Genomic DNA, 57,671 nt, shown 5'->3' on the forward strand with positions numbered 1-57,671 from the left:
ATTTTTGTTGCTATAGGTATATTTGCCCAGTGGCAAAGTCTGACACTGGATAAGATCTTACGTTCACTAAGGAAACCTTCATCAAATGATTTTTAAAATTTTAGAAATAAAAACTTGTTTTTTAAAGCTCAAACAAAATTACTATTGTATGAGGTAAATAATGAAAGATTCTATTCTTTTTACCGACTTATACCAACTCAGTATGGCTTATGGATATTTCAAATCCGGAAAGCATGAAGAAGAAGCCAACTTTTCTATGTTCTTCAGGAAAAATCCATTCCATGGTGGTTATGCACTGAGTTGCGGGCTGGAAAGGTTTCTTACTTACCTGGAAAGTTTTTCTTTTGAAGAAGAAGAAATTCACTATTTATCCACCCTTCAAGGAAGTGATGGAAAAAGACTTTTTTCTTCTGATTTCCTCGACTATTTAAGGACATTACGATTTACTTCAGCTGTGGATGCTATACCGGAAGGGAATGTGGCATTCCCTTTTGAGCCTTTGGTTCGAGTGCGAGGTCCCTTAATTGAGTGTCAATTAATCGAAACCTTTCTTCTAAATGTCATAAACTTTGAAACCCTAATTGCCACAAAAGCCAGCCGTGTTGTTTTTGCTGCCAAGGGCGATCCAGTTTTAGAATTTGGCTTAAGACGTGCACAGGGAACCGACGGAGGTCTTTCTGCAAGCCGTGCCGCTTTTGTGGGAGGATGCTCGGCTACTTCAAATGTTCTGGCAGGTTATAAATTTGGCATTCCGATAAAAGGAACCCATGCTCATAGCTGGGTGATGTCTTTTGATTCGGAAAAGGAAGCTTTTGAGAAATATGCCGAACATATGCCGAACAACTGCGTTTTCCTTGTGGATACTTATGATACGGTGCAGGGCGTAAAGAATGCTGTTGAAGTAGCCAAAACCTTAAAGGAAAGCGGGCATCGATTTCTCGGAATACGTTTGGATTCCGGAGACCTTGCTTACTTAAGTAAGAAGGCAAGAGAAATCATGGACAAGGCTGGCTTTTCAGACGCAAGTATTTATGCCAGTAATGATTTAGATGAATATCTCATACAGGATATTAAGTTACAGGATGCAGCTATCAACGTATGGGGTGTTGGAACTAAATTAGCTACAGCTTATGAACAACCCGCCCTCGGAGGAGTGTATAAAATTACAGCTCGTAAGACTGCTGGAAACTGGGTACAGACTTTAAAGGTTTCCGAACAAAAAGAAAAAACGAATATACCCGGAGTCTTACAGGTCAGGCGATATAAAGACTCAGATGATTTATACTGCGGGGATATGATCTATGATGAGTTACTGGGAAATGTTAATAACGATGTTATTATTGATCCGAATAATACAACAAGAAGAAAAAAGTTAGAATATACAACTTATAAAGATCTCTTAGTGCCGGTGTATAAGAATGGTTCCAGGCTTATACAAAAAGAACCTCTAAGTCTGATTCAAGAAAGAGCCAAAACAGAACTCGACTCGTTTCATAAGGGAATCCGTCGTTTTACAAATCCGCATGAATACCCGGTTGGTCTTGAATCTTCACTCTTCCGGAATCGGGAAAAGTTGATATTACAAGCACGAGGATTTTAATATTTACTAATTTAGGAGATAGGAATATGACAAATTGTCTTATACTGGTAGATTTACAATATGACTTTATGCCGGGTGGAGCTCTGGCTGTTCAGGAAGGAGATAGAGTAGTTCCCATTGCTAACCATATCATGGAAAACTTTTCTATGATTGTATCCACACAGGACTGGCATCCTGCCGATCACGGAAGTTTTGCTTCTCAACATAGCGGTAAAAAACCGGGAGACTTAATTGATTTGCACGGGCTTCAGCAGGTCCTCTGGCCCGATCATTGTGTTATGAATACAGAAGGAGCCAAATTTCATAAGGACTTACGTATAGAAAAGATTCAAAAAGTCTTTCCCAAGGGACAGGAAAAAACCGTAGATAGTTATTCCGGCTTTTTTGACAATGGAAAACGAAAGGCAACCGGGATGCATGAATACCTGAAAGAAAATGGAGTAAAAAAAATCTTTGTCTGCGGTCTGGCACTGGACTTCTGCGTAAAGTTTACAGCTGTGGACGCTAAAGAATTGGGTTATGATACTTACCTCATAGAAGATGCCTGTAGAGCGGTAAACCTTTCTCCCGGAGATGATAAAAAAGCTATAGAAGATATGAAAGCATTAGGTATTCATTGTATTTCTTCTTCTGACATAGAGAAATATAATGTCTAAACTGTATTTAATACGACACGGAAGTGCAAATTCAAAAGGTGAAAATTATGATATGCTTTCTGAACGGGGTATTCAACAGTCTAAATTTCTTTCCTCTTATTTTGAAAGTATTCATTTGAATCCTTCCGTAGTATATTCAGGAAGTCTAAAGCGTCAGAAAGATACAGCAGAGATTTCAACATCCTTTTTACAACAGGATGTTGAAAGAAAAGAGTTTATCGGACTCAATGAGATTACGGTAGAACTCTGGAGAACTGTAGCTGAAAGTTTATCTCTTACCGATGCTTCTTTTGCGGACACTTTACAAACCTGGCTACAGGTTCGCTCCGAAGGAGGTAAGAGGGTCTTACTTCTTTTTTATAATTTAACTGTAAAAATTGTAAAAGCCTGGAAAGAAAAGCAGGTGGAATTAGGAGGACTGTATTCTTATGAAGAATTTAAATCTTCCTGCCTGTCGTTTCTTGAAGAGTTAAATCATTATTCAGGTAAAGAAGATGTTGTAATCGCTTTTAGTTCCGGTACTCCTATTTCTATTTTACTTTCAAAGTTTTTGCAACTCGGAGAAGAAAGGGATTTAGATTGGCTTCCCCGGATCTACAATACCTCTCTTTCAGTGATTGATTATCGAGATGGAAAATTTACACCTTATTGTATTAATTCGATTTCTCATATTCGAACGGATAATTTGATAAATCTAATATAATAATATTTCTTAAAATAACCAGAAAGGTTTATTTACTTTTTGGATAGCCTTGTAGATTTTTAATGTTTCTTCTTCATCCGTTTCGACTTCCTTCCCGCGATAGGCCTTTACCAGAATTGCCTTTTGTTTGTTTTTCTGATTAAAGGCAATTTCGGCCGGATCGTCATCTATTAAAATATCTGCTTGAATCAAGGATATATCTTTCATAAGTTTTTTATTTTCAGGATCATAGTCTTCACGATAAATTCGTGTATCAAAAAACTCATATAATTCATTTCGTTTTAGTATTTCGATAGCCCTCGCCCTTCCGGAGTTTGTCCAAAGGATAAGGGAGTGGCCTTCTTTTTTTAAGCGCTCCAGTAAAGGTTTAATACCGGGTCTCAGTTTGTTACCAAAATCATCACTTAATGTATTGTCCATATCAAATACGAGTTTCATAGCGATGTTTATGGATTTTATTTACTTTATTTATTTTGGCGAGAATTTTTTTCTTTATTTATAATGGATTTCTATTTTTAGAAAAATACAAATTCTTGACCTTTTCTAAAAATAAAAAAAACTTAACAATGATATGAGGTATAACTTGAATCCTATTAAAAAATTATTTATTATTTTTAGTACAGTATTTGTTGTTCTTTTGATTCTTACAACTGTCTTATTATTGAATATGTATCGTTATCCATTTGGAAAACCGGGTAAGTCAAATAATTCAGCTACAGCGAAGATTCCCGAATTAAAACCAGAATCTATACAAAGATTTGTTAACGGCATACAGGTTCCTACTATAAGTAAAGCTGATTATGGAAAAACAGATTTCCCTGCGTTTGAAAAATATATTCAGGTTTTAAAAGAAAACTATCCTATAGTCTTTTCGACAATGTCAGAAAAACGTATTAACCGTTATGCTCTTGTACTGCATTGGAAAGGAACAAATTCGAGAAGTCAGCCTATATTATTTTTAGCTCATTTAGATGTAGTAAATCCCGGAGATGAAAAACGTTGGAAACAGTCTCCTTTCTTAGGAACTATTCACGATAAAAGATTATATGGCAGGGGAACTTTGGATATGAAGAACATGCTGCATGGAATATTAGAAACCTGTGATGAATATATAAAAAAAGGTTTTGTTCCAACGCGTGATATATACCTTGCTTTTGGACAGGATGAAGAGGTAGGAGGTAAAGAAGGTGCTGTTAAAATTGCTCAATATTTTAAAGCTGAAGGATTAAGATTTGAAGCAATATTTGATGAAGGAGGACTTGTAGCCAAAAAAGGAAGTTTGAAAGGTATTCAAAGTGATATTGCAATGATCGGAGTAGGCGAAAAAGGATTTCTATCAGCTGTCATTAGGGTCAAAGGAAATGGGGGACATTCATCCATGCCACCACTCGAATCGACTATGGGACAGGCAGCTCAGATCATGATAAACTTGGAAAAGAATCAAATGCCACTCAGATTAGTTCCCAGTATTGAGATTTTTCTAAGTAATATTGGTGGAGCAATGTCATTTCCTAGTAGATTGGCAATAGCCAATCAATGGTTGATGAAACCTATATTACTAGAACAACTCGCAAAAAATCCGGCAACTAATGCGATTGTTCGCACAACAACTGCACTCACAATGATGAAAGGAAGTGAGGGAACTAATGTAATAGCACCAGAAGTCGAATTTGTTGTAAACTTTCGAATTCTTCCGGGTGATACGGTAGAAGATGTACGTTTACATATAAAAGAAGCCTCTAAAGATTATGTGGTAGAAATTAAAGAAGTAAGTAATACACGAGGTGCTTCTAATATTTCAAAAACAGATGTCTCTGCTTATAAAACCCTTGAAAAAGTTATACAAGAAATTTATCCTGAAGCTATTGTAAGTCCCTATATTACAATTGGAGGAACCGATGCTTTTAAATATGGGGACTTGAGTGATAACATTTACCGATTCAACCCGGTTATATTAGACGCAGTTGAACGAACCAGTATACATAATTACAATGAATCAATTCATCTTGAAAATTATCAAAGAACGATTCATTATTATAGATTACTTATAGACCAATTCAATAAATAATAACTTACTAACTATGACTTGCAAATTGTAAGTCATAGAGTTTTTTATATTTCCCTCCTTTTTCCATTAGCTCGGCATGAGTACCTGCTTCCAGTATTTCTCCATCCTCCATATAGCAGATTCGATCCGCAACCTGTATAGTGGAAAGCCTGTGTGCAATAATAATAGTAGTTCGATTCTTATAAAGTCTTTCAAGAGCCATTTGGACAAGGCGCTCAGATTCCGTATCGAGTGCGGAAGTAGCTTCGTCTAAAATCAAGATTTGGGGATTTAAAATTAAAGCGCGAGCAATAGATATTCTCTGTCTTTGTCCCCCGGATAACATAACTCCCCTTTCTCCGACAAGTGTATCCAGACCTTCATCAAATTTACTAATAAACTCCATAGCATAGGCTTCTTCGGCTGCACGAACAATTTGCTCTTCTGTAGCAGAAGAACTTCCATATGCTATATTGCTCCTGATACTGGCATTAAACAAAAAGACCTGCTGTGATACTACCGCAATACTTCTCCTTAGAGAGGAGAGCTTCATATTTCGAATATCCGTTCCATCAAATAAAATATATCCTTCTGTAGGATCTATAAAACGGGGAATTAACTCGGCCAGTGTAGACTTCCCTGCCCCGCTCTCTCCGACCAGGGCAACAGTCTCCCCTGTCTTTATCTGTAAATTTACGCTTTTTAAGGTAAGTTTATTTGATCCGGGATAAGCATAAGATAAATCTTTTATTAGAATACCCTGATTTAATTTTTTAAATATCTGCGGATTTTCCACATCAACTATATCCGGCTCGGAATCCAAGATTTCAAATACACGTTCCCCGGCTGAACGTGAACTCTGTATAAGATTATACATTACACTGAGTTGCTTTATTGGGCGCATAATGAAAATCAGGGTCAAGAAAAATGCCATAAAGGAACCACGGGATATACTTTCCTGAGAAATAAGGAAAGCTCCATAGGCAAGAAAAATAGCAGATAAAATAGAGCCCGAGAATTCTACAATAGAAGGGCCTAATTGATGATAAAAATGCCCCTTGAAAGTTTTGGCTGCTAACTCTTCGCTAATTTTCCTGAAACGAAGGGACTCTTTCTTTTCCATAGAAAAAGCTCGAATTACCCGTATACCGGCCAGTACTTCCTGTAGATGTCCATTGAGTTCAGACAAGCGCTCCTGCTGACTTTTTGTAGCCTTCCGAATTTTCTCTGCAAATGCAGAAATCGGTCCCATAATAAGAGGCATAATAACAAAAACCAGTATAAACATTTTCCAACTTAAAAATAACAGAAGAAGAAGATGGGTAAGCACATAAAAAAAGTCATTAATGGCATCCTTCAAATCAGAACTTATTGTCCTGGCCAGTATATCAACATCATTAATGATGCGACTCATCAGTATTCCCGTCTTTTCCCGAACAAAGAGGTTTAGAGGAAGAATTTGTAATCGTTTATAAAGCTCGAATCTCAGGTCACGAATCGCGTAAAATCCAGCCGAGTTAATACAAAAAATAGCCCCGGTCAGACATATAAGTTTTAAAAGATAAATAGGAAATACAAGCTTTATGAAAAACCATACAGTTTCTCCCGGATTCATTTCTGAAAATTTTTGGTTGACCTTCGTTTTATAGTGTGCGAGGAGATATTCAATGGCTTCAATTTTACTAAAAGTTTTACCTGATTCTTTCTGGCTCAAAAGTTCTTTATCTCTTTTGGTAACAGCAATTTGAAACTTATAGTTTGAATTTTTACTCAAAGAATCAAAAATGGGTATCATGCTTGTTAATGATGCTCCATTGAAAATTGAAACCAGAAATGATAAGAAGATACCTATGATTAATCTGTATTTATATTTGAAAGAATACTTTAGAAGTCTTTTGTATATCGACATGCCCGGGTTTTCTTTTCCTTCTAAGTTTAAGAGAACATATAAAATATTTCTACTCTTATTGTCCTTACTTTTTTGCAAACCACAGAGCGATTTTCAAGATAAAAATGTTCTCAGACTCGGTATAAGTTCGGAGCCGAGCAAACTCGATCCAATATTTGCAACGGATCTTAGTTTTCAAAAAATTAGTATTCTTCTTTTTCCGAGACTTTTTACCGAAACCGGCCTGGAGGATTTTTCTATGGTTCAATCTTATACAGAAAAGCCAGGTGGAATTTTAAGAATAAAGCTGAAAAAGCTCTTAGATAAAAATGAAAATTCTCTGAATGCGGAAGATGTGCAATATTGCTTAAATCGCCTGCGTACTCAAACCGGTCCCAAGAAAAGCTTATATGCAAGAATCAAATCAATAAAAATATTGGGAACGAATGAAGTAGAAATACAATTTTTATACTCAAAAGAAAGGCTATTAGAATTACTCTCCCAGGCTTCAGCAGGAATCTATAGCCGTTCTATCCATGAAAAAGAAGGAACCTTTCATTCAGCAGGACCTTATCATATTACCCACTGGATAAAAAATAATCAAATCGAGTTATCAAGAAACCCAAATTTTATTAGCAATTCTCCCCTACCCTCTACATTGATATTGCAGACAATAACGGAGTCTACTATCGCAATTTATCTTTTCTCTAAAAATCGGTTGGATAGTTTTAAGCTACCTTATTTTCTAAGTTCTCACCCTGCAACAGAGAAAGGAAAAATGTATACTTTAGAAAGTCGCTCGGTACAATATATTGCGATAAATGCGAGAGAAAAATGTTTCGATATTTCCTTTCGAAAAGCTCTTAATTATGCCGTAAATAAAAAACTCATTATTGATAAGCTATTTTCTTCCCGAGCGAAAGAAACCTATGCTTCTATACCATTAGATTTTTATAATAATTTAAATATCCAAACAGTTCCGACTTATCCTTTTGATGTAAAAAAAGCGAAATATTTATTAAAACAGTCTGCCTGTTATCCGGCAATTCTGAACCGAACTTTGGAGTTTCGAATGAAATCGGATGATGAAAATAAAGCCAAAGGTGCTGTTTTAGTCCAGTATCTTAAAAACATAGGCCTTAGAATTAAAATCATTCCACTAGAAAAAACTAAATTATATAAAGAAAATGGAGAAGGAAAAGGAGATCTGACCCTTTTAACCTGGTACATTGACTATAATTCTATTTATAATTTTATAGACCCTCTTTTTTACTCTAAAGCCATGGGAAATGGAGGTAATCGCGCATTATATGCAAATATACTAATTGATAAATTTATTGAAAATTACAGAAACAAGGATCATATTCCTATAGAAAAACAGAGAAAAAATCTGGAAACCATCACACATCATCTGTATGAAGAGGCCCCCTGGATTTTTCTCTGGTCTTTAGATGAAACCTACTTAACCTCTAACAAATTTAATTTGTTCCGGGATTCGGCGAAGTTGTTTCTGTTTTAGGACTTTCATTTTTATCTATATTAAAATTCGGAGGATTTTTTTCTTCCGATGGAGGATTAACCGGTTCCTGGTTTACTTTCTCTTTTAGCTCAGTACTTATTTCCTTATTTTCTTCTACAAATCCACCTTCATCTCCTGAACTCGGAGGGGGTGAATTTGTATCCGGTAGCTCTTTTATTTCTTCTATCGGCTCATCAATTGTTTCTAAGGTTTCATCAAAAGGATTAATTAAACTTTCCTCTTCTTCCACAATATTCTCATCCCGGTGAAGCTCTTCTTCTTCAAAGGCAATTCCTTCCTGATTTTCATTACCTTCTCCACGGGTATTGATATAGACACTGCCTGGATCAATACTGGCAACCGGAATTTCTTCTTTCTTCGGTTCATCACCTCTATAATAATACTGAGCATAAACGGGATGAGCACATTCAGGATAATCAACTAATAGTTTACCATTATCCCCACATACATCTACCTGTATATGATCACCCTGTATTGAACTTACAAGATTTTGCCCCATCCCTTTTTTTACTTTAATATAACGAGCATATTTCAACCAGATCTGACCTGTAATCCCGGAACCCGAACCCGGAAAAGGAGCACCCAAATCATTTCCGACCCAAACAGCACTTACATTGGAAGGAAAAACTCCCACAAACCAGGCATCCCGAATACCGGAACGATTACTCCATTTCTTCCGAATTTTCCCCGGAATTTGCACGGTTCCTGTTTTACCGGCCATAGGAAACCATTCACCCTGACTCAATTTTACAGGCATAGTTCCCTCCTCACTCAAAACCGCTTCCATGAGGTTTAAAGCTATAGCACAGGCAACTGAATCAATAATTTGGGTACCTTCTTCCTTATCCTGCTCAAGTGTGTATAGCTTATTTCCGGCACTATCCTCTATTCTTAAAATCTTCTTCGGACTTACTTTTTTTCCACCATTGGCTATCACTGAATAGATGGTTGCCATTTCAACAGGAGTAAGTTCTCCGGAGCCAAGAGCGAGAGACAGGTTTTTACCGAATCTTTTTTCTATGACTTCATAAGGAATACTGAGTATTTCAGAAAGTTTATATAAAAAGTAGTTAACACCAATTTCCTGTAAAAGTTTTACAGGAATCGTGTTTACTGATAAAGCAATAGCCTGTCTTGCGGTTATAGGTCCTTTAAAACCCTTGTACCAGTTTTTGGGAGAATAACCACTTATATTTAGTTTTTCATCGATTACCAGACTTGAAGGATTAATAATTCTCTTTTGTAGGGCAAGAGCATAAACAAGACCTTTTATGGAAGAACCCGGTTGTCTGCGAGCTGCCTCTGCTCTATTTAAACGATAAACAGAAGAAATTCGATAAGCTCCTACCATAGCTTCAATGTATCCATTTACAGGATTCATGGACACAAAACTCCCATTCATGCTATTAATAATTTTGTCTTCGATCTTACTTTCCGCAACACTATTTTTCTTGATATAATAATTTTTTCTATCGTTTAAAGAACCCCTTACTCTTTCGATTCCTTCCCTGAGTGCAGCTTCGGCAATAATTTGTTTTTCGTAATCCAGACTCGTGTATACACGTATATCTTTAGAATCAAGCTCTTCCTGCGGTATCTTATCGAAAACAAATTTTCTAACACTTTCATTAAAGTCAGGAGCATGGTTAATCCTGAATTGTTTATCGTATCCATACTTCCCAATTATGCTGGAATAGTGCTTCCTTTTTTTTTGTTGTGAGTCTTTAACCTCTCTTACCACATACTGATTCATAAACTTCCGAATTTGCTCAGAAATAGTATGCCTGTAACTCTGATCTAATTTTTTCTTGTTAAAATGTAAGTCTGTATTATTGGCCATATCGAACATAACTCGCTTCTGTCTGGCAAGAGCAATATGAAGGTTTTTTACCGGATTGTATACAGAAGGAGCAGGGATAAGACCGACTAAAAGTGCAGCTTCTGCAGGGCTAAGTTCTTTAGCGGATTTACTATAATAAAACCTTGAAGCTTCTTCCAGACCCGTATTTCCTTCTCCCATGTAAATCTGGTTCATATACATAGCCAATATGGATTCTTTATTATAATTACTTTCAATATAGTAAGTACAAAAAACTTCGGAGAGCTTATTCATCAAATTTCTTTCTCCGAGATTTAAAGTTAATTTGGCGAGCTGTTGTGTAATAGTACTTCCCCCCTGAGAAAGACGCATCTTTGCCAGGTTTACTATAAAAGCCCGAAATACAGCAGAAAAATTAATTCCTCCATGTTGAAAAAAATCCCTATCCTCGGAAGATAGTAATGCCCAGATAATGGTTGCATGATCCTTTATATTATCCGTGCGTATGGGTTTAAAACTTTTTCGATTAAACTCACCTATCAATTTTTCATTGATGTCGAATATTTTAATAGGACGACTCTTAATGATGGCAGTCTTGCTACTTACTTCTTTATAATAACTATCAAGATTTTTTATAATCAGATCTCTTTTTTGAAACCACATAATATAAGAAGTAACCAGCATACCGGTCGGAATAAAAAATATAAGAAATATAAAAATTTTCAGAACAAGGAATATATTTTGTTTGTTCCTCTTAAAAAAGCCCGGGTTTGAATTATCTATTGGATTCTCGTTTTCCATATGTTTCTCCTATTTTTAAGAATTCGTACCTGTAAAAATCAAAGACAGACATTCATCTTCTTTTTCCTTCATTTCTAATTCCTCTCTTTCTCCAAGTTCATGATCATATCCTAATAAATGTAGAATACCATGAACCAATAAGCGATAAAATTCATCTATTTCTCCATGCCCTATAGATAAGGCCTGACGCTTTAAAGTATCATAAGAAATTACAATTTCTCCCAATATTGGATAAGGAGTACTAACATTTAGCTTATCATGTATCGGAAGAGAAAGGACATCTGTGCTGGAGTCCTTTTTTCTATAAACTCGATTTATTTCACGAATGCTTTCATCATCAGTTACAAGCAAAGACAATTCATATTCCGTATATCCACCTACGAAGGACAGAACTTTATCTACATTTATTCTGATTTTCTCTTCATCTAAATCGCAAAAATAAGAAAGATCAAGCTCAAAATTAAATACCGGCATCCTTTTTCTCCCTTGCTACACTCAGGCTCTTTTTCTTGGATGCAGTCTTTTTCTTTCTTACTTTTTTCTTTGAAACTATTGTCTTAATTTCTAAATTTTCTATCTCAGTATTCTTTTGAAGATGAGGAAGCACTTTCTCGCCTGTGTCTATACTTTTTTCAGACACGCTTTTATCCTCAGGAGATTTATTTTCTTGTTCTGATTTGTCCTGTTCGGATACTTCTTTTCCCTCTAATTTTTTTGTTTCTTCCGGCTTTGGATATTTCGGCCTGGAATGCAGACTTGATAGTAGAACTTCTTTGAAGGATGATTTAATGATTAAGAGGTCTCCAATGGTAAGACCGGACTCGTCTAATTGACTTTCTGCCAGTTTTATATTAATTATTTTTTGTATAAGTTCATCTACACTTTCCGAACTTACCACATCAAGCGAACGACTGGCAGCTTCCACCGAATCAGCGATCATAACGATAGCAGTTTCCTTAGACTGAGGCTTGGGGCCGGGATACTGAAAATCAGATTTTTTAATATTACCTCTCTGTTCATTAGTTAAGTCGGCCAGGGCTTTATGATAAAAAAATGCCATGGTACTCGTGCCGTGGTGTTCCGGGATAAAGTCAATTACCTCTCTCGGAAGACGAGCTTTTTTCGCCATTTCAATCCCATCGGTAACGTGGCGAATCACAACTGAAGCCGCTATGGATGGATTATTCTTATCCACATTTTCCGGTCTGGGAATAAGGTGCTGATTTTCAATAAAGAAACCTGCATTGGGAATCTTTCCTATATCATGGTAATAAACACCTACCCTTGTAAGAAGCCAGTTCAAATTTAAATTTTGAGCTGCTCTTTCAGACATAGCTGCTACCATAAAAGTATGAGTATAGGTAGAAGGAGCCCTGGTAAGAAGGGATTGCAACAGGGGATGACCCGTATCAGCTAATTCCATCAATTTAAAACGAGTAGGAATATTAAACAGATATTCATAAATTGGCAACAAAAATTGAGCGGCAGTAGTGCATATAAAACCGTTGATGAGACAAATTAAATAAAGCTTAAAAATATTAGAATGTAATAGATCGGAAGTAAAACTTCCACTACCCGTACTCACCCAATAGGGTCTGGAATCAAACAAATAACCGCTGGTGGAAACCAACATTTGCATCCCGGCAATTACAAACCCGGATTTAATAAAATCGATTCTTTTGGTAAGTTTCCTACCGTAAATCGAAGCGATGATAGATGTGCAAAAAGAAATAAAGAAAGAGGTTGGATTATAGCGAGAAGAAATAAATACAAATAAAGAGAGATAAAAGCCTATAGCAATAGAAAGTTGTATATCATAAATAAAACTTAAAAGTAAGCCTACCATACCTATTGGTACAAATATAGCAAAATAGTAAACCGATTCGAAATCGCTTTCCGGCTTATAAAAAGCAGCACTGATAAAATATGTGGCAATGGAAACAATCCAGATCATGCTAAATACTACCACATTACTGGATACATCGTTTAAGCGTCGTCTGTCATAGCCTTTCAAGAAAAAGCCAATAATCGAAACAAAAATAACCTGGATAATTAAAAGGGAAAGAATAGAAGTAGTGTTAGCATTCGATGCGTTATCGTTGATAATTTCCAGTTTTTTCTTAATCTCAGGAGTGATGAGTTCTCCCTTTTTGACAACCGTTTCATTAGCTACAATTCTACTTTTTACAACCGGAACTTTATTCATCCTTGCCAGTTTTTCTTTTTCGGTTTCTTCCGGATTATAAATACAGGCAGGAAAGGAGTAAATATAAGATACTACAAATCTTTTAACTATGGGAAGAACATTCGGATCTAATTTAATCTTATCATCTAAGATCCGACCCAGTCTATAAAAGTATTTATTCTTATCATAAATAAACTTACGCGGGAAAATTTTCGTTCCTTCTATGATAGAATTTTTCTCCTGCGAACCTTTATTAACTATATTACCACCTGATTCACTCATCTTACTGTATTCTTCAGGGGTATCCTTCATAATACAATGCGTAGAAAAAAGTAAATTAGTACCTTTTAATACAGCTTTTCGAACCAAATCTTTTCTTTTATAGTTAAGCAATAACTTTAAATCGGCTCGTTCCCTCTTTTTCCAACGAGGATTTTTACTCTTTAATAGAGGAACAATCCGGCTTGCATTTTCATTGGTTCCCAGAGATTCGAGATTATCAAAATCTTCATTGATATAAGAGTTTAAACTGTTTAAAACAGTAAAATCTCTCTCAAAGATATAGGCTGCACTCTGATATGCTTTTTGTCTTTCCAGATTAGTTTTTTGCATATCCTCATAAATAATCTCTTTATTAGAAATTACAGTATCGGGAGCAAAGTTCCCTATGGCAAAGGGAGAATTTTTACCCAGTTCAATTCTTTCCTGGCCCAGATAAGGAGAGGCCACAAAAAAGGTGATCATGATAAGTGTAATGAGGACAAGTATGAGTTGTAATTTTCTTACGAAGGATATGGGTCTGACCCTGGTTAATATATCAGTTATCAAAGCCATGATAGCTTCTAACATTTTCCACATACCTATCCCCTTACATTTATTAGACCAGGCTCTCGAATTTCTTAACTATTACTTCAACAAGAGAGTGTCTGGATATGTCTTCCTTACCAAATTCAACTACCCCTATTTTGTTTGTATCCCGGAAGGCATCTACTACCCTTTGTAAGCCGGATTTCCCGGTCGCAAGGTCAACCTGGGTGACATCACCGGAAACACTCATAACCGAATTTCTTCCGAGTCTTGTCATAAACATCTTAAGTTGGGACATGGTACAGTTTTGAGCTTCATCTAATATAATAAAAGAGTTAGATAAGGTTCTTCCCCTCATAAAAGCAATAGGAGCAATTTCAATTTTATTAACTGAAATAAGTTCCTGTGTTTTTTCAAAACCTATACATTCATACAGAGCATCATAAACCGGTCTTAAGTAGGGATCTACCTTTTGAACCAGATCACCGGGTAAAAATCCCAGAGACTCTCCTGCTTCCACAGCAGGCCGGGTCAGGACAATCCTTTGCACTTCGCCTTCATTCAGAAGGCGACAGGCAGTGGCAATACTTAAAAAAGTTTTTCCTGTTCCCGCCGGTCCGATTCCGAAACTGAGCATATTCTTTAAAAGGCTGGTAATATACTTTTCCTGGTTTCGGGTCCTAGGGTAAATATGTCTTCCACGGAAGGTTGTAAGAATTTTTTCGCTGGGTCTCCAATCGCTTCCGGGTTGACCGTTTTTATGAATCAGGTAGTTTATATCAAAGGAATCGAACTCCTGCTTGTCCGGCCTCCTCTCAAAATTTTCCGTAAGGTTGTTAAAAAATTCAATAGCTTCCTGAACTTTCTTTTTTTCACCACCTAACATCAAGGAGGTTCCGCGGGGGATTATATCGATTTCCAGCTTTTCTTCCAGTTCCGGGACAAGAATATCGTTAATACCGCATACCTTTTCATACAAAGCCTCGTTCAGAAAAGAGAACTTTAGCATTTCAGCGTGTTGTTTTCTGTTATTAGAAGAACTCATTTATATCTTAATATTCCGAATTTTTAATTCGGCAAGCTGTTTTTCATCTACCGGTGTTGGGCATTCGCTCATCATACAGGTTCCTTTTTGCGTTTTAGGGAAAGCAATTACATCCCGAATAGATTGAGACCCGGTCATTAACATGAGAACCCTATCCAGACCGAGAGCAATTCCACCGTGAGGAGGAGCACCGTATTTCAGGGCTTCCAAAAGAAATCCAAATTTCGCTTCAGCTTCTTCTTTTCCTATTCCAATTAGCTCAAAAACCTTTTCCTGTATGGATTCGCTGTGTATCCTGATGCTTCCTCCACCTATTTCGTTCCCATTCAGAACCAGGTCATAGGCTTTGGATAAAAGATCTAACTTTTTAGCCTGCAAATCTTCAAGACTAGCTCCCTCCAGATCCTCATCCCTTGGTGAAGTAAAAGGGTGGTGAACGGCTGCAATTTTGCCTGTAGCCTCATCTTTTTCGAAGAGCGGGAAGTTAACCACCCAGGAAAAATGATAAGAATTTTCAGCAGGAGTATCAAATCTCTCGGAAAGTTTCAAGCGCAGGGCTCCCAGGCTGGAATTTACAATTTTCGGAGTATCGGCCCCAAAAAATAGCATATCACCCGCTTTAGAACCGAGTCTTTCTGCAATTTTCTGCAAACATTCGGAAGAAAAACGCTTGGTTATGGTAGATTCTAAACCCTCATTCCCGTGTTTCATATAAGCAAGACCCTTGGAACGATAGTCCCGTCCGAGCCAGTTCGTCAGGTCTTCTATTTCTTTTCGGGAAATCAAAGAACCTCCCGGAACGCAGATGGCTTTTACCACTCCACCTTTTTGCAGAGCACCGGTAAAAACCTGGAAATCAGAATCAGCGACCAGGTCGGAAACATCATGTAATTGCATTCCAAAACGTAGATCAGGTTTATCGGAACCATATTTTTCCATGGCTTCTTTATAATCGATACGTAAGAAAGGAGCTTTTACCTTGAGACCGAAGGCTTTATCAAAGGTATGAACCACCATTTCTTCGATTTGACTTTGTATATCTTCCTGGTCGATGAAAGAAAACTCCATATCGAGCTGGGTAAATTCCGGTTGTCTGTCTGCTCTCAGATCCTCATCCCTAAAACATTTCACAATTTGGAAATATTTCTCAAAACCTCCCACCATGAGGATCTGTTTAAAAATCTGGGGAGACTGAGGAAGAGCGTAGTATGCTCCCGGATGAAGACGGGAAGGAACTAAGAAGTCTCTGGCTCCTTCCGGTGTAGATTTATTTAAAATGGGTGTTTCGATTTCTAAAAAGCCTTTAGAGTTTAAATATTCCCTCAAAGCAAAAATAAATTGATGACGTTTTATGATTTTATCTTTTAAGGAATCCTTTCTAAATTCAAGATAGCGGTATTTCAGGCGGATTTCTTCCCCGGAATCATCAAACTCGTCTAGGGCAAAAGGAGGAGTTTTGGAAGGATTCAAGTCTTCTATTCTTTCGATAACAAGCTCAAACTCCCCGGTTGGAAGCTTGGGATTAATCGATTCATCGCTTCGTCTTTGCAGAATGCCTTCTACAGCAAGAACATGCTCGGAACGAACGTTTTCAGCGATGCTAAAACCATCTCCGAGATTTTCTTTCCTGGCCACAATCTGGATAATTCCGGTTCTATCACGCAGGTCTATAAAAATGACTCCTCCCTGGTCTCGAAAACGAAAGGCCCAACCACAGAGAAAAACCTTTTTACCAACCTCTGTTTGTTTCATATCCAGAGCCCATTTACGATTTTTAAAATTCTCCTTAACCCAGCTTTTCAATCAATCTTCATCCTTCATTTTTTCTGTAAGGGTTTAAAAAACATTGGATTTAGGCAAGTTAAATATTATTTATAGCCTCGGAGGGTTTTTGGTATGCCAGAACGGGTGCTTCGATTTTTTTTATATCTTTTTTATCCCTTAACTTTACTTTACAGGTTCTTATTTTTTTTAGATAGACTTTTAAAAAAAGAAAATTATGAGCTTAAAGATGCTGTTGTTATCAGTGTAGGAAACTTAAGCACCGGGGGAACCGGAAAAACACCCTTTATTCTTTACTTAATTGATTTTTTCGACAGACATTACCCGGCTTACCGTTCCATTGTATTAAGCAGAGGATATGGTGGAAAAATGAGCGAGCAAGGGATGCAGGTAGAAACCTTCAACTCAACTGAAGACTGTGGAGATGAGCCCTTTCTCATTAAATTTAATCGACCCGAAGCAGAAGTAATTATTGGTAAAAAACGTTATCATGCTTACAGGAAATTTCAAAAAGAGTCTTCCGCTGCAAAAGTAATCTTTTTAGACGATGGTTTTCAGCACCATGAATTGGCCAGAAATTTCGATATTGTTTTAATTGATTCAGACAAAGGTCTCGGAAATGGGTTTACGATTCCACTCGGACACCTGCGGGAACCCCTATCCGGTTTAAAGAGAGCTGATATGGTGATATTTACCCGCTGTAAACCGGAAAACGAAGGTAAAAGGAAAGAACTTAAAAAAGAAATTTATCGGATTAAAAAGGAACTTCCCATTCTGGAAAGCCATCTTAAGGCCGAATGTTTGTTGAACTCCAAACAGGAAAAACATGATTTAGAAGAATTGGCCAATAAAGAGATATATGCCTTTTCCGGGATAGGAAACCCTTATTCATTTGAAAGAATGTTGGTACAGTACATGCCCGCAAAGGTTCACTTCAAACATTTTCTGGATCACCATAGCTTTAGTGAAAAAGATATAGAAAATATTATAAAAGAATCCAATGGTTACCATTGGATTATATGCACCGAAAAGGATTTTGTGAAAATCAAGGATTTCCGGATAGAAGGTCTGGAGAAAATTTTTTACCTAAAAATCCATTTTGAACTGGAAAAAGAAGAACAATTATTAGAGCAATTTAAGTGCCTCGCTTTATGATTTCTGTATTCGAGTTTTACAGTTTCCGGCATAGGGAATATCTTTTCTTCCTAATAGACCGAATACAGAAAGAAGCATCATGAAAAGGTAAAGCAAAAAAGAGAAAGCTCCGACTGTATGCAAAATACTGAATTTATACAGGCATAAAACTAAGAAACTGAAAGCTATGAGAAAGTTTAAAATATACAGATAAAAATTATCGCGAATAAAAATAAATAAAAGGCCAAATATAACTTCCGGAATATTTACCAGACTTAAAGCGGCTGTATTTGCATCCGGGTACAAACGAAAATAGATTTTATGCACCAGGTAACCCTGGAAATAATAACCAAGATAGAGCGACTGGAATACCCAGAAAAAACATAAAGAAAGTCGAATCAGGTATAAATTCATGCTTCGTTTCAAAGAAAGTGAAGGAGGAATTTCCTTTTCCAGATATATCTTAAGTCTATCCAGACTATAAGCCGTTACAAATTTCAAAATATGTCGAAATAGTAATATATCGAATAAAAACCCCAGTTTCCCGTATCTCGGCCTATATTGAAACTCGGTTCGAAACAGGGTAGAGTTTTCCGTTTCGGGGATTAGAAGATGATAACCCTTTCCTCTTCGAATCGGACAATGAGAATCTTCTGAACCAAAATTGAGTGTAGAATAAATCTCTCCATTCTCCCCTTCCTTTTCCTCAATTTCTCCGTAACCGCTGAGTTGAAAGAATCTTCCGAAGATAGAACGAACAAAAGAAAAAGTGAATATACCTTTTTCCCTTTGTTCTTCTGTCTGCTCTCGGATAAAAATTCGACTAAACCGTAAATCCCAGTTACTCTGATGCGTGGGATGGATAGCTTCCCTGACCTTTTCTATGGGTGCTCGGATTCGTATTTCTAAAAAAATATCTTTTAAGTTCATGCGAATACCTTTTCAATTTCTCGAATATGCCGGATTCCTGAAATTTCCTTTCCCGCTGAAGAAGCTTCTGTAATATTTCCTTCCGGGATGAGAATTTTTTCAATACCGATAGATTGTAGTTCTTTAATGCGTGTATTGATATGGCTAACAGGTCGAATTTCTCCGGACAAACCCACCTCCCCGATGACAGCCAGTTCTCCGCGGGGTTCTTTGTCAAGATAGCTGGATATAATACTTACACAGATGGCCAGATCCAGAGCCGGTTCGTCAACATTTAAACCCCCTGTCAGGTTACTAAAAATATCACACTCAATCATCCTCATATCAAGATACTTTTCGATGACAGCGGCCATTAATACAAGTCTTCGATTATCCAGTCCTTCAGCCATACGCCTGGCCTGCGAAAAAGAAGTACGGCTTACCAGTGCCTGCACTTCTACAGTTAAAGCCCGACTTCCTTCCATAATAGCTGAAAGCACAGAACCTGTTTTTTCCTCCCGATTCCTGGAAATAAAAAGCAGGTTTCTATCAATTACTTCACGTAAACCTTCCGAATACATTTCAAATACGGCAATATCTCCTACCGCACCGAAACGATTTTTAGCAGCCCGTAATATTCGATAATAGTTAAGTTTGTCTCCTTCAAAATACAAAACCGTATCGACCAGATGTTCTAATACCTTGGGGCCGGCGATATTCCCTTCTTTTGTTATATGACCTATGATAAAAATGGGTATATTTATTTTTTTGGCAGTCTCCAAAAGTTCCTGGGTACACTCCCGAAGCTGTGTAATGGTTCCTGCCTGATTCATAAGAGATTCCTTATGTATTGTTTGGATGGAATCTACAAAAACCAGAGAAGGTTTTTCTTGTAAAATCATAGCTGATATATTCTCTACATAACTTTCTCCAGAAATAAGAATATGCTCTGATTTGATTTTCATCCGCCTGGCACGAAGACTAATTTGGGAAGGAGACTCTTCTCCGGATACATAGATAACCCTGTGATTCTTCTCAGCCAATTTACGAGAAATTTCCAGTATTAAAGTGGACTTACCCACACCCGGCTCTCCTCCTATAAGAACGAGAGAACCGGGAACAATTCCTCCTCCGAGCACCAGGTCAAGCTCGGAAAGTCCGGTCTTTATCCGCTTATATTCCTCCTGTTCAACTTCCTGAATCGATACCGGTTTTGCATAAGACAGAGACTGGGAACTTAAGGGTTTACTAAACCGATCTGAAGAAGAGACTTCTTCAATAATACTACTCCAGGTTCCACAGGAACTACATTTTCCTGCCCATCTGGAAAATACAGTTCCGCATTCCTGACAAATAAAATTTTTTGTCTTTTTTTTCAAACCTCTAGTGTTCCAGAATTCCTGTCATTTCAAGGAGATCCAACTCCACCATGGTAGGAATAAAACGAAAACACTCTTCGGCTAATTCCAGCCTCCCTTCTCTTTCGAGCATTTCGCTGAGTATGGATTGAAGAGTTGCCAGGTAACGTACATCTTCGCAGGCGTATTCGATTTGATCGAAATTTAGATTTTTCTTGCCCCAGTCAGAGGATTGATTCTTTTTATCCATATTTTCACCGAAAAACTCACGGATGAGTTCTCGAAGACCGTGTCTGTCCGAATAGGTTCGACTAAGTTTACTCGCTATCTTGGTACAAAAAATAGGATTCACCCGGATACCCAACCAGGATTTTAAGGAACAGAGGTCCATACGGGCATAATGAAATATCTTGGTGATAGCCGGATTTTCGAGGAGTGCCTTCAGTCTCGGGGCTTCCGTTTGACCCGGAACGATTTGAACGAGGCTAAAATTATTTCGAGTATCACACATTTGGACTACGCAGAGCCTGTCACGACGGGGATTCAATCCCATCATTTCACAGTCTACTGAGAGCGTATCATCTTCGAGATAGGTTTGAAATATGCTTTCATCCAGATCGCACTGGAATAGAATGGGTTTTATTTTAGAAGGTTTTGGGCTCATAAGTTATACTTTCATTTAGAGTTCAATAAAACAAATATTTTATAGCTTAGATTTAGAAAGAAATATTTTTTTTAGAAGGGGGAGGAATTGGAAAACATTGAATTAAGTTATATCCTTAATGGAAAATTAGAAAAAACGGGATTTCAAGTCGGCGAAGAAGGGGAGTTTCGGAGTAAGGACGGCTTTTTCATACTCAAATCCCGGAGTTTAGTTAATCGTTTTCAGGGTCAGCATATATCTCTCAGCCTTCATTTCAGCGGACAAAACCCGGGAGCCAGCAGTCTTGAACTGGAAACTCTAAAAGTGGATATAAAGGCTCCCAGGCTTCAATCAGCCCTCGTATTTCAGCAGGGTTATCAGTCCTGGTCTTTCTCCGTAGCTTACCAGCATACCGAAAGAGACCTATCACCCGCCCTGGAATTTTTACGCTATAACGAGGAAAATGTTTATACTCACCATTCAGGAAAGTTCGGGGACTTCCAAACAGAAGGTTTTATGGCCCTGTATTCCGAAAAGGATAAAAAAGGTTTGCTGGTGGGGGCCAGTTCAGCAGACGGACCCAATCAAACCTACCGTGTTCTATATAAGCCGAACGGAGAGATCCATTCTCTTTCGGTTTCTTTTGGCTTATATTGCAACCGGGAAGTAAATGTAAATGCAAAACTGGATCTGGGAAGCCTGGATACCTATGAATTTAAAATTAGCCCAGAAGAAGCACTGGAAAATTTTGCTCGCTTTAGCTCTGAAAAATATGCCAGACCCACAAGAGAAATGCCAACTCCGAGAGGCTGGTGTTCCTGGTATTATTATTATACCGAGATCAATGAAGATGTAATTTTAAACAATCTGCGTCTATTACAGGAAAAGCAACCCGGCCTGGAATTTTTCCAGATAGATGATGGTTATCAAAAAGAAATTGGAGATTGGCTACTTTTTAATGAAAGGTTTCCGAATGGCCTAAAACCTATTGTTGAAGAAATCAAAAAGACGGGAATGAAACCGGGACTCTGGCTTGCACCTTTCTTAATCCGAAAAAAATCCGAATTTTTCCAGACCTATCCCGAAGCTGTTTTACGTGATACAAAAGGAAACCCGGTTCCGGCCCTCTGGAACCCACTCTGGGGCTGGGACTATACCTATACAATGGATGCAAGTCATCCCCGAGCCTTAGAGTTTTTAGAACATGTATTTGATGTACTGGTAAACGAACTGGGCTTTGTTTATTTAAAGCTTGATTTCTTATATTCGGCTTCTCTTATAGGTGAAGCTTTCGATAAAAGTTTACACCCGGCGAGCCGTTACAGGAATGCTTTAAAACGAATTCGTAAAGTAGTTGGAGAAGAGGTTTTCCTACTCGGTTGCGGTGCCCCCCTGGTCCCTTCCTATGGAATTTTTGATGGAATGCGCATAGGTTGTGATGTGGCTCCATTCTGGTATCCCGAATGGTTTAGAAAATTAGCGAATGATAAACATGCTCTTTGTACGGAAAAAGCCCTGGTCAATACCTTAACCCGAAGCTTTCACCATCGAAATCACTGGTTAAATGACCCGGATTGTTTATTAGTTCGTAAAGATAAAAATTTTATGACCGAAAAGCAAACCATCCTTATGGCAACTATAATGGCAATGAGTGGAGGAATGCTCCTTATCAGTGATAATATGGAAACTATAGCAAATTCAAGATTGGTAATATTACAAAAAGCGATAGAATTGAGTAAAGCCTGCGAAAAGAAAAAGTCTATTCCTCTCGGAATTTTTGAAAGCAAGTTTCCAAAAGGATTTTATAATCCGGCAGGTTTTTTAGGGATCTGGAACCCGGAAAGAACAGAGAAAGTTATAGAACTTAATCTTCCGGAAGAAATTCCTCTTTCCGTTTTTCGTGACTATTGGACCGAGAAAAAGATAAGTGAAATCTCTATAAAAGGAAAGAAGCTGCACGCCAATCTTTCGGCCTTTCAAACGTATGTGTTTCAGTTTTAAATAAAAACCGGATAAAGTTCTTCTATCTTTTTTAGAAAAATACGATATAGCTATTTAAGGAAAGTAGAATTTTATGAAAGGTTTATTGAGTATTTTTTTACTCATTTTATCCAATACGTTTATGACTCTTGCTTGGTACGGGCATTTAAAATTTGCTGAATTAAGCTTCATGAAAAAGGCAGGTCTTTTTGGTATCATTCTTATAAGCTGGGGAATTGCCTTTTTTGAATATATCTTCCAGGTGCCGGCAAACCGAATAGGCTTTATAGGAAATGGAGGACCTTTCAGTATCTGGCAACTCAAAGTAATTCAAGAAGTAATTACTTTGAGTCTCTTTACATTTTTTGTGCTTCTGGTATTCAAAACCGAAACTTTTCGCTGGAATTATCTTATAGGATTTTTCTTCCTTATTCTGGCAGTATTTTTTATTTTTAAAAAGTGAGTTTTATATACCAGACACCTTTCAACATAAAATCATAGTTGAAGTAAGCAAAAATCTTTCTTTTCATCATACCCAATTAAATAAGAAACTATTTCAACACTTCCCTATATTTTTCTAAAGGTATAATGAGAGACAATCCATTCATTTCCTCTATCATATCCAAATAGTTCAGCAACAGCCATAAAAAAAATACGCCAGTACTGCAACCAGGCAGAAGCCCGCTTTTCACCATAAACACCTGTAAAAATTTTTAACACTTCCTCTCGATTTTTATCCAAATTTTCTAACCAGGCATTGGAAGTTTTTTCATAATGCTTACCATTATATATAATATGCGATTCATTGAAGAAGCCTCTGGCAAAGTAAAAGAACAAGTGCCGGGATGGCATAATACCTCCCGTAAAAAAATACCGAGACATCCAATCTGTATCATCCGTATCTTCAAACAAATAGGCCAGGTCTTTGTGACAAAATATATGGATAAATAGTAAACCCTCCTCTTCAAGAAAACTATGAATCTTCTTAAAAAGCCCATCATAATTACGAACATGTTCAAACATCTCTACAGAAACAACTCTGTCAAACTTTCTATTAAGCTCTAAAGTATTAATATCACAGGTAATCACTTCAAGGTTATGAAGATTTCTATCTTTTGCCTGTTGTAAAATATAATCTTTCTGGCTTTTAGAATTAGAAACAGCCACAATCTTAGAGTTCGGAAATTGCTCAGCCATATATAAACTTAAAGAACCCCAACCACAACCCAGTTCTAATATTCTTTGTCCATCGCTCAATTTTGCAGTTTCAACAGTTTTTGCCAGCATCTTAGCTTCTGCCTGTGATAGATCTTTTGTAGTATCATCCCAATAACAGGAGCTATATTTTTTATACTTCCCCAATACCAGATTATAGAATTCAGCCGGAACTTCATAATGCTGCTCATTAGCTTTATCTGTATCAACAGCAATTTTACTGGATTTCAATGTCTCCAAAAGATCTATAAATTTCTTCTGCTGTTTTTCTATCGAGCTTTCCCTTTCCTGCTTAAGCCTCTGAGTGCATAAAGAACGAATTCCTACACGTAAGATAGCATCAGGTAAGATTCCTTTTTCCAAAATTGCATCGAAGTTCATTCAAGCCTCCTTCCTAATTTTTAAATAGATGGATCTATCCTGATGAAACAGCCTGCATAATTATCTCCTATTGTCAAATGTTTTAATTTAACATTTGACAATTTTTTATAATTATTCTAAATAGATTTTTATGTATAAGAGCGAATATAAGCTAAACAACCTGAGAATTACCGGTATTTCCGTTGCAGAAACCGGCATCTTTGCCCTCGAAGTAATGATTCGACTGTATCTGCTCAATTTTTATACCGATGTTGTCGGTCTAAAAGCAGAATTAGCAGGACTGGCTATCTCAGCAGGTATTTTCTGGGATGCTATTTCCGATCCCTTAATGGGCATTCTCTCTGATAAAACCCAAAGTTCTTTGGGAAAAAGAAGGCCTTATATACTGGCCGGAAGTATTGGTCTGGCATTAGCCACTTTTATTATCTTCAATCCACCATTTTTAGAAAGCAACTCAGCCAAATTTTCCTATTTATTGCTTAGTTTCATTTTTTTGAGTACCTGTCTTACTGTTTTAAGTATCCCCCACACCGCTCTCGTGGCAGACATTGCAGTGGATCCTGATAAGCGAAATAAGATCTTCGCTATCAAAATGATCCTCGGAAATATGGGCTTACTCTTAGCGATTAGTCTCCCGCTTCTTTTATCACAGGAAAAACAGGGCTTATCTGATTTTTACAGTCTATCCTTTATTCTGGCCATCACGATCATCACAAGCGGTTTATTCAGTTTCTTTAGTAGTAAAGGCTTCGATACCAATACCCACAAAAACCCTTCAAATCAATTAATTAGCTTATTATTAAAACAGGTAATAGCAAACAGGGCATTTCTTTTATTTATTTTAGCTTATTTTATTGCCTACATTGGGGTTGCTATCAATTCCAGTCTGGCTTTGTACTACTACCAGTACAAACTGGGACTCAGAAACCAAGAGATAGGTCTCATTCTGATTATCTTTATCCTGAGCTGGCTTCTCGCCAGTCTCTTATGGCTATCACTGAGTAATCGATTCCATAAACAAAAATTAGCTTTTTTAGGTATCTTTCTTCTCGGTGTCCTTACCAGCATATCTTACCCCTTTTTCCCGGAAAAACAATTATTTTATCCCTTATTTATGGCTGTAATAGGTGGTTTTTTAGTTGGTTCCATCTTCCTATTTGATTCAATATTAGCCGATTTAGAAGAAGCTGATAGACTAAAAACAGGCACTGAAAAGGACGGTATCTATTTCAGTCTGGCTAAATTTTCAATGAAAGCCTCTCGCTCTTTCGCCGTGGCTCTGAGTGGTTTTTTATTAAGTCTTATACATTTCCTACCCAAACAAGCACAGAATCCCGAAACCAATTTTCAATTGGGTCTACTTTTTGGTCCCTTTGTAGGTTTCTTTTTTATTTTAAGTTCGATTTTATTTTTGAAAATCCCCCTAAAGAAAAATGGAGTTATATGAATATGAATATCTTTTTTAAACTTCTTTCAGTCTGTATCCTTCTTTCCAATCCAGTTCTTGGAGAAAAAATTTTCTACCGTGGCAATGCCTATGAATCGAATACAAATAAATTTCTATATTCAGAAAATCATATAGAACTATACGAAAATGGTCGGCATATTTCTTCTACAGTACTGTATAAAGACAGAAATAATACAGTTATAGCAGAAAAGAAAATTGTATTTAAAAAATCTACTATAGCACCGGAATACAGTTTCAAAGACAAACGCAACGGTCAACTGGAAAAGGTAAGAACATCCGGTGATATGATAGACATACAATACAGAGAGAATACAAACTCAGCCTTAGAAAAGGTCAGTATACCCCGAACGAATAATATGGTGATAGATGGAGGCTTTGATTACTTTGTTAGGATGAATTGGGATATTATTTTAAAAACTTCAAGTATTTTTTCCTTTGTTTCAACATCCAGAAAAACTACTTTTTCTTTTAGTATTCAATTTACAGGAAAAGAGCAGTTTAATGACTTACTCTGCGCAAAATTTATCATGCGCCCCGGGAATCCTATTTTAAAATTTTTAGTCAAACCTATAATATTACATTATAGCTGGGAAAACAAGAGACTTATTTCTTATCAGGGATTATCAAATATAGCCGATAGCAAACAAGATAAAAATTATTCCGTAAGGATTCTTTTCAATTATCCGAAATAAGAAATATAGGGACGATAAGCTCACTTTTCTTTCGAACCGGATAAAAAAAGCTGGATACAATTCCTATCCCCCTGTATTATAAAAAAAGGCATTATTTACACATAAAGGGAAATCGGATGAATGATAATAAGCAACATTTCCACATGGAAGTTTCACCTCTCTGGAGTTTAATCGCTGAAGTTAAAAATAAAGTCTCAAGTTTAATGGCTGATTATGAGAAAGGGCAGGTAGAGTTCGCCAGTATGGTTATCTCGGAGTTAATGGAAAATGCAATTAAGTATGGTGTTTCCAAAACCGATCTTCCTTATGTCGGAGTTGAGTTTACCATTGAAAATTCCTTTGTCAATATTCAAATCAGCAATGGAATTCATGATGAAAGTCTCGTGAAAGACTTCCTGAAGATCATGCAAAAAATCATGGAAAGTGACAATAAAGAAGAGCTTTATATCATGAGAATGCAAGAAATCATGGAGAACCCGGAAGCAACCGGAAGTCAGTTAGGTCTTTATAGAATCGCAAGTGAAGCTCAGTATGATTTAAGCTATTCTATTAAAAATAATATTTTAACAATCATTGCAACCAAACAGTTATAAGAGGAGAATATCATGCAAAACTTAAACGTCGATAACTTTTCTATCCACATAAGTGAAGAAGAAAATAAAGTGATATTAAAATGGAAGGGGAAAAGTGAATTTCGGAACCCCAGTGAAATTTTAAATCCTTATTTTGATGAAATCCTTTCTGAATTAAAATCTGCCGAACTCCATGTAGATTTCACAGGATTGGAGTTTATGAATTCTTCTACATTTCCGGCCATACTGAACTTCATGAAGAAATGCGATCAACTGAGTTTAAAGACCCTGTTTATCTATAATGCTTCTTCGGAATGGCAAAACGCTTCATTTAAACCCTTAAAAATGATAGGTTCCAAATTAAACCACATAAATTTTGAGGCTAAATAATCCTTTGTGCCTACCAACAAACTTCTTCAAGATGTAAGCCACATTCTTCAAAAGCTTGTTCATGCGAAAAGAGTATGCATAGCAAGCCTTTCTGTTACAGGTATTTCTATTGAATCCTTTTCCGGAGATCCGTTAAAGCTTCCCTTACAAGAATTATACGAACAAAATCAAATAGCTCCTTCGCGAAATAGCTCATTTCATATTCTTCATTCTCATGATAGAACTCTTGGTTTTTTATATATTGAAAAATCTGAAAATTCTCCCAATGAAACTCCCATTTTGCATGATTTTATTGACCATATAATAAATATATTAGAATACTCGAATCATCTTATATTCCAAACAGAAGAACTTCAAAAAACTAAATATTCCAGAGATGGTGATTATTTTTTAATCTCCCTGCTTTTAGATTCTCTTCAAATCAATTATAACTATATTCCCAATATAAAAACAGATTATCTTATTTTCCAAAAAAAACAATTTTATTTCAATAAACGAAATGGTGAAATCGGAGGAGATCTTTGTCAGACAGATACTATCTATTTAAATGATGGGCACCAATATACCGTTTTCATTAATGGGGATGCCATGGGTAAATCAGTGCAGGGTGCCGGAGGAGCCATTGTGCTGGGAGTTGTCTTTGATGCAGCTCTTTCGAGGGCCAAACAAAGAAAAAATAAAAATTATAATACATATCCGGAACACTGGTTAAAAGAAGTTTTCTTAGACCTTCATTATGTCTTTGAGTCCTTTCAGGGAAATATGTTTTCTTCTTTTATCTTAGGCTTAGTCCATCCGGAAACCAAAACATTGTATTATATCAATGCAGAACATCCATCAAGTATTCTATACCGAGACAAAGTAGCCACATTTTTAGAAACTGAACCTCACCTGAATAAACTTGGTTTTCCCGAACAGGATAAAAATCTCTCGATACGACTTTTTAAATTACTCGATAAAGATATTATCATCATGGGCTCCGACGGGAAAGATGATTTAATTATTGGTTACGATGAAAAAGGAAATTTTGATATTATAAACAATGATGAGAATATGATTTTAAAATGTGTACAGGAGGCTGATGCAGACTTAAAGAAAATCTATGAATTGTTGTCAAAGAATGGTAAATTTAAAGATGATTTATCTTTACTGAAAATCGAATTCAAGGACAAATATAAAAAAGTAAAAATATCTGAAGACATTGAAACCAGTCTATTAAATATTTATAATATACTGAGAGAGCGAATGCAAAAAACAGATTACAATACTATATTAAGTCATTTTTATTCACTCAAATTGTATATAGATAAGGTACCCAGTCTATCCAAACTCTTAGCTAAAATCTATTATAATGAATTTGACCTGGAGAAATCGGTAGAATTTTTTGAGAAATATTCTGAATCTTACCCTTCTGATAATCTGTACATCGTTCCGGAAATATATATACAGTTTCTTGAAATTTTATGTGACTATTATATTGCCATTTTAGAAACGGATAAAGCCATTGAATGCCTCGAAGAATATATCTACATTGAGCCCTCCAACAACAAAATGCTTTTTAAACTTTCTAAATCTTATCTCAGTTTAAACAAATTATTAAAAGCTCACGATACAGCCGTTCGCCTGATACTCAGAGAACCTGAAAATTTTGATTACCTGATCCATATTTCAGACATATTTCTAAAACTAAAATATACAGAAGAAGCTCAGGAAAGCATTCAAAAAGCAAAGAAAATCAATCCGAAAGACCCTATCGTACTAAAAATTTTGAAAGAGCTAAAAAACCTCTAAAAATGAGGTATTTTTTTCTGTTGTCCGGAAAAAAAAGTTGCCCTAAGTTGTTATATATATAAGGAGTAAAGGATGCAAAGAAAATTTATTGTCATAATTATACTTTTTCTCTCTCTCAACTTTTCCTTCTGCGAAAACTCTCAAAATCAAAATCTTTCCAAAAAAGATAATTCGAAAACAGAAACCCCGGGCGGCCCTAAAGCCAGGGTCGCCTGGTTAAACGGAAAAGTAATCTTACAAAGAGAGGGTAAGGAAATAAAGGCCAGCACCGGTATGGAGCTTTTTCACAAAGATACTATCCGTACCGGCCCAAAGTCCAGTCTCGAAGTAATGCTGGAAAAGACCGGAATTATAAAAATAGCTGAAAATTCCCTGGTAAGCCTCCAGACCTTTTATGATCAGGAAGGTTCCCGACATAACCTGCAAATCAAAATGGGAAAAGTCATTTCGGTTCTAAAAAAACAGAACAAGAATTCCGAGTTTTCTGTTACTACTCCAACTTCTGTTGCGGGGGTAAGGGGAACTTCCTTTTTAACTATCGTAGAAAATCCGGAAACAATTCGCGCCACAAAGAAAAAGGTTCCCTGTGATACAAACTGTGTTGTACATTTTGCTGTAATCGAAGGATCTATTGCAGTAAAAAGGCACAACGAAAAAGATGAAGTTATTCTGGAAAGAAACACACAGCTTGAACTAATTCCTGGAAAGAAGCTTCATAGAAAACTTATTCGTCCTTTAGGAAAACGTTCACTTCGTGAACTAAAACACATGGTCATTTTCCACAAAAATGATTTGATAGGATACACAGGTCTTATCGAAGAACTGAAAAAGAATAACGAAGAATTGCGTCGTATTGAAATGCATATCGAACTGGAAGAAACCAGGGAGAAAATGATGCGCAATGCTTCCAGAAGAAACCTTGCAGATGAAGTCATTAAAACAGCAGAAAAAATAGACGATACACATTATATTAAAAAAGAAATTCATAAAGATAAACTTAAACTCGAAACCAATAAGAATTTCGAGGATTAAGCCTTAAATCCCCAGGCGAGTCCTCAGTGGCTCGCTTAGTTCCTCTCTTAAAAAAATCTTTTTAGCATTTTAAATTATTATTGAAAACTTTATAATTATAGCTACATAATACAAAATAAGCCTATCTGTGTAATGGTAAGTCCTTCCGCTTCGGGAAATTCCACTATATACAGTATAAAAGCCAAGCGTGATATTGCCTGGACAGGTACAGATGCTTATATGGAATCCGTAATCCGTGAACCGGAAAAAGTGAAGCCCGATGCAGCCGATCTCACAAGTGCAGAGAATATTAATACATCCCTTCCCAATGCAAATGTAAGCCCCCTTACTCACATTGCAGCAAGGCGAATCCAGACGATAGCCAAAACAGATACGGATCTTAACTCAGCGACCAAACAGGCAAATGGAGAAGTGAGCCTTCGTTTTAACTTATTTAGTAGTTCCGGTACAATAAACACCGGGCTTCCTTCCGGCACACCTGCACCGAATTTTGCTATCAGGCAAAGTTCTTCATCCAATGGAAGTATTGCCGTAAGTTCTGAAGTTCCGGATATTTCTCGCTATAATATCGATACTACAGACTTAAAAAACGAGCAAACACAAAAGCTTCTTCTTATATTAGGAGGGCTTGAACAATTAGCTACCGATTCAGGTAGCACCACTGATTTAAATCCTGAAGCTATTGAGAAAATCATGGACTCACTTGCTGAATCTATGGCTACAGGTGAGTTTAAAAGTACTAAGGAAAATGGAGAGGCCATTTCCATAGGTAGCGGAGAAAATGAAAAGAATATGGGAGACAATCCCCTCAATAACCTTCTGGCCAAAGCTATCAAACAGTATGCTTATGAAGGAGGTGCAGAATCCCTGGGGTTAAATCTCGAAAAGGTAAAGAAATCTATCACATTTTATGATAAGAGTGAACCCTCCTTTACACCCAGTCCCGGAAGTTATTCGGGTTTTCAGGGCATAGAACTTAAAGCCATAGAGAGTTCACAGGAAATTCGATATACACTTAATGGAGGTGCTCCAACTTGTTCTTCAGGTACGGTATACACATCTCCGATTCCTCTGACACAGGTTGGAAATTATAATATAAAAGCTGTAGCTTGCAAAAATGGTATTTCTTCAAGACTAATTGTAGGAGAGTTCAAGGTTTTAAAAAAACTTCTCTCCGAACCAAGTTTTAATTCGGATGCAGGGGAATACAACAATAGCCATACCGTTTCTCTTTCTCATGCGGAGGGTGGAAAACTGTATTATACACTTGATGGTAGCATTCCTGATTGTGAAGGAAAAAATGGAACTCTGTACAACTCGGCCATTACAATGAACGTTTCCTTCCGTCTGGCTACCATCGCTTGCAATGGTAGCCTCGAAGAATCTAATCCTCTTATTAAGAAATACGTAATACTTAATTCTCCTTACGGTTTGAGTTACAAATACATGGATTCGGTCTATACTATAAACGGAAGTATATTACCGAATTATGCCTCTGTTACAGGAGAACGCATCACTTATAGTATAAGTCCGGCTCTACCGGAAGGGCTTATCTTTAGCACTCTAACCGGTAGCATAAAGGGAACACCTATAGTTGAATCCCCGGTCTCTAAATATACTGTAACGGCCAGAAATGCAGCAGGTTCTGTGAGTGCAGAGATTCAGATCACAGTCAACGAAAATGCACCAAGCATTATGAGCTATTCGGAAACATCCGTGACTTATACGCAAGGAGTCCTCATTAAGCCCAATACAGTAATTATTAACGGTTCAGGTATGACGTATTCAGTAAGTCCGAATTTACCTTCCGGTCTGATCCTAGGTTCCTAAAATGGAACTATAAGTGGAATCCCGAATACGGTTAGCCCGGCTACAAACTACACTGTTAAAGCCAAAAACAGTGGGGGTTCTTTAACTTATTCCCTATCGATTACAGTAAATGATGCTCCACCGACTTCTTTAAGTTACGGTGGTTCTCCTTTTGTATTCACGAAAGATACCGAAATCCATTCGGTTTTTCCGACTGTCAATGGAACAGTATCCTCTTATTCGGTAAGCCCAAATCTTCCTTCTATTTTACAACTCGACCCTGATACAGGCAGGATCTACGGAACCGCTTCAGAGTTACAGCTAAATCCTAGAAAATACACCGTGACTGCCTCTAATATCAGTGGTTCCAGTACTTTTGATTTATATATTACTATTGAAGATACACCTCCAAAAGGACTTAATTATCAAGCTTCTCCATTTCGTTTTACCAGGGGCGTAACAATTAATCTACAAAAGCCCAATGTCAGCGGAACGGTTACAGGTTTTTCTATCAGTCCTGCTTTGCCTTCCGGTCTGATTCTGAATCCGAGTACAGGAGAAATTTCGGGAACCCCCTCAAGCATTCAAACAGCCACAGATTATACAATAACTGCGACCAACACCAAGGGTTCTGTGAGTTTTACTTCATCCATTACCATAGAAGATACTCCTCCCTCAGCCCTGTCCTACCCTCTTGCCTCCTATATTTTTATTAAAGGAGTAAAGATCCAGGAACAAATTCCTTCTGTAAAGGGAACAGCTATATTGTATTCGATTAGCCCTTCGCTTCCCGAGGGACTCGCTCTCAACCAGTCCAATGGGCTTATCTCCGGTACTCCTGAATCTGTCAGCAGCAATACTTCTTACCTTGTAACAGCCGGTAACGCAAAAGGAAGCACCACTTTCAGCTTTCAATTAAGCGTAGTCGATGCCGCACCGAAAGGACTTTTCTATGCAGGAGCACCTTTTGTCTATACCCTTAATGAACCTATCAATACCGTAAAACCTTCTGTCACAGGAACAGCCACATCGTATACGGTGACCGCTGCCAACAGTTCCGGCTCTACGACTACAGCCATCTTGCTTTCAGTCAGCGGAACCTCTCCCTCTTCTCTGTCCTATCCTCTTGCGACTGCTATCTACACAAAAGGAGAAACCATTACAACACTCGCGCCAGCAATTACAGGCTCTGTGAGTTCTTATTCTATAAATCCAGCTCTACCCTCAGGTTTAAGCCTGAATACAGTAACAGGAGAGATTGGAGGAACACCTCTTTTTACTTCTCCTGCAACAAACTATATCATTACAGCAAGGAATCCTTACGGAAACATAAGTGCCGCTATCAATATCACGGTAACAGATACCGCTCCATCAGCTCTGGCCTATGGTGGACCTTATATTTTCGCAAAGAATGTGGCTATAACCAATTTAGTTCCGACTCTTGTGGGGACGGCCAGTTCCTATTCTATCAGTCCGACTTTACCTGCGGGACTCAGCCTCAATTCAACTACCGGTGTGCTCAGCGGGGTGCCGACTATTTTGTCTGCAAACACTGTTTACACCGTAATGGCTTCCAATATCGCTGGTTCCACAACAGTCGCTTTCAACCTTATGATAATAGCCACACCTACTTTGAGTATAGATAGTCCTACAATAGCTGAAAGTGCAGGAACTTCTACATTTACAGTGACTCTTTCTACTGCACTCAGTAATACTGTCCGTGTGAGTTATGCCAGTGCAAACGGAACCGCGGTAAGTGGTCTGGATTATACAGGTATTTCGGGCATCCTCACAATCGCCCCCAACACAGCCTCAGGCACAATTAATTTGCCGGTGCTGGATGATTCCCTGGATGAGTATGATGAAACAGTTACACTAAATTTATCTTCTCCTGTGAATGCAAATCTCTCCACCGCATCCGGTACAACAACGATTACCGATGATGATAATCCTCCGATTATAAGTATTGTCAGTACGGCAAGCGGGGTGGAAGGAGATGTGTTTAATCTTACAGTTTCTCTTTCTTCTGCCAGCGAAAAAACTATCACGATTGACTATAGCAGTTCCCCAGGAACAGCGACATCCGGCTCGGATTATCTGCCTCCTCTTCAGGAACAGCGACTATTCTTGCAGGAAATTTAAGTACAAGCGTTTCTATCAATACGGGAAACGACCTGGTGTATGAAGCAGATGAAAATTTTATATTGAACTTATCCAATCCAAGTTCAGCCAGTATTTCTGATTCTCAGGGAATAGGAACCATTCTCGACAATGATTCGATGCCTTACCTTTCTATAGATAGTCCTTCTGTGTCTGAAGCCACGGGTTCTCTTACCTTTACGGTGAGTCTATCTGCTGCAAGCGGCCAAACCATTACTGTAAACTATGCTACGGCAGATGGAACGGCTGTCTCTACCGGTGACTATACCACAACATCCGGTACCCTTACCTTTAATCCAGGAACTACATCACAAACGATTATCGTTTCAATACAAAATGATACAACACTGGAAAGCAATGAAATTTTCAGCCTAAACTTAAGCGGGCCTATAAATGCAAACTTTTCCACATCCAGCGGAACCGGTACCATCCTCAATGATGATTTAGGAGTCAGTTCTGTAAGCACCCTGGATGCCGATGGAAATGGTAAAATCGATCACCTCAAAATCGTATTCACAGAAGCAGTAAACGATAGCAGCTTTCCCGGTTATTCACTGAACGGCCCTGGTTCTGTCCAAACCCAGTGGAGTATAGCCGGATATAACAATCTTATTTTAGTACACGGTACTGCGATAAGCTTTGAAACAGATACTGTCAATGATGCTATCCTCTATCTGAAATTTGATGAAGGAAGTCTGCCCGACACAGGAGCCAAACCTGACCTGACAACCACAGCTTCGCCCGTCCTGACGGCCCTGAGCTCCAATGCTCTTGGCCAAATCAATACCGCTACGATTATCGAAGCTGATGGAGCAAAACCAATTATCATAAACGCAGAGAGCCATGTTACTTCCACAGAGCTTATTGTTACTTTTTCAGAAGCCGTATTTCCCATGACCGGAGCACCTACTTGCGGAAGTGGTGGAGATATAAGCCAAGTCGATCTGACTTATACTGATAGTAGTGCCTCTGGTGCTTCTTCTTTAACAGGCATGGGATCGGATGTCTGTGCTTCAGATGCCGGGAATAATGCAATCTTTATTGTAGATGCTGGTTTTATCGGAACCGATTCTGTAAACACTATTGCAGCTCAGTCTATTTATGATGCCTCAGACAACGCAATGAATGCAGATGCAAAATACCTCACGATTATAAAGACCTCTTTGCACTATGCTATCAATGGTGCCGGTGGAGATACGATAGTAACAGTGCAGGATCAATCCGGCTTTGGTGCTAACGGAACTGTAAACGGAGCCATATTCGCGACCGACCCTGCTGGTAAAACTGGACAGGCCTACCAATTTGATGGTGTGGACGATTACATTTCAACTACCTCAAATGCAAATATAACATTTAATACAAATGATAATTTTACAATTGCCTTCTGGGCAGATATTGCCTGTAAGCAACCTAATACCAGTTCAAATGCAAATGTAATTATAGAAAAGTGGTCAGGTTCAGGTCCGAGTCCTTACTTAATTGTTTTTAATAATCAGACCCATGGTGACCGAGGGAAAGTTATGGTTGCAAGATATGACGGAACTAATAATCCAAATATAACTTCTTCTCAGTCGATCTGCGACACCGGATTTAAACACATCATTTTTATAAGAAATGGTGCAAGTTTATATCTTTATATCAACGGAAAACAGGATGCTACAGTAACAGATACAACATCTGCAAGTACTTCTGAAGCAGGTTCTTTATATATTGGCAAATCTCCGAGTTCACGTGGGCCTTTAAAAGGAAAACTTGACGATATTCGCATCTACAACTATGCTCTTTCCGAGGCTGAAATTAAATTAGTATCAGCCAAAGTGCCAGATGGTCTTGTGGCCTATTTTCCCTTACAACCCGGACTGGATACAACGAACAGTGCCACAATAGATGCAGGCGACAACAATCCAGGTAATATGACTATTGGATCAACGACCGGGACTGACGGGAATGATCCCTCAATGAATACAGATCGCTTTGGAAATACAAACTTCGCTTATTTATTTGATGGTACAGATGACTATATGCATAATTCCTCAAGTAATGTAAATCTGAGTAACAATTCGATGACATTTGCAACCTGGATAAAACGCTCAGGCCCCTCAAGTGGAATTGCAAGGATCATTACATTTCTGGGTACATCCGGCATTCCTAACCAGGGATTGCATTGGGGTTTTTTAGGAGATGATAGAATATTTTGTACGTTTTGGAATAATGATTTGGTAAGTACGAATACTCTTATCGATACCGATTGGCATCATATAGCTTTTAGCTATGACTACAGCAAATGCCGCTTATCTGAATGGTTCCTTATCGGATGTGCGCATCTACAGCCGGGTCTTATCAATAGATGAAATTCGAAGCCTATCCGGATTTTTCCCCTCTCATCAACCGGCCAATCTCAAGCTCTGGCTCAAGGCTGATGGGGGAACTTTTAGCGATGCAGGTACAAGTCCGGCTACAAACAACGGAAGCATACAACAATGGAACGATTCCAGCGGTAACGGTTTGCATGTATCCCAGACAAATGGTTCTTCTCAACCCTTATGGATAGCGAATGCGATTAATGGAAAACCGGCCGTACAGTTTAATGGATCGACATATTTGCAAAGAGATTCTCTGGTCGGCACTTCCCTTTTTGCTACAAATGAAGTGGATATATTTATAGTTCAGGTAGATACCGGGCAAGTTATCAATCCCTGACTATGGCCTGGCAACCGGGTGACAATGCAAACCGAATTACTCTCCATCTGGCTTTTATGGGATCTCTAATTTATGATTTCGGTAGTACTACCGGCAGACAATATATAACAGCACCGGGAAACTGGGTGAATAACTATCATATACTGGAAGCCTATCATGACACAGGCAGTGTGAGTAAAACCTTCATTGATGGTTCAGAATTAGCTTCCGACACTTTTGGAGGAGTTACTCTGGATAATACTGCGACATTAACTCTTTACATAGGAGGAGAAGGAAGTTGCTGTTATTTAGAAGGCAGTATCGCTGAACTCCTGGTCTATAACCGTTCACTAACAGTAGAGGAAAAACAAAAGGTACAATGCTATCTGTCGAAGAAGTATAACCTCGCAGTAACACCAACCTGCAATTAGGAGAGTGTCTATCAAAGATAGAAAATTGCCTCTCGAAGATCTAACGAGAGGCAATAGTTCTTCCAAAAGACTCAACTTTCCAACCCAAGAACAATATCCCTAATCAGTTTGTTCGTGACATAGACTCTGAAGCCTTTCTTATAAAAGTATTGCTTACTCTTTTGTATTCCATTAAATTTTGTCCTTAGTACATAAAAAAACCCGGTGGAAAACCGGGTTTTTGTTTTTACTCTTGAGTTTAAAAAAAATTTACCATCTGTAATGGCTGAAAGCTTTGTTGGATTCTGCCATTTTACGAATATCTTCTTTCTTCTTAATCGCAGCTCCGGTTCCTTTCTGTGCTTCCATAAACTCAGCAGCTAATTTTGCACTCATGGATTTTTCATTTCTTGCTCTGGAATAACGAATTATCCATTTAATTCCGAGTGCTTGCTTGCGCTCCGGTCTTACTTCAACCGGAACCTGATAGGTTACCCCACCCACTCTTCTGGATTTTACTTCGACTTCCGGTTTTACATTTTCCAGTGCATCTTTAAACACCTGGTAGGGATCTCCACCGGTCTTTTTTTCGATAATCGCCAGAGCATCATAAAAAATTCTTTGAGCGACACTCTTTTTTCCATCATACATCAGGCAGTTAATAAATTTTGAAATAACCCTGTCTCCGTAAACCGGATCCTTTGCCATTTCTCTGGGCTCTACTCTTCCTCTTCTTCTAGACATGACAATACTCTCCGTTCAAATTAAGCTTTAGGCCTTTTCGCTCCATACTTGGAACGGCCTTTTCTTCTTTTATCCACACCCAGAGTATCCAGTGTACCCCTGATAATGTGATACCTTACTCCCGGTAAGTCTTTTACCCTTCCACCACGAATCAGAACCACGTTGTGTTCCTGAAGGTTGTGACCTTCTCCCGGAATATACGCAGTAACTTCGATTCCTGTTGTCAAACGAACCCTGGCAACCTTTCTCAGGGCTGAGTTCGGTTTTTTAGGCGTAAATGTCATTACCCTTGTACAGACCCCTCTTCTCTGGGGGCAAGCTTTTAAAGCCGGAGATTTTGTTTTCTTTCTCTGTGCTTTTCTACCATGTCTAATTAACTGATTAACTGTTGGCATTCATTTTTTTCCTTCTATCAGATTAAAAAATACTATCCCGAGATTTTGGATTATTCCTCATTTTCGTCTTCTTCATCCTCTTCGTCAGGAACGTCTAGATCCTCGTCTTCATCCAGAACCGTAGTGCTGAATAATTGATGAGGATACGTTTGTTCGGGCTTGTCAGCTTCCAGGGAACGTAACTGCGGAAGATGAGAATCGTCCTCTTCTACTACCCTGTCAAGATCACCATAGGTCTCTTTGAAAATCTCGATATCGAGATACTTCCTCATACCGGTCCCGGCGGGAATCATATGGCCTATGATCACATTCTCTTTTAAACCGATTAACATATCCGTCTTTCCTTTTATAGCTGCATCTGTCAATACTTTTGTTGTTTCCTGAAAGGAAGCAGCTGAGAAAAAGGATTCTGTATTCAAAGAAGCTTTGGTTAAACCCAGTAAAATAGGAACTCCCTGAGCCGGGCTTCCCCCTTCACTTTCTACTCGCTTATTCTCTTCTCTGAATGAGTGTCTGTCTACCTGTTGTTGAGAAACAAAAGAAGTATCACCACTATCGGTAATTAAAATTTTTCTTAACATCTGTCTCACAACTACTTCAATGTGCTTATCGTTGATATGCACACCCTGCAGGCGGTAAACTTCCTGCACTTCTTTTACAAGGTAAGCATGTAGGGCGGAAATCCCTTTAATCCGTAAAATATCATGCGGATCAAAGTTTCCATCGTCCAACTGCTCTCCTTTTTTCACATAGTCTCCATTTTGCACACGAATCTGTTTACCCAGAGGAATCGTAACTTTTACTTTTTCCATGTCAGGGTTATCAGGCACAATATGAAAAACTCTTTTCTCTTTTACGATTTCCATTCTGTCTTCAATTTTTCCGCTGATTTCAGCCAGAGTAGCTGCATCTTTCGGTCTTCTGGCTTCAAAAAGCTCATCGACCCTCGGAAGTCCCCCGGTAATATCACGGGTCTTTTCCGCAATCGACGGGATTTTAAACAGAACATCTCCGGTTTTAATAGTATCCCCGGAATTAATAGTAATAATAGCATCCACAGGAAGAGGATATTCTTCTACTGCTCCATTATCAGATGTAACAGAAAGCCTCGGATTCAACTTCTCCCGCTTTTGCTCAATTACTTTAAAAATAACGTTGGCGGTTTTCGGGTCTTCGTCCCTTCTCAGGTTCTTTCCTATTTCGAGATCCAGCCATTCGATAGTTCCGTCTATATCGGAAATACTCATATCGTTAAAGGGGTCAAATTCGGCGAGTGGAGAATTCGGAGAAACTACATCTCCTTCTTTTGTCAGAAGAATCGTTCCAATTTTAACCGGTATTACGTTATCTTCACCCAGAATTCTGAGCCTATTATTCAGGATCTCTACTTTACCTGCGTTCTCTGCGTTGATTTTATCGCCCTTAGAATTGGAGGCGAACATTTCCCCTTTGTCTACGCGGCTACCATCTTCCACCAGAAGGTTCTGTAATTCATCCATAGGATATTCCTGGATCAGGTGGCTCACAACTATAGAACCCCGTTTACTGAAGACTCGTTTTCCCTGTGAATTGCTTACAACTTTACCATTTATGGATTTAACGATAGACTGGAAACCGACTTTATATTCTTTTTCCTTAATCTTCGCTGAAGCCGCACCCCCGATGTGAAAGGTTCTCATTGTTAGCTGGGTTCCCGGCTGACCGATAGACTGGGCTGCAATGGTTCCGACTGCTTCCCCGATTTCTACAGGGACTAACCTCGCCATATCCATTCCATAGCAACAGCCACAGATTCCATATCTGGATTCACAGGTCAAAGAAGAACGCACTTTTAAGGTGGTATAACCCAGATTTTCCAGTTTCTGGGATACTTCCCGATTAATCAGGGTATCTCTTGGATAAACTACCTGCTCGGTTACCGGATCAACGATGTCCTCAGCCGTATAACGACCGAAAACTCTATCACCCAGAGAAACAATGGTATTCTCTCCCTCTTTTACAACACCCAGTTCAATGTAGGTCTCGGTTCCGCAATCTACTTCGGAAATAATCACGTCCTGAGAAATATCCACAAGTCTACGGGTTAAGTAACCGGCGTCTGCTGTTTTTAGAGCTGTATCGGAAAGACCTTTCCTTGCACCGTGTGTAGAAATAAAGAATTCGAGAATCCCCAGACCTTCCCGGAAGTTAGAACGAATCGCAAGGTCAATAATTTCTCCGGAAGGTTTCGCCATAAGACCGCGCATCCCGGCGAGCTGACGAATCTGTTGCTTGGAACCGCGGGCTCCGGATGCTGCCATAACGAAAACCGGGTTAAATCCACCCTTATTCTTCTCCAGCTCCTTGAACATACTATCCGTAATCTTATCATTGGTTTTCTGCCAGATCTCGATTACCTTCTTCTTACGTTCATCAAGAGTAATAATCCCTTTACGGTATTCATTATCCGCTTTTTCGACTTCTTTTAAGGCTTCCCCTACCATCGTCTGTTTATCAGGAGCCACTACGATATCTTCGATTGAAATAGTCGGCGAAAAGCGAGTTGCAAAACGATAACCCAACTTCTTCACATCGTCCAGCATCAAAACTGTTGGGCCGGGGCCGTAGGTGTCATAAACTTCTGCAATAATCTTATTAGTTTCTTTATCTCCAAGAGTACGGTTAATATATTTATAACCTTTAGGAAGGGCCGTATTAAAAATCATTCTTCCCGGAGTAGTTTCAATCACTTTATCCTGGTGAAGAACATTGATTTTAGCCCGGTAATCTAACCAGCCACCATCAATAGCATAAAGGATTTCTTCCAGACCGGTAAATAGCTTGCCTTCTCCCTTTGCACCCTTTTGCTCACTGGTCAAATAATAAATTCCGAGAACGATGTCCTGAGTCGGGCCGCAAATCGGGTGACCGTTGGCCGGGTTCAGAATATTGTGAGGAGAAAGCATTAACATCCAGGTTTCTAACTGGGCTTTGGGAGAAAGAGGCAAATGAATGGCCATCTGGTCTCCATCAAAATCCGCGTTAAAGGCATGACAGACCAGTGGATGTAATTTAATGGCTTTTCCATCGACCAGAACCGGCAGGAAGGCCTGAATTCCGAGTCTGTGAAGAGTAGGAGCCCGGTTTAAAAGTACCGGGTGTTCTTTTACTACCGATTCCAGTACATCAAAAACATCTTTGTCTTCTGATTCTACTTTTTTCTTAGCCGATTTGATATTTGGAGCTAATTCCAAATCCACCAGACGTTTCATAATGAAAGGTTTGAATAACTCAAGAGCCATTTTCTTGGGAAGACCCATCTGATGAAACCTGAGTTCAGGACCCACAACAATTACAGAACGACCGGAATAGTCCACCCGTTTACCGAGTAAGTTCTGACGAAATCGTCCCTGCTTACCTTTCAGCATATCAGAAATAGATTTTAAAGGACGATTTCCCTTTCCTTTTACGGTTCTTTTCCTTCTGGAGTTGTCAAAAAGAGCATCTACAGCTTCCTGTAACATCCTCTTTTCGTTACGAACAATAATTTCGGGGGCTTTTAAGGCTAAAAGTCTTTTGAGACGGTTATTACGGTTAATTACCCTGCGATATAAATCGTTCAGGTCAGAAGTCGCAAACCTTCCTCCATCCAATTGCACCATAGGACGAAGCTCAGGAGGAATAACCGGAACTACATCCAGAATCATCCATTCCGGACGGTTACCGGAATCCCGAAAAGCTTCTAAGACTTCGAGACGTTTTACAATTCTTTTATCCGTAATCTTATTTCTGTCCTGAATTTTCTGACGGATTATGCGGGCCTCAGCATCCACATCGATTCTGGCAAGAAGTTCTTTTATGGCATCGGCACCGATACCCGCGATAAACTTGTCGCCATATTCATCGAGATAAGAATGATACTCTTCTTCGTCTAAAAGCTCACCTTTTACCCTTCCGGAATCAGCCGGATCGATAATTACATATTTTTCGAAATACAGAATGCTTTTCAGAGCATTCATAGACATATCCAGTAAAAGACCCATACGGGAAGGAACTGATCTATAATACCAGATATGAGAAACAGGTGCAGCGAGCTCTATATGGCCCATTCTTTCCCTGCGAACTTTGGAGTGAGTTACTTCAACACCACATTTGTCGCAAATAACTCCCTTATAGCGAATAGACTTAAACTTCCCGCAATAGCACTCCCAGTCTTTTGTGGTTCCAAATATTTTCTCACAAAATAAACCATCTCTCTCCGGTTTAAGAGTTCTATAGTTAATGGTCTCCGGCTTTTTAACTTCTCCATAAGACCATTCTTTTATTCTTTCCGGCGAAGCCAGCTTGATCGTGATAGAATCGAAGGTTGTGTAATTCCTCATTATGTGTTCTCTATAGACTCAATTTTAATTTTCTTCTTACTCCTGGAGTATTCGTCTTCATAATCAGCAATGTCAACAGATTGTCCTTCTGTATCCGTGATGACTATATCAAGAGCCAGACCCCTGAGTTCCTGAACCAATACATTAAAAGACTCGGGAATTCCCGGTTTTATTGTATGTATACCTTTTACTATAGCTTCGTAAATCCTTGCCCTACCGAGCATATCATCCGACTTAATGGTTAAAAGTTCCTGAAGCGTATGACTTGCACCATAAGCTTCCAGAGCCCAAACTTCCATCTCCCCTAATCTCTGACCACCAAATTGTGCCTTTCCACCCAGAGGTTGCTGGGTAACAAGAGAGTAAGGTCCGGTTGACCTGGCATGAATCTTATCATCCACAAGGTGAGCCAGTTTTAGCATATAGATATATCCGCAGAAAACCTCATTAATGAAAGCCTCTCCCGTTCTTCCATCATAAAGTTGGAACTTGGAGTTATCTGGCAGGCCGGCCTGTTTGCAGTAGTTTTTAATATCGTCTTCGCTGGCCCCATCAAATACGGGGGTTTCAAAATTGATATTCAGTTTCTTACCGGCAAAACCTAACTGGGTTTCGAAAATCTGGCCGAGGTTCATACGAGATGGCACACCGAGAGGATTTAATACGATATCGACTATCGTTCCATCCTTCATATACGGCATATCTTCTTCTGCCATGACCCTCGCCACAACACCTTTGTTCCCATGACGACCGGCCATTTTATCTCCGACCAGAAGTTTACGCTTTCTGGCTACATAGACTTTCACCATTTCTTCTACGCCAGCCGGAAGCTCATCCCCATTTTCCCTGGAGTAGCGTTTAATATCAATAACAGTTCCTTCAGAACCATTCGGCATTCTGAGAGAAGAGTCTCTTACTTCTTTAGCCTTCTCTCCAAAAATGGAGTGTAGAAGTTTATATTCAGGTGTTAAATCTGTTTCTCCTTTCGGAGTCACCATTCCCACAAGAATATCCCCGGCTTTCACCTCAGCACCAACCCGAATCACTCCTGTTTCATCGAGGTCGCGGAAAGCTTTATCGGAAAGGTTAGGAATATCACGAGTAATTTGTTCTTGACCGAGCTTTGTCTCTCTGGCCTGAATTTCAAATTCTTCTATATGGATGGAAGTAAATACATCTTCTTTCACAACTCTTTCACTAATAAGAATTGCATCCTCAAAGTTGTAACCTTCCCAGGGCATAAAAGCAACCAGAACATTTCTTCCGAGTGCAAGGTGGGCATTATCCACCGCCGGCCCATCCGCCAGAACGGTTCCTTTCTTCAGGATTTTACCGTAGTCATCTAAGATTTCTCCGCTGATTTTTTGACCGGCAAAAGTATCTCCGCGGGAAACTTTAGTACCTTCTTTCATAAGCGGAGCAAAGGTTTGAAATTCTTGCTTCAGGGTAAATGTATAAGCATTTCCTGAATCACCTTCAATATCAATTTTTTCAGAAGTTACCTTCTTTATTTTTCCATCTTCCGGTGCTTGCAGAACGCTGACAATAGGCTTATGATTAAAGCAGGTGCCCTGGTTTGTCTTCTTGTACTTAATTAATTCGTAATCTATTTCTTCCCCGGTTTTATCTTCCTTAACCACAACATGAGAAGCATCGACCCTAATTACCACCCCATCGTGCTTGGAAACGACACAGATCCTGGAGTCATAAGCCGCCCTTCCTTCCATACCGGTTCCTACGAAAGGTGCCTCTTCCACAATTAGAGGAACCGCCTGACGTTGCATGTTAGAACCCATCAGGGCACGGTTAGCGTCATCATGCTCCAGAAAAGGAATCATTGCGGTAGAAACAGAAACCACCTGCATAGGAGCCAGGTCCATGAACTGAATTTCATTCGGTCCACGATAAGGGAAATCAGAGCGGTGACGGGTAGAAATAAGCTTATTCTTAAATTCGCCCTTCTCTGAAACGGAAGCCGAGGCCTGTGCAATATAATAATATTCTTCTTTATCTGCCGTTAGATACTCGATCTGCTCTAAAACTTTTCCGGTTTTCACCACCTTGTAAGGTGTTTCGAGAAAACCATAATCATTTACACGGGCAAAGGAAGACATAGAAAGAATCAAACCGATGTTCGGACCTTCCGGAGTTTCAATCGGACACATCCTACCATAGTGACTGTAGTGAACGTCACGAACCTCAAAGCCGGCCCTATCTCTCGAAAGACCACCGGGACCCAGAGCGTTCAATCTTCTTTTATGTGTCAACTCAGCGAGAGGATTGGTTTGATCCATGAACTGAGAAAGTTGAGAAGAACCAAAAAACTCATTAATAACAGCCGTAATCGGCTTAATAGAAATTAAAAGCTGAGGAGTCTGTTGTTCAATTTCCTGAACCGTCATCCTCTCCTTGATTACCCTCTCTACCCTCGAAAAACCAAGTTTTAACTGATTGCTTAAAAGTTCCCCTACAGAACGAACCCGTCTGTTTCCGAGGTGGTCAATATCATCATGGAAATAGTTCTCTACTTCAGAAATTAGCATCACAAGATAACGAACTGTTTCAATGATATCTTCGGGTCTCAGGGTTCTCTCTTCACAGTTCTTGAAAAATTCGGGTTTATGGAACTCAAACTTGCTGTTGATCTTATAACGACCGACTTTACCAAGGTCAAAAGTTTTGTGTGAAAAGAAAAGTCGGGAAAGCTCTGCTTCCGCATTCTCAATAGTGGAAGGCTCGCCCGGTCTCATAATCATATGAAACTTCTTTATAGCTTCTTCGTAATCCTCGACACCATCTTTTTCCAGACAGTTTACAACGATAGTGTTGTCTTTTCCATTAGGGAAATCAATTAATTCAACATCTTTCACTTTCATCTCTTTCAAGATATCGATGTTGTCCTCGTTGATTCGAGAACCGGCTTCCAGCATAACCTCACCGGTTTCCATATTAATAATATCAGATATAGTTCGTTTACCAATTATCTTCTTTATTTCCCTCGGGGTTGCGCCCGTAATACGAACCTTTGTCGAACTATAGAAAATACGTAAAACATCTTCATTTGAAGAAACATTTAATGCTTTTAAAAGAAGAGTTGCCGGAAACTTTTTCTTTCTATCGATTTTTGCGACCAGAACTCCCTTATTGTCCATTTCAAATTCCAACCAGGAACCACGGTAAGGAATTACACGAGCCGAAAATGCTCCTCTTACAGGATCATAGGAAAAGAAAATACCCGGAGAACGATGTAGCTGACTGACGACTACCCTTTCAGCTCCATTAATGATAAAAGTTCCCTGTTCGGTCATCAGGGGAATATCCCCCATATACACGTTCTGTTCCCTTATTTCGTGTGTATCAACAATAATCAGGCGAATCACAGCTTTCAGAGGAATGGAATAGGTAGAATCTGTATCCTTACATTCCTGAGGATTTTTCTTACATTCCCCAAGCTGGTAATGGCTGTATTCCATTATGATATCGTTATTAGGACTTTCGATAGGAAAGGTTTCAATGAAAACAGCTTCAAGGCCTTCATTTTTGCGCTGTGTGGGGTCTTTCACATCAGCCTGTAGAAACCAATCATACGACTTTTTTTGAATCTGGATCAGGTTAGGTAAATCATCCAGATTAGTTATTTTTCCGAAGTTAACTCTCTTCCTTGCAGTGTTTATGCTCATCTAGATACAAGACTCCTCAGAATTCAGGAAAAAAAGAAGCAGGCATAAGATTCCTGCCCAGAAAAAGAAAAGGAATGTATAAAAATAAAAACGCAAATAGCAAAAAACACAAGGAAGCCCTAACCTCCGATTTTTCACGGAAGTCCAGGGCAAAACCAGGAGAATAAAACAAATTATATCTCCTGATGCTCATCCTCACATTTTTTGCTTTGAGAAAAAACAGGTAACATTCCCGCTGTTTTACAATTTTTCGGTTTATACCGAGACCGAAAAAATTACTTTACTTCTACAGAAGCACCGGCAGCTTCTAATTTTTTCTTAATTTCATCTGCCTGATCTTTAGGAATGTTTTCTTTAACTGGTTTGTTTCCAGCTTCAACAAGGTCTTTTGCTTCTTTTAATCCCAGTCCGGTAATTTCTCTTACAATTTTAATCACATCGATTTTCTTTTCACCGAAAGACTTTAAGATAACAGAAACTTCAGAAGCTTCTTCTTCAGCGGGAGCAGCAGCTCCACCAGCTACAGCTGCAACTGCAACAGGAGCAGCGGTAGAAATTCCGAATTTATCTTCCATTTTCTTTACAAGTTCAGAAGCCTGAACCAGGGTAAGATTACCAATTTCTTCTAATAAGCTATCAACTGACATTTAGTTTCTCCTTAAATTAAGAACAATTTTTTATTTAATGGATCCAAGATGGTGTTACTTGCCATTTTTTTCGGCCACAGCCTTGATACCACGTGCTACACCGGCAATTACTTCATTCATACCTGTAGCTATTTTTTGAGCCGGAGTATTTAAGCCTCTTCCGATTATAGATAATAGGTCTTCTTTAGATGGAAGTCCTGCAATTCCTTCTACTCCATTCTTATCTAGAACTTCTCCGTCAAAATATCCCAGTTTAAGAACGAGCTTTTCGTTTGTCTTTGCATAGTCTTTACAGACTTTTGCAATTTTCGGTAAATTTTCATCCGAAAAGACTGCCGCAAGAGGGCCAAAATATTCCTGGCCAAATTGAATATCTTTTCCGGTATGACTGGAAGATTCCTTAAGAGCGCGAAGGAATACATTGTTTTTGATTACCTTCATTTGCGCACCGGACTCTCTAAGTTGAGACCTGAGGTCTTCCATGTTTTGTACATTCAAACCGGAATATGATACCAGAATAAAATTTGGTTTGCTTTCGAGGCTGGTTTTTAATTCAGCCAGAATCCTTTCTTTTGTAGGGTTCGCCATTTTAAATCACCACTCCTTCAGTTAAATCACAGAGTTTACAAGCTCTTTGATGTCGACTTTTACGCCAATGCCCATTGTTGCACTCAGGGAAAGGAGTCTTAAATAATCTCCTTTTGCATCTGAAGGCTTATCTTTCATCAGAGAAGCTACAACCGCCCTGGCGTTTTCCACCAGTTTCTCTGTATCGAAGGAAACCTTACCTATACCAAGGTGAATCACACCACCCTTATCAGGACGATACTCGATACGGCCTGCCTTCAGCTCTTTTACGGCTTTTGCGACATCCTGAGTCACTGTTCCGGCTTTTGGTTTAGGCATTAAACCCTTTCTTCCCAGAATAGGTCCCAGTTTACCTACATCTTTCATCATGTCAGGTGTGGCCACGCAAGCATCGAAATCTGTCCAACCACCGGATACTTTTTCAATTAGATCCATATCCCCAACAAAATCGGCCCCGGCCTGCTTTGCTTCTTCCTGTTTTCCACCCTTACAGAAAACCAGAACCTTCACTTCTTTTCCGGTTCCATTTGGAAGGGAAATAGTGCCGCGAACATTCTGCAAACTCTTATAATTTACCTTAGTCGAAAGCTCGATAGTTCCATCAAACTTTGAATAAGAAGTTTGTTTTGCAAGCTCAAGGGCTTCCGGAAGAGTATATAATTTTGTTCTATCTACCTTGGAAGCTACTGATTTATAGTTCTTACTTCTTTTCATTACTCCACATTTACTCCCATTGATCTACAAGTACCAGCAATAATTTTAACCGCTGCATCCAGATCATTAGCATTCAGATCCTTCATTTTCACGGTTGCAATTTCTTCTAACTGCTTGCGGGTAATCGTTCCTACCTTCTTTATATGAGGAGTAGGAGAACCACTATCTATACCTATAGCCTTCTTTACCAGAAGAGCAGCAGGCGGAGATTTTGTAATGAACGTGAAACTTTTGTCTGCGTATACGGTAATAACAACAGGAAGTTTCATCCCAATTTGAGTTTTAGTTTTTTCATTAAACTGCTTGCAGAACTCCATAATATTGAGTCCGGCCTGACCGAGGGCAGGACCAACAGGAGGAGAAGGGTTTGCTTTCCCTGCTTCTACTTGCAGTTTAATCTGCTTTACTACTTTTTTTGAAGCCATTCCTTAATTTCCTTTCCTATTTAAACTTTCTCCCCAATCCTGCACTACAAACCGGAATAGAAGTTTGTCTGCAAAATGGGTACGCGAACGTATTAAATATTTTTTCCGACCTGTAAAAAATCCAGCTCCACAGGAGTAGAACGTCCGAAGATTTCTACTTTCAGGCGAAGCCTCCCCTTTTCAGGGAAAATTTCATCAACCACTCCGCTAAAATTTGCAAAGGGTCCATCGATAATTTTAAGCGTCTCTCCAATGCTAAATAGCATTCTGGGTTTGGCTGTTTCTTCCGATCTCACATCTCCCATTTCACTAAAGAGGTTTTTAATCTCTTCCATGGTAAGAGGCTCCGGTTCTCCTTTCTGTCCTACAAAGGTAGATACAGAAGGAAGTCTCTGGATAAGATATTGAATGTCTTCGTCCCAATCCATTTCCACAAGGATGTAACCGGGCATAAGTTTCTTACGGCTTACTTTCTTTTTGCCATTTTTCATCTCAGCAACTTCCATAGTTGGAACTTTTACCTGAGAAATTTTTTCTTCCAGTTTTTTTTGCTGAACCATTTTTTCAATGTTCAGCTTTACTTTGTTTTCATGACCGGAATAAACTTGAAGAACATACCATTTTAACGCCATAGATGATTTCCTGCTTTCAGCCTCAAAAGCTTTATGCTTTTAAGCCCCAGAACCATTTGAGGACTTTCACAAAAATAGCATCAGAGATAAATAAAAATAATGAAAAGATGATTACAGTTACAAGAACCACAGCCGTGGAACTTACCACCTCGTCCTTACCCGGCCACTGAACCTTTTCCAATTCAGCTTTACATTCCTGTAGAAAAGTGATTGCTTTCATGCTAACCTCAAGAGTTCTAAACCATAAGCAGGCCTGGAGAGAATCGAACTCCCACCAAAGACTTTGGAGATCTTTGTTCTACCATTAAACTACAGGCCTGTGGAGCCCTCTACCAGACTTGAACTGGTGACCCCTTCCTTACCATGGAAGTGCTCTACCTGCTGAGCTAAGAGGGCATACTTTCATTTCCAAATAAAACGTGAAATATCACTATTTTTAAGAAGTGGAATAGAGTCAAGGAGATTATTAAGAAAACTTTAGAGGATTTTAAATTTATGACTACAGAATCTAAGAGCAAATCAAGTAATTATAACAACTTTTACAAAGAACTGGCCTATGTAATGGGTTCTCCAGAATCCAATCTAAAGGATTTAATATCTTTAATTTTAGAAGAAGCCGTAAAGATTACCGGCAGCCAGATAGGATACTATCACTTTCTTGCGGAAGACAAAAATTACGTCAATCTTTTCCTCTGGTCGAAAGACACAGGCAAGCTATGCACTGCCAAGACTCTATTTCACTATCCGGTCTCAAAAGCAGGCATCTGGGTTGATTGCATAACCAAAAAGGCTCCTGCTATTCACAATGACTATCCTCACTATCCAAACAAGAAAGGCATTCCGAAAGGCCACTTTCCTTTAGAAAACCATATGAGTGCTCCTGTATTACAAGAGGAGAAAGTAAAAGCGGTAGTAGGAGTTGGAAATAAAACAGGAAATTACTCTAAGGATGATGCAGAACTCTTGCACACATTTATTAATGAAACCTGGACTTATATTGAGTTAAAAAAGAAACAGATCAACATAAATAATTTTTTTATGCACTCTCTTTCCGCTTTCGCTCTACATGAAATTATCCTGGACGAAGAGGGAAAGCCAATAGACTATTATTTCATAGATGCGAATCCCAGCTTTGAAAAAATAACCGGTTTAAAGCTTAAAGAGATACTCGGTAAGAGGGCTTTGGAAGTTATACCGGATTTAGAAAAATCCTGGATAAAAAAATATGGGAAAGTTGCCATAACACAGGAACCAATTTTCTTTGAACAATATTCCTCTCATTTAAAAAAGTATTTTACAGTAACAGCTTTTTCTCCGGAGAAAGGCTATTTTGTAGTGTCTTTTGAGGATTCTACAAAGAGAAAACAGTTGGAAAAAGAACTCCAGGCTATGTATTTTTCATCTGTCGCAGCAAATAGGGTAAAAAGCAATTTTCTCTTTATGCTTAACCATGAACTAAACTCACCCCTGAATACAATTATTGGCTTCAGTAAAATACTCGCTGATAAGGAATTTTCAAAAGAAGTAAAAGAATATGCGACTATTATTAATAACAAAGCACAAACTTTAGCAGGTAGCATTTCGAATATACTAAAACTAAGCGATAACGATGAAGACGCAGACCACCTTGAAAAAAAATCCGTTAACTTAAAAAAACTATTACAACAGATTATCTATCAATTTAAACTAAAAGTATCTGAGAAACATTTAATAATTACATCATCCCTGGAACTACATGGTGATTTGCGAATTCATAGTGATGCAGCAAAAATAGGGCAAATCCTGAAAGAACTCATTGATAATGCAATTAAGTTTACCGAGAAAGGTAAAATCTCGATTACAGCAAAAAGTGAGAATCTTCCGGATACTGATCAGGTTAAAATTACAATAAAAATACAGGATACAGGTTGTGGTATCGAACCTAAGGATATTCAGAATATTTTTGATCCTTTTTACCAGTTGGAAGATTTTATCAATCGGAAGCATAGTGGCTTAGGAATTGGTTTGAGTATATGCCAGCGCTTAGCCAGTTTGCTGAAAGGAAAAATATCTGTTGAAAGTAAATCCGGTGAAGGGAGTATTTTTATTTTCACATTTATTGCTGAAACAATACAAAGAAAAAATACAATAGAAAAAACAATCATCAGTGATTATTCGTTTCTAAATCAAAAGAAAATACTAATTGTAGATGATGATCCTCTAAATCAATTATTAGTGGAGCATATACTGAAAAATCATTCAGTTATCTGTGATAAGGCAATAAATGGAATTGAAGCAGTGGAAAAAGCCATAAAAAATAGTTATGACTTGATCTTAATGGATATACAGATGCCCGAAAAGAACGGAATCGAAGCTACAAGAGACTTAAGACTGGAGCATAAACTTCAAATACCTATCATTGCCATAACAGCCCATTCTACAACGGGATACCGGGATATTTGCATAAAGGCGGGTATGAATGATTATTTAGAAAAACCCATACATGATAGTGATCTGATTCAAGCCATGTATAATGTTTTATAGTACAGGAATAGCTTCAGATGCCTACCCATCCCCGGCTCATACACCTGAAATACAACTTTCAGCTTGCTATATAGGTCAGTATACCTTCCGCTATACTATCCGGAATACGTACCGGTAGGCAAAAAAGCTACAATTACGTATACCGGCAGCTAATCCCGTACCTATACTCAACTGCCTGAGAACCTGAAGGGTATACTGTAGTTGTAAGCTTTCTGTAAAACCGGTGCTTCGGCTCGCATTGGCTCGCTCAGCAACCGGACTTGGTTTGCTCAGTAAGCGGTTTGTAGGTAAAACTTAAGCAAGAGGGCTTTTAATCTTTTTCAAAACAGGATTAGCGACTTTGGTATAGATAGCTGTCGTAGCCACATTTTTATGACCGAGTAATGTCTGGATATAGCGAATATCCACTCCGGATTCTAAAAGATGTGTAGCAAAGCTGTGGCGGAGATCATGCGGACTTGCTTCTTTTTGAATTCCGGCTTTACGCAAAGCTACCTGAAAAATCTTCTGCACAGTTCTGGTATGAACCGGTCTTACTCCGTCACCCTGGTTGGAGATAAATAGATAAGCAGATGCGTTCTTCCCCTGCATCATATCTCTAAGTAAATCTACAGTTATTTCCGAAAGAACACTGATGCGGTCCTTCTTACCTTTTCCTTCCCGGATAACAAGAGTAAGTTCATTAAGATTAATATCTTTAACTTTCAGATTTACTACTTCTGAAATTCTAAGTCCGGAGGAATAAAGAAGAGATAGAATCAAACGATGTTTGAGGTTTGTAACAACAGAAAGCATTTTCTTTACTTCTGTTTTGGAAAGAACAACCGGAATGTGTTCGGACTTTTTAATATGATAGAAGTTTCGAAAGTCGAGGGAATTCTGCAAAACTTCTTTAAAAAACAATTCGAGAGAAAACCGGTAAATACGAATACTGGAAGCCGAAAATTTCTTAGTTTCTGTGAGAAAGTAAAAGAAATCGAGTAAGTCTTTCTGGGAAATATCCTCCAGGAACTTCTGTTTTCGAGCCATAAACCAGCGCTGCGAGGCCAGAACTGCCAGGCGATAGCTTTTAATAGTCCGAGGACTATAACGACGAATACTGAGGATTTGTAAAAACTTTTGTAAACTTAGAGAAAAGGTTTCCTGCTTTGTTCGATGTTTTTCTGCTTCTTTCACTTCCAACTCAGAGAAAATTTTCCGGGAAAGTTTTAAATCCAAGGTGACAAAATCTTTTAAAATAAGGAATTCCTGAGAAGAGGGAAAAATACGATTTTTCTCCAAAAATAAGCGAATCTCCTGATTAGAAACAAAACGCGGTTCCTTCGAAAATGCCTTTAAGAAACTCGATACTACCTTTTCCTTAAAATCACTACTTTCATTCATATTCAACATACTATTTTTCTGTATAGTTTTCCGTAAAGCAAATTTTTACTTTCGCCTTTCCTTTTTTTGTTGTCTTTTTAAAAGGAATGTTATCAAGATGTTAAATTGCAGGATATATTTTGTTTTATCGAGCATATCCGAACCATTGGAAATAAGGATTAGTTCATAGTAACCGGATATATACTGCACACATGATTAGTTGTGCAGACATTTTAGACTCAAGACTTTATTATGATAGTATTGACGCTTAGGATTTTATTTTATATAGTTCCTCGACATCCGTGTCTCGGAAAAATTTGTAGATGTTTTATAAAAAAAGGAGAATTTAATTGGGAATATTCCAAAAGTCTGTAGTAGACAAGTATCTTAAAGAAGTTGATAAGACAATAGTTCAAAACTCTTATGAAAAATTTAAAGAAGTTTTTTGTAATGCAGAAATGATTAAAAATATTGAAGCATCAAAAGAAGAACAATATCAAGAAGGTTTTCTTACAGCTCTTTTTGTAAATTGCCTTGGTTATACTATTAATCCTAATCCATCATTTAATTTAACAACTGAATATAAAAATATAGCAGATAATCGTAAAGCAGACGGTGCAATCATTAAAGATGAAAAACCTATAGGAGTGATTGAATTAAAAGGAACTAATACAGTCGATCTAAAAAAAGTAGAAAAACAAGGTTTTGAATATAGATATGCACATCCAACCTGTAAGTATGTAATCATTTCCAATTTCAAGGATCTACGATTATATGTTGATACTTCAGAATCTTATGAAGAATTCACTTTATTTAATATGGATTATTCTGAATTTGAGAGATTATATCTGTTTTTATCGAAAAATAGTATTTACAATGATAAACCATTCAAAATAAAAAATGATTCTAAACTAAAAGAAGAAGATATTTCAGACAAACTTTATAAAGATTATCACCGTTTTAAAATGAATATATTTAATAACATGGTAAAAAATAATCCATCCATTAACAAAGTAGAGTTATTGAAAAAATCTCAAAAATTGTTAGATAGAATACTTTTTATATTCTTTGCTGAGGATAGAGGACTTTTACCACCTAACACAATTTCTATTATAATAGATGAGAATAAAGCACAAGCTGATATTGGAAGGGAGGAACCATTATATAATACTTATAAAATTTATTTTAAACATATAGATAAAGGGAACGATAGATTAAATATTTCAGAATATAATGGAGGATTGTTTGCAGAAGATGAACTTTTAGATAATTTAATTATTGATGACTCAGTTCTTAAAAAAGATGCACTTAAAATTTCTTCTTATGATTTTAGCTCTGATATAGATGTCAATATTCTGGGTCATATTTTTGAAAATTCATTGAATGACATTGATGAATTGCACGCAGAAGTAACCGGAGCTAAGTTTGATAAATCAAAAACTAAACGTAAAAAAGATGGAGTATTCTATACACCAAACTATATCACAAAATATATTGTCGAAAATACAATAGGTGTTTTATGCGAAGAAAAAAAGAAAGAACTTGGCTTAGTGGATATTAAGCTTGATTTAAATAAAGACTACAAACGCCTTTCAAAAGAGAAACAAAAACTTCTAGATAATCTTCACAAGTATAGAGAGTATCTTACTAGTTTAAAAATATTAGATCCTGCTTGTGGGAGTGGTGCATTTCTAAATCAGGCTTTAGAATTTCTAATTGAAGAACATAAGTTTATAGACCTGCATAGACGACCTCTTGAAGGAGATGCCTTGGGTTTTTTTGATGTTCGTTCTTCTATTTTAGAAAATAATCTTTATGGTGTAGATATTAATGAGGAGTCAGTGGAGTTAGCCCGTCTTTCCTTATGGCTTCGTACCGCTGAACGTGGACGAAAACTTGACGACCTTTCTAAAAATATTAAATGTGGTAACTCTTTAATAGATGATGAATCTATCGCAGGGAAACTTGCTTTTGATTGGAATAAAGAGTTTTCTGAAATTATGCAGAATGGTGGCTTTGATGTAGTGATAGGAAATCCACCTTATGGTGCAACTATTGAACATAAAAAATTCTATATTGATAAATTTGGTTTCAAGTCTAATATTGATACATATAAAATGTTTTCTATACTTACAGATATGATTTTAAATAATTATGGATTCTGCGGTTTAATAATTCCAAATAGTTGGATGACAAGAAAAGGTGGTTCGGAATTTCGCAAAAAGCTTTTAATTTTTAAATTTCATTATGTTATATCTTTTGTGAATCAAGTATTTAGCGATGCGAATATTGATACATGTATAATTATTTTTTCAAAAAATCAAAATGCTGATAAAAACTATTTTGTAAATGCTGCTAAAATTATTAATCCAGAAATTATCCTTCAAAATATAAAGTATAATAAAGCTAATTTTCTAAATTGGGTAAAATATGATAAGTTCAATTGTGAATTAAATGAGACTATTTTTAATATATTTGAAAAGCTTACAATAAACAGTACAAACTTAGGAAAACAAACTACCATCACTGGGGGATATAAGCCTTATCAAGTAGGCTATGGAAAGTCAATCTATGGAGATTTTCCTCAAACTAGAAAAGATGTGGATAATTGGGTATATCATTCAAAAACTAAAATAGACGGTTCATATTTTCCAGATATAAAAGGAGGGAATATTTCTTCATACTATATTAAGCCAAATAAACAATGGGTAAAGTGGGGAATTTGGCTAATGTCCCCTAAAAAAAAAGAGGACTTTCTTAATCCAAAAATTGTTGTCAGAGAAGTTTCTGGGATAAAATTGAATGCTTGTTTTGATGACTATGGTTACTTTACCAACGATACTACCCATATGATTCGTGGAGTAAATTCTAATATGTTGAAATATTTTTTAACTATTATAAACTCAGTGCTTATGGGATGGTTTTTTAGAACATATTTTGGAGAATCAAACGATTTGTTTCCAAAAATAAAAGTAAATGAATTGGAAAATTTACCAATTAAAAACACAACATCTGAGGAACAAATCCCTTTCATTGAAAAAGCAGATATAATGCTAACTCTAAATAAATCTTTTCATGAGAAAAAATCTGAATTTATAGAATGGATTAAATCAGAATTTTCCGTAACTAAATTATCAAATAAACTGGATGGCTTTTATACATTAAATTTTGATGAAATGAAAAAAGAACTAAAAAAACAAATGCCAAAAGGAAAAGAATTTGGTCCTAAAGAAATAGGAAGCCTAAAAAAGTACTATGAAGAGTATAAAACTGAGTTAATAGTCTTAGACAATGAAATAAAGAAAACAGATTTAGAAATCGATGAAATGGTTTTTAAATTATATGGCTTAACAGATGAAGAAAAAGAAATTATTAACAAAGGGATATGATAGTAATATACTCGACATCCGTGTCGAGACTGGTTTTAGTAAACAGCGTCAATAAAAACTCTATAGTAGTAAGAGTCTAAAACGCTCGCACAACAAGAGCGTATGATAAATTTCCGCCAAATTGGAAGCTGCGGAAACTTCTCATGACGCTCGAAACGTTGGCGGACATTTTCAGATTAAAAGGAAAGTATAATGAAGAAATATTTAGAAGGTTCTGTTTGGCATAGATGGGATTTACATATTCACACCAAAGAAACTAATAAGAACGATCAGTTTACAAGTTCGGACTTTACTTCATATTGTATTGAATTATTTAGAAAAGCGTTTGAAAGTAAAATATATGTCATAGGAATAACAGACTATTTTAGTATTGAGAATTATAAAAAAGTAGTTGAATTTCAAAAAAATATTAATACTAGAACTGAATTCGATTCAGAATCAAAGGATTTTATTTCATCTATCCTTTTATTACCGAATGTAGAACTACGAATGATTCCGGTTACAGATAAAAATAATTTAATCAATATTCACTTCTTATTTAATCCAGAATATGTTGACAAACTAGAAAATGCTTTTTTTGCTGCCATTGAGCATTCAGCAGGTTCAGGTAAAAAATTTAGAATGAATAAAGAAGGCATGATTGCTTTAGGAAAAGACCAAGAACCATCGTTAGACGATTTGAAAGCATACGAGAGAGGAGTTAATTCTTTTATAG

45 protein-coding genes and 2 tRNA genes (2 of these 47 running past the window's edge) are annotated in these 57,671 nt (G+C 37.8%); 23 read left to right on the forward strand and 24 right to left on the reverse strand.

Translation table 11 applies throughout. From position 1 onward, the window contains the following. The 4 genes from H7A25_13515 to H7A25_13530 form a co-directional block, all read left to right on the forward strand. Nucleotides 1-96: the final stretch of a hypothetical protein gene (locus H7A25_13515; GenBank protein ID MCP5500920.1), read on the forward strand. It extends 321 nt beyond the left edge of the window; the window shows 96 of its 417 coding nt (coding positions 322-417); its start codon lies off the left edge, out of view; it ends in the stop codon at nucleotides 94-96. 64 nt (nucleotides 97-160) lie between these two features. Continuing rightward, nucleotides 161-1,600 (forward strand): nicotinate phosphoribosyltransferase, encoded by a 1,440-nt coding sequence (locus H7A25_13520; protein MCP5500921.1) that lies wholly within the window; start codon nucleotides 161-163, stop codon nucleotides 1,598-1,600. Nucleotides 1,601-1,626: 26 nt separating this feature from the next. After that, nucleotides 1,627-2,256, forward strand: a complete 630-nt coding sequence (gene pncA, locus H7A25_13525) for a bifunctional nicotinamidase/pyrazinamidase (GenBank protein ID MCP5500922.1) — start codon at nucleotides 1,627-1,629, stop codon at nucleotides 2,254-2,256. Then, complete coding sequence (locus H7A25_13530) at nucleotides 2,249-2,959, forward strand: histidine phosphatase family protein (GenBank protein ID MCP5500923.1); 711 nt, start codon at nucleotides 2,249-2,251, stop codon at nucleotides 2,957-2,959. Before pncA ends, H7A25_13530 begins: the two co-directional genes overlap by 8 nt. Before the next feature lie 9 nt (nucleotides 2,960-2,968). Here H7A25_13530 and H7A25_13535 read toward each other — a convergent pair whose 3' ends face one another. Further along, the gene (locus H7A25_13535) at nucleotides 2,969-3,397 is read right to left on the reverse strand and encodes a hypothetical protein (protein ID MCP5500924.1); all 429 of its coding nucleotides are present in this window, start codon (nucleotides 3,395-3,397) and stop codon (nucleotides 2,969-2,971) included. A gap of 133 nt (nucleotides 3,398-3,530) precedes the next feature. On the opposite strand from H7A25_13535, the gene H7A25_13540 reads away from it, so the two are divergent. Continuing rightward, on the forward strand, nucleotides 3,531-5,027 hold the full coding sequence (locus tag H7A25_13540) for a M20/M25/M40 family metallo-hydrolase (protein ID MCP5500925.1): 1,497 nt from the start codon (nucleotides 3,531-3,533) through the stop codon (nucleotides 5,025-5,027). Nucleotides 5,028-5,034: 7 nt separating this feature from the next. Here the strand turns inward: H7A25_13540 and H7A25_13545 are convergent, their stop codons facing one another. Further along, the gene (locus H7A25_13545) at nucleotides 5,035-6,915 is read right to left on the reverse strand and encodes an ABC transporter ATP-binding protein (GenBank protein MCP5500926.1); all 1,881 of its coding nucleotides are present in this window, start codon (nucleotides 6,913-6,915) and stop codon (nucleotides 5,035-5,037) included. Here H7A25_13545 and H7A25_13550 point away from each other — a divergent pair. After that, nucleotides 6,914-8,413 carry an ABC transporter substrate-binding protein gene (locus H7A25_13550; protein MCP5500927.1) on the forward strand — a complete coding sequence of 500 codons (1,500 nt, stop codon included), beginning with the start codon at nucleotides 6,914-6,916 and terminating at the stop codon, nucleotides 8,411-8,413. The two genes, H7A25_13545 and H7A25_13550, sit on opposite strands and share 2 nt — an antisense overlap. Here H7A25_13550 and H7A25_13555 read toward each other — a convergent pair. Genes H7A25_13555 through aspS form a run of 5 tightly spaced genes read right to left on the reverse strand, consistent with a single transcriptional unit; the run spans nucleotide 8,373 to nucleotide 16,894 of the window. After that, entirely contained in the window at nucleotides 8,373-11,054 is a 2,682-nt protein-coding gene (locus H7A25_13555) for a transglycosylase domain-containing protein (GenBank protein ID MCP5500928.1), read from the reverse strand. The two genes, H7A25_13550 and H7A25_13555, sit on opposite strands and share 41 nt — an antisense overlap. A gap of 15 nt (nucleotides 11,055-11,069) precedes the next feature. Continuing rightward, on the reverse strand, nucleotides 11,070-11,528 hold the full coding sequence (ybeY, locus tag H7A25_13560) for an rRNA maturation RNase YbeY (GenBank protein ID MCP5500929.1): 459 nt from the start codon (nucleotides 11,526-11,528) through the stop codon (nucleotides 11,070-11,072). After that, a complete protein-coding gene (locus H7A25_13565) occupies nucleotides 11,515-14,097 on the reverse strand; it encodes an HDIG domain-containing protein (GenBank protein MCP5500930.1) in 2,583 nt (860 codons plus the stop codon). Before H7A25_13565 ends, ybeY begins: the two co-directional genes overlap by 14 nt. Nucleotides 14,098-14,116: 19 nt before the next feature. Beyond that, entirely contained in the window at nucleotides 14,117-15,055 is a 939-nt protein-coding gene (locus H7A25_13570; protein ID MCP5500931.1) for a PhoH family protein, read from the reverse strand. A 36-nt stretch (nucleotides 15,056-15,091) separates the two neighbouring features. Next, nucleotides 15,092-16,894, reverse strand: coding sequence for an aspartate--tRNA ligase (gene aspS / locus H7A25_13575; GenBank protein MCP5500932.1), 1,803 nt, complete (start codon nucleotides 16,892-16,894; stop codon nucleotides 15,092-15,094). Nucleotides 16,895-16,987: 93 nt separating this feature from the next. On the opposite strand from aspS, the gene lpxK reads away from it, so the two are divergent. Then, nucleotides 16,988-18,028, forward strand: a complete 1,041-nt coding sequence (lpxK, locus tag H7A25_13580) for a tetraacyldisaccharide 4'-kinase (protein ID MCP5500933.1) — start codon at nucleotides 16,988-16,990, stop codon at nucleotides 18,026-18,028. Here lpxK and H7A25_13585 read toward each other — a convergent pair. From H7A25_13585 to H7A25_13595, 3 genes are read right to left on the reverse strand one after another with little or no spacing between them, the layout of a single operon-like run. After that, nucleotides 18,023-18,937 carry a hypothetical protein gene (locus H7A25_13585; protein ID MCP5500934.1) on the reverse strand — a complete coding sequence of 305 codons (915 nt, stop codon included), beginning with the start codon at nucleotides 18,935-18,937 and terminating at the stop codon, nucleotides 18,023-18,025. The genes lpxK and H7A25_13585 overlap by 6 nt on opposite strands. Beyond that, the gene (gene radA / locus H7A25_13590) at nucleotides 18,934-20,295 is read right to left on the reverse strand and encodes a DNA repair protein RadA (GenBank protein MCP5500935.1); all 1,362 of its coding nucleotides are present in this window, start codon (nucleotides 20,293-20,295) and stop codon (nucleotides 18,934-18,936) included. Before radA ends, H7A25_13585 begins: the two co-directional genes overlap by 4 nt. Before the next feature lie 4 nt (nucleotides 20,296-20,299). Beyond that, entirely contained in the window at nucleotides 20,300-20,938 is a 639-nt protein-coding gene (locus H7A25_13595) for a ribonuclease D (GenBank protein MCP5500936.1), read from the reverse strand. A gap of 87 nt (nucleotides 20,939-21,025) precedes the next feature. On the opposite strand from H7A25_13595, the gene H7A25_13600 reads away from it, so the two are divergent. After that, the gene (locus H7A25_13600) at nucleotides 21,026-22,918 is read left to right on the forward strand and encodes an alpha-galactosidase (protein MCP5500937.1); all 1,893 of its coding nucleotides are present in this window, start codon (nucleotides 21,026-21,028) and stop codon (nucleotides 22,916-22,918) included. 73 nt (nucleotides 22,919-22,991) lie between these two features. Beyond that, nucleotides 22,992-23,360: a DMT family protein gene (locus H7A25_13605; GenBank protein MCP5500938.1), complete on the forward strand. Its 369-nt coding sequence runs from the start codon at nucleotides 22,992-22,994 to the stop codon at nucleotides 23,358-23,360. A gap of 104 nt (nucleotides 23,361-23,464) precedes the next feature. Here H7A25_13605 and H7A25_13610 read toward each other — a convergent pair whose 3' ends face one another. Next, a complete protein-coding gene (locus tag H7A25_13610; protein MCP5500939.1) occupies nucleotides 23,465-24,493 on the reverse strand; it encodes a class I SAM-dependent methyltransferase in 1,029 nt (342 codons plus the stop codon). A gap of 130 nt (nucleotides 24,494-24,623) precedes the next feature. Here H7A25_13610 and H7A25_13615 point away from each other — a divergent pair, with 130 nt between their 5' ends. From H7A25_13615 to H7A25_13665, 11 genes are all read left to right on the forward strand, one after another. Next, nucleotides 24,624-25,940: an MFS transporter gene (locus tag H7A25_13615; GenBank protein MCP5500940.1), complete on the forward strand. Its 1,317-nt coding sequence runs from the start codon at nucleotides 24,624-24,626 to the stop codon at nucleotides 25,938-25,940. 2 nt (nucleotides 25,941-25,942) lie between these two features. Beyond that, nucleotides 25,943-26,653: a hypothetical protein gene (locus tag H7A25_13620; protein MCP5500941.1), complete on the forward strand. Its 711-nt coding sequence runs from the start codon at nucleotides 25,943-25,945 to the stop codon at nucleotides 26,651-26,653. A gap of 116 nt (nucleotides 26,654-26,769) precedes the next feature. Further along, on the forward strand, nucleotides 26,770-27,246 hold the full coding sequence (locus H7A25_13625; GenBank protein MCP5500942.1) for a hypothetical protein: 477 nt from the start codon (nucleotides 26,770-26,772) through the stop codon (nucleotides 27,244-27,246). Nucleotides 27,247-27,258: 12 nt separating this feature from the next. Continuing rightward, on the forward strand, nucleotides 27,259-27,615 hold the full coding sequence (locus H7A25_13630) for a hypothetical protein (protein MCP5500943.1): 357 nt from the start codon (nucleotides 27,259-27,261) through the stop codon (nucleotides 27,613-27,615). Nucleotides 27,616-27,621: 6 nt separating this feature from the next. Then, a complete protein-coding gene (locus tag H7A25_13635; GenBank protein MCP5500944.1) occupies nucleotides 27,622-29,406 on the forward strand; it encodes a SpoIIE family protein phosphatase in 1,785 nt (594 codons plus the stop codon). Between the two features lie 72 nt (nucleotides 29,407-29,478). Further along, nucleotides 29,479-30,438 (forward strand): FecR domain-containing protein, encoded by a 960-nt coding sequence (locus tag H7A25_13640; protein ID MCP5500945.1) that lies wholly within the window; start codon nucleotides 29,479-29,481, stop codon nucleotides 30,436-30,438. A gap of 132 nt (nucleotides 30,439-30,570) precedes the next feature. Next, nucleotides 30,571-32,268, forward strand: a complete 1,698-nt coding sequence (locus H7A25_13645; GenBank protein ID MCP5500946.1) for a chitobiase/beta-hexosaminidase C-terminal domain-containing protein — start codon at nucleotides 30,571-30,573, stop codon at nucleotides 32,266-32,268. Nucleotides 32,269-32,589: 321 nt separating this feature from the next. Next, entirely contained in the window at nucleotides 32,590-34,389 is a 1,800-nt protein-coding gene (locus H7A25_13650) for a putative Ig domain-containing protein (GenBank protein MCP5500947.1), read from the forward strand. A 35-nt stretch (nucleotides 34,390-34,424) separates the two neighbouring features. Then, nucleotides 34,425-36,758: a hypothetical protein gene (locus H7A25_13655; GenBank protein ID MCP5500948.1), complete on the forward strand. Its 2,334-nt coding sequence runs from the start codon at nucleotides 34,425-34,427 to the stop codon at nucleotides 36,756-36,758. Continuing rightward, on the forward strand, nucleotides 36,679-37,107 hold the full coding sequence (locus tag H7A25_13660) for a hypothetical protein (GenBank protein MCP5500949.1): 429 nt from the start codon (nucleotides 36,679-36,681) through the stop codon (nucleotides 37,105-37,107). Before H7A25_13655 ends, H7A25_13660 begins: the two co-directional genes overlap by 80 nt. A 2-nt stretch (nucleotides 37,108-37,109) precedes the next feature. Then, entirely contained in the window at nucleotides 37,110-37,517 is a 408-nt protein-coding gene (locus H7A25_13665; GenBank protein MCP5500950.1) for a hypothetical protein, read from the forward strand. Nucleotides 37,518-37,766: 249 nt separating this feature from the next. On the opposite strand, the gene rpsG is transcribed toward H7A25_13665, so the two are convergent. The 12 genes from rpsG to H7A25_13725 form a co-directional block, all read right to left on the reverse strand. After that, a complete protein-coding gene (gene rpsG, locus H7A25_13670) occupies nucleotides 37,767-38,240 on the reverse strand; it encodes a 30S ribosomal protein S7 (GenBank protein MCP5500951.1) in 474 nt (157 codons plus the stop codon). Nucleotides 38,241-38,260: 20 nt separating this feature from the next. Further along, a complete protein-coding gene (locus tag H7A25_13675; protein ID MCP5500952.1) occupies nucleotides 38,261-38,635 on the reverse strand; it encodes a 30S ribosomal protein S12 in 375 nt (124 codons plus the stop codon). A gap of 50 nt (nucleotides 38,636-38,685) precedes the next feature. Then, nucleotides 38,686-42,996, reverse strand: a complete 4,311-nt coding sequence (gene rpoC, locus H7A25_13680; GenBank protein MCP5500953.1) for a DNA-directed RNA polymerase subunit beta' — start codon at nucleotides 42,994-42,996, stop codon at nucleotides 38,686-38,688. Further along, nucleotides 42,996-46,676 (reverse strand): DNA-directed RNA polymerase subunit beta, encoded by a 3,681-nt coding sequence (rpoB, locus tag H7A25_13685; GenBank protein ID MCP5500954.1) that lies wholly within the window; start codon nucleotides 46,674-46,676, stop codon nucleotides 42,996-42,998. The genes rpoC and rpoB overlap by 1 nt, the downstream gene beginning before the upstream one ends. Nucleotides 46,677-46,951: 275 nt before the next feature. Next, complete coding sequence (gene rplL, locus H7A25_13690) at nucleotides 46,952-47,323, reverse strand: 50S ribosomal protein L7/L12 (protein ID MCP5500955.1); 372 nt, start codon at nucleotides 47,321-47,323, stop codon at nucleotides 46,952-46,954. A 54-nt stretch (nucleotides 47,324-47,377) separates the two neighbouring features. Then, nucleotides 47,378-47,911: a 50S ribosomal protein L10 gene (locus H7A25_13695; GenBank protein ID MCP5500956.1), complete on the reverse strand. Its 534-nt coding sequence runs from the start codon at nucleotides 47,909-47,911 to the stop codon at nucleotides 47,378-47,380. 21 nt (nucleotides 47,912-47,932) lie between these two features. Then, nucleotides 47,933-48,625, reverse strand: a complete 693-nt coding sequence (locus H7A25_13700) for a 50S ribosomal protein L1 (protein MCP5500957.1) — start codon at nucleotides 48,623-48,625, stop codon at nucleotides 47,933-47,935. Beyond that, on the reverse strand, nucleotides 48,625-49,050 hold the full coding sequence (gene rplK, locus H7A25_13705) for a 50S ribosomal protein L11 (GenBank protein MCP5500958.1): 426 nt from the start codon (nucleotides 49,048-49,050) through the stop codon (nucleotides 48,625-48,627). The genes H7A25_13700 and rplK overlap by 1 nt, the downstream gene beginning before the upstream one ends. A 92-nt stretch (nucleotides 49,051-49,142) precedes the next feature. After that, nucleotides 49,143-49,682, reverse strand: a complete 540-nt coding sequence (nusG, locus tag H7A25_13710; protein ID MCP5500959.1) for a transcription termination/antitermination factor NusG — start codon at nucleotides 49,680-49,682, stop codon at nucleotides 49,143-49,145. Between the two features lie 31 nt (nucleotides 49,683-49,713). Continuing rightward, nucleotides 49,714-49,902: a preprotein translocase subunit SecE gene (gene secE / locus H7A25_13715; protein MCP5500960.1), complete on the reverse strand. Its 189-nt coding sequence runs from the start codon at nucleotides 49,900-49,902 to the stop codon at nucleotides 49,714-49,716. Between the two features lie 28 nt (nucleotides 49,903-49,930). Next, a tRNA-Trp gene (locus H7A25_13720) sits at nucleotides 49,931-50,001 on the reverse strand. A gap of 1 nt (nucleotide 50,002) precedes the next feature. After that, a tRNA-Thr gene (locus H7A25_13725) sits at nucleotides 50,003-50,078 on the reverse strand. A gap of 99 nt (nucleotides 50,079-50,177) precedes the next feature. Here H7A25_13725 and H7A25_13730 point away from each other — a divergent pair. Next, complete coding sequence (locus H7A25_13730; GenBank protein MCP5500961.1) at nucleotides 50,178-52,205, forward strand: response regulator; 2,028 nt, start codon at nucleotides 50,178-50,180, stop codon at nucleotides 52,203-52,205. Nucleotides 52,206-52,499: 294 nt separating this feature from the next. On the opposite strand, the gene H7A25_13735 is transcribed toward H7A25_13730, so the two are convergent. After that, complete coding sequence (locus tag H7A25_13735) at nucleotides 52,500-53,597, reverse strand: tyrosine-type recombinase/integrase (GenBank protein MCP5500962.1); 1,098 nt, start codon at nucleotides 53,595-53,597, stop codon at nucleotides 52,500-52,502. Between the two features lie 320 nt (nucleotides 53,598-53,917). Here H7A25_13735 and H7A25_13740 point away from each other — a divergent pair, with 320 nt between their 5' ends. After that, nucleotides 53,918-56,956: an N-6 DNA methylase gene (locus tag H7A25_13740; GenBank protein ID MCP5500963.1), complete on the forward strand. Its 3,039-nt coding sequence runs from the start codon at nucleotides 53,918-53,920 to the stop codon at nucleotides 56,954-56,956. Nucleotides 56,957-57,148: 192 nt separating this feature from the next. Continuing rightward, nucleotides 57,149-57,671, forward strand: partial view of a hypothetical protein gene (locus tag H7A25_13745; GenBank protein ID MCP5500964.1) — the start only. Its footprint extends 2,339 nt past the window's final position; 523 of the gene's 2,862 nt are visible here — the first part of the coding sequence; it begins with the start codon at nucleotides 57,149-57,151; its stop codon lies beyond the right edge, outside the window.

It is taken from the genome of Leptospiraceae bacterium (assembly GCA_024233835.1).
Taxonomy (GTDB): Bacteria; Spirochaetota; Leptospiria; order Leptospirales; family Leptospiraceae; genus JACKPC01.

Excerpts from the sequence above, each read along its gene's own strand:
- H7A25_13530 (MCP5500923.1), top strand. The coding sequence starts at position 2,249 with ATGTCTAAACTGTATTTAATACGACACGGAAGTGCAAATTCAAAAGGT.
- H7A25_13520 (MCP5500921.1), top strand. The coding sequence starts at position 161 with ATGAAAGATTCTATTCTTTTTACCGACTTATACCAACTCAGTATGGCT.
- H7A25_13605 (MCP5500938.1), top strand. The coding sequence starts at position 22,992 with ATGAAAGGTTTATTGAGTATTTTTTTACTCATTTTATCCAATACGTTT.
- H7A25_13550 (MCP5500927.1), top strand. The coding sequence starts at position 6,914 with ATGCCCGGGTTTTCTTTTCCTTCTAAGTTTAAGAGAACATATAAAATA.
- H7A25_13645 (MCP5500946.1), top strand. The coding sequence starts at position 30,571 with ATGGTAAGTCCTTCCGCTTCGGGAAATTCCACTATATACAGTATAAAA.
- rpoC (MCP5500953.1), bottom strand. The coding sequence starts at position 42,996 with ATGAGGAATTACACAACCTTCGATTCTATCACGATCAAGCTGGCTTCG.
- H7A25_13545 (MCP5500926.1), bottom strand. The coding sequence starts at position 6,915 with ATGTCGATATACAAAAGACTTCTAAAGTATTCTTTCAAATATAAATAC.
- H7A25_13660 (MCP5500949.1), top strand. The coding sequence starts at position 36,679 with ATGACTACAGCAAATGCCGCTTATCTGAATGGTTCCTTATCGGATGTG.
- H7A25_13540 (MCP5500925.1), top strand. The coding sequence starts at position 3,531 with ATGAGGTATAACTTGAATCCTATTAAAAAATTATTTATTATTTTTAGT.
- lpxK (MCP5500933.1), top strand. The coding sequence starts at position 16,988 with ATGCCAGAACGGGTGCTTCGATTTTTTTTATATCTTTTTTATCCCTTA.
- H7A25_13630 (MCP5500943.1), top strand. The coding sequence starts at position 27,259 with ATGCAAAACTTAAACGTCGATAACTTTTCTATCCACATAAGTGAAGAA.
- H7A25_13675 (MCP5500952.1), bottom strand. The coding sequence starts at position 38,635 with ATGCCAACAGTTAATCAGTTAATTAGACATGGTAGAAAAGCACAGAGA.
- H7A25_13625 (MCP5500942.1), top strand. The coding sequence starts at position 26,770 with ATGAATGATAATAAGCAACATTTCCACATGGAAGTTTCACCTCTCTGG.
- H7A25_13615 (MCP5500940.1), top strand. The coding sequence starts at position 24,624 with ATGTATAAGAGCGAATATAAGCTAAACAACCTGAGAATTACCGGTATT.
- H7A25_13565 (MCP5500930.1), bottom strand. The coding sequence starts at position 14,097 with ATGTGGAAAATGTTAGAAGCTATCATGGCTTTGATAACTGATATATTA.
- secE (MCP5500960.1), bottom strand. The coding sequence starts at position 49,902 with ATGAAAGCAATCACTTTTCTACAGGAATGTAAAGCTGAATTGGAAAAG.
- H7A25_13610 (MCP5500939.1), bottom strand. The coding sequence starts at position 24,493 with ATGAACTTCGATGCAATTTTGGAAAAAGGAATCTTACCTGATGCTATC.
- rplK (MCP5500958.1), bottom strand. The coding sequence starts at position 49,050 with ATGGCTTCAAAAAAAGTAGTAAAGCAGATTAAACTGCAAGTAGAAGCA.
- H7A25_13735 (MCP5500962.1), bottom strand. The coding sequence starts at position 53,597 with ATGTTGAATATGAATGAAAGTAGTGATTTTAAGGAAAAGGTAGTATCG.
- pncA (MCP5500922.1), top strand. The coding sequence starts at position 1,627 with ATGACAAATTGTCTTATACTGGTAGATTTACAATATGACTTTATGCCG.
- ybeY (MCP5500929.1), bottom strand. The coding sequence starts at position 11,528 with ATGCCGGTATTTAATTTTGAGCTTGATCTTTCTTATTTTTGCGATTTA.
- H7A25_13620 (MCP5500941.1), top strand. The coding sequence starts at position 25,943 with ATGAATATCTTTTTTAAACTTCTTTCAGTCTGTATCCTTCTTTCCAAT.
- H7A25_13640 (MCP5500945.1), top strand. The coding sequence starts at position 29,479 with ATGCAAAGAAAATTTATTGTCATAATTATACTTTTTCTCTCTCTCAAC.
- rpoB (MCP5500954.1), bottom strand. The coding sequence starts at position 46,676 with ATGAGCATAAACACTGCAAGGAAGAGAGTTAACTTCGGAAAAATAACT.
- H7A25_13730 (MCP5500961.1), top strand. The coding sequence starts at position 50,178 with ATGACTACAGAATCTAAGAGCAAATCAAGTAATTATAACAACTTTTAC.
- nusG (MCP5500959.1), bottom strand. The coding sequence starts at position 49,682 with ATGGCGTTAAAATGGTATGTTCTTCAAGTTTATTCCGGTCATGAAAAC.
- H7A25_13695 (MCP5500956.1), bottom strand. The coding sequence starts at position 47,911 with ATGGCGAACCCTACAAAAGAAAGGATTCTGGCTGAATTAAAAACCAGC.
- rplL (MCP5500955.1), bottom strand. The coding sequence starts at position 47,323 with ATGTCAGTTGATAGCTTATTAGAAGAAATTGGTAATCTTACCCTGGTT.
- H7A25_13700 (MCP5500957.1), bottom strand. The coding sequence starts at position 48,625 with ATGAAAAGAAGTAAGAACTATAAATCAGTAGCTTCCAAGGTAGATAGA.
- H7A25_13555 (MCP5500928.1), bottom strand. The coding sequence starts at position 11,054 with ATGGAAAACGAGAATCCAATAGATAATTCAAACCCGGGCTTTTTTAAG.
- H7A25_13595 (MCP5500936.1), bottom strand. The coding sequence starts at position 20,938 with ATGAGCCCAAAACCTTCTAAAATAAAACCCATTCTATTCCAGTGCGAT.
- H7A25_13585 (MCP5500934.1), bottom strand. The coding sequence starts at position 18,937 with ATGAACTTAAAAGATATTTTTTTAGAAATACGAATCCGAGCACCCATA.
- H7A25_13665 (MCP5500950.1), top strand. The coding sequence starts at position 37,110 with ATGGCCTGGCAACCGGGTGACAATGCAAACCGAATTACTCTCCATCTG.
- rpsG (MCP5500951.1), bottom strand. The coding sequence starts at position 38,240 with ATGTCTAGAAGAAGAGGAAGAGTAGAGCCCAGAGAAATGGCAAAGGAT.
- H7A25_13535 (MCP5500924.1), bottom strand. The coding sequence starts at position 3,397 with ATGAAACTCGTATTTGATATGGACAATACATTAAGTGATGATTTTGGT.
- H7A25_13570 (MCP5500931.1), bottom strand. The coding sequence starts at position 15,055 with ATGCTAAAGTTCTCTTTTCTGAACGAGGCTTTGTATGAAAAGGTATGC.